This is a genomic window from Bradyrhizobium sp. WSM2793, assembly GCF_000379585.1.
GTDB lineage: Bacteria > Pseudomonadota > Alphaproteobacteria > Rhizobiales > Xanthobacteraceae > Bradyrhizobium.
In genome coordinates this window covers 151,464-207,367 of sequence record NZ_KB902769.1, presented here as the reverse complement: position 1 = coordinate 207,367, position 55,904 = coordinate 151,464, and the positions used below count along the sequence as shown (strand labels likewise).

The following is a 55,904-nucleotide window of genomic DNA, read 5'->3' as shown; positions in this document are numbered from 1 at the left end:
GGCGAGCACTGCCGGGTTGCTGTCCTTGGCGCTCGTGTAGGGCACTTCCTTACCATTGACGACGACCTTCACACCCGAGCCGGCTGCGCCAGACGTGGTCGAGTACTTGACCGACGACTGCGACAGGTAGGCACGTGCGGTGTCGCAAGGTGCGGTGAAGACACGGGTGCCGACCGGGTTGAACAGGTCGCCGCAACCCGCGGGATCCGCCACCACGTCGACCTTGACCGATTCGATCGCCTTTTCCAGCGCCGGGTTGGCATTGGTGGTGATCATCTTGAAAATCGGGAAGAAGGTCAGCGCCGCGATCAGACAGCCGCCGAGGATGATCGGCTTGCGGCCGATCTTGTCGGACAGCATGCCGAACACGATGAAGAAGCCGGTGCCGAGCAGCAGCGACCAAGCGATCAGCAGGTTGGCGGTGTAGCCGTCGACCTTCAGGATCGATTGCAGGAAGAACAGCGCGTAGAACTGACCGGTGTACCAGACGACGCCCTGGCCCATCACGCCGCCAAGCAGCGCGAGCAGCACCAGCTTGCCGTTCTGCCAGTTGCCGAAGGCTTCGGTCAGCGGCGCCTTCGAGCTCTTGCCCTCGTCCTTCATCTTCTGGAAGATCGGGGATTCATTGAGGCGAAGCCGGATCCAGACCGAGATGCCGAGCAGCAGCACCGAGACCAGGAACGGGATGCGCCAGCCCCACTTCGCGAAATCGGCCTCGCCGAGGGCGCTACGGGTGAACAGGATCACCAGTAGCGACAGGAACAGGCCGAGCGTCGCGGTGGTCTGAATGAAGGAGGTGTAGTAGCCGCGCTTGCCGTTCGGAGCATGCTCCGCGACATAAGTGGCCGCGCCGCCATACTCACCGCCGAGCGCCAGGCCCTGGGCGAGGCGCAGCGCGATCAGGATGATCGGAGCCGCGATGCCGATGGTCGCCGCGTTCGGCAGCAGGCCGACGATGAAGGTCGACAGACCCATGATCAGGATGGTGACGAGGAAGGTGTATTTGCGGCCGACGATGTCGCCGACGCGGCCGAATACGATCGCGCCGAACGGACGCACCAGGAAGCCGGCGGCGAAGGCCAGCAGCGCGAAGATGTCGCGGGTGGCTGGCGGGTAATCCGAGAAGAACTGCACGCCGATGATCGAAGCCAGCGAGCCGTAGAGGTAGAAATCGTACCACTCGAAGACGGTACCGAGCGAGGAGGCGAGAATGACGAACCGTTCGTCCTTCGTCATCCCTCCCGCGCCTGCTTGAGACACAGCCATTGTCGACATATTGAGTCGCTCCCCGAATTGCGTTTCCTCGCACCCCAGACGTCCGGACATGCCGGATCAACCCAGGTCTTGGCTGCAAGGTAACATCGGCGTGAAACCCGCCCCAATACGACTTTCGGCCTTGCGCACTGACGCGTAGCTGACGCCGGTATCGGGCACCGGCGCGCCGCCACGTAGGCTTCCGGATTAACCCCTTTGCAGCAAAGGGATAATGTGCACTTGCATGCCACGGCCGCTCGGGGAAGAATTGACATACCCGGGATCTGTCCGCCGGCCCGCGAACGACAGCAAGAGAACGATGAACGCTCCCTCGACCCATCTCGTCATCGCCGATGACCATCCTCTTTTCCGCGACGCGCTGCGACAGGCGGTGGCCGGCGTCCTGACCTCGGCCAGGATCGACGAGGCCGGATCGTTCGAGGATCTGACCAAGCTCCTGGAACAGACCTCGGATGTCGACCTGATCCTGCTCGACCTCTCGATGCCCGGGATCTCAGGCTTTTCCGGCCTGATCTATCTGCGTGCGCAATATCCGGCGATCCCGGTGGTGATCGTCTCGGCGTCCGACGACAGCGCCACGATCCGCCGCTCGCTCGATTTCGGCGCCTCCGGCTTCATTCCCAAGCGATTCGGCGTCGAGACCCTGCGCGACGCCATCCTCAAGGTGATGGAGGGCGACGTCTGGGTTCCCGCCGATACCGATCTGTCGGCTGCGGCCGATCCCGATATGACGCGCCTGCGCGACCGTCTGGTGACGCTGACGCCGCAGCAGGTCCGGGTCCTGATGATGCTGTCGGAGGGCCTCCTCAACAAGCAGATCGCCTATGAGCTCGGGGTCTCCGAGGCTACCATCAAGGCACATGTCTCGGCGATCCTGCAAAAGCTCGGCGTCGAAAGCCGCACCCAGGCGGTGATCGCCGCCGCCAAGATCGCCGGCGGCCAGTGGAAGCAGGGCACGCCGACGGGGTGAGCCCGCTACAGCGTCTTCAGGAGCGCATCGGCGGCCCTGATATCTTCAGTCTCGGAACCTGCAGCGAAACCTTCGCGTGCCGATTGAAGTAATCGCCTGGCTTCCTTGGCGCGGCGCCGGTGGGCAAGAAGCTGCGCCAGATCGATTGCCGCGCGCAGTTCCCACGCTTTGGCGCCCTTGTCGCGGCTGAGTTCCAGCGCCTGCCCGAGGCAGGCCTCCGCTTCCTCGATTTGCGGCTCGGGCAGGTGCGACAGGACCTTGCCCTTCATGCGCAACAGCTCGGGCATATAGAGGTGATCGCCGCTCTGCGCGACGAGGCGGATGGCGTCGTCGATCAGCTGTGCGCTCTGCGCGATCTGGCCGAGCGCTATCAATCCCTGAACCAGCGCGATGTTGAACGTCGTGGTCAGCAGCTCGTAGCGGGCATCGTGGAGCTCACGCAGGCAAGTCCTGATCGTCTCGACGCCAACTGCGGCATCGCCGCGCCGGATCGCCAGCTCGCCTTTGACGCCGCGGCCGACGGCGAGATAAGGCCCCATCGAGCGCGACGTCGCATGCGCGATGAAGCGGTCGATGTTCGCGTTCGCACCGTCGAGGTCTCCGCTCCAGAGATCAATTGCGACCGTCCAGATCAGCGCAATGCAGAGCGTGATCGGGTGATCCATCTGCGCGGCCTCGGTGACCGTCTGTCGCGCCAGTTGCAGCGCATCCGCGGGGCGGCCCTGCAACCAGAGCTCGCGAGCCAGCGTGATGCCGGCCCGATTGCGATGATCGAAGCCGTGGACGGTGCTGATTCGCTCCGTGCCCGGTCCCCGCCATGCGACCTCCAGCATCTCGAGCGCGTCGCGATGCCGGCCTGCCAGATGCAAGGAGACGCCGAGGAGGGAATGGGCGAGGGCGATTGAGGCGGAATCGCCCAGCGACCTCGCGACCCCGAGGCTCTGCTGCGCATAGCCGAGCGCGCCGTCGAACTCTCCCATCCGCTCGTGAAAAATATGCATCCGGCCGAGCAGCTGGAGCTGGTTGATTTCGTCGCCGCGCGCTTCGGCGATCGCAAGGCTCCGGCTCAAGGCGCTGCGCGCCGCTTCGCTGCCGCCGCGGGTGAACATCAAGGTCAGTCCGAGAGCGGCCTGGATGTGCATTTCCTCGGCGCTGCCGCGCGAGGAGGGGTCCATCGCCAGCAGCGCCCGTTCCGACCAGCGCCGGCATTCGATCAACAAGGACATCGCCAGGAAGATCGGCGCCGCGGCAGCGGCGAGCGCAATGCCGATGCCAAGATCACCGCCCGCCCCGAAGCACCAGTCGAGCGCGGCGCGCACATTGTGAAGCGCGGAGAAGTGAGCAGCTCGCTCGTCCGCGCTCGGCACGGCGGCCCATGTCATGCCGGCCTGTTCCAGCCATCGCCGGAAGTACGTCGCGTGGCGGGCGGCGAGAGCCGCGTCATCGGGCTCGATCTCGAGCAGATAAGCGCGCGTCGTGTCGAGCAGGCGGTAGCGCATCATGGCGCCGATGGGGCGCGGCGCGACCATCGATTTGGCCACGAGACTGTCGACGGCGTCGAACAGGCGGGCCTGGTCGACGCGCTCGTCCGGCACGACCTCGAGTGCCGCGTCGATGGTGAAATGCCCGGCGAAGACCGCAAGCCTGCGCAGCACGAGGCGTTCGAGATCCGACAGCAGTCCGTAGCTCCAGTCGAGCGTTGCCTGCAATGTCTTCTGCCGGGGCGGCGCCGTTCGCTGGCCCTGCCAGAGCAGATTGAGGCGCTCGTCGAGCAATGCGGCCGTCTGCTCCAGGCCGTAGGCTTCGACCCGGCCGGCAGCGAGTTCGATCGCCAGCGCCATGCCGTCGAGCTTGCGGCAGATCCTCGCGATGATCGCGGCATTGGCGTCATCGAGACTGATCTGCCCGCCGCTGGCCGTGGCACGTTCGAGGAACAGCTGCAGCGCCGGATAGGTCTGCGCTGCAGCGACCGTCAGTCCGGAGCCGTCGGGCGGAACGGCAAGCGGCGCCAATCGATAGACCTGCTCGCCCTCGACGCGCAGGGCCTCGCGGCTGGTCGCGAGGATATGGACATGTGGCGCGGCCTGGAAGATGTCCGCCGCCAGCGGTGCGGCGGTCGCAATGACGTGCTCGCAATTGTCGAGAACCAGCAGCATCCGCTTGTCCCTGACATGCGCGAGCAGCGCGGGCAGGGGATCGTCGGTCTCGGCCGGCAAGCCCAGCATCAGCAGGATCGAGGTGATCACGAGATCGGGATCACTGAGCGCGGCGAGATCAACAAAGTGCGCGGCGTCGGAGAAAGTCTCGAGCAGGTCGTGGGCGATCGCCACTGCGACCGCCGTCTTGCCGACGCCGCCGGGACCGGCGATCGTGACAAAGCGCGAGGCGATGAGCTTGTCGGAAACGGTGGCGATCTCATCGTCGCGCCCGACCATCCGCTGTAACCGGTTCGGCAGTTTCACCGGTGGCAATTCCAGCCGTGGCGCGGGGCGCTGGGCTGCCGCAATGCCTGTTTGCGAAACCGGCGCTGCGAGTTGCGAGATCGGTGCCACGAAGCAATAGCCGCGGCCGGACAGCGTCGTGATGTAGCGGGCGCCGTCCTTGCCGTCGCCGAGCGCCTTGCGCAACGCTGCGACGTGAAAGCGCAGATTGGCCTCTTCGACGGTGACGCCGGGCCACACCAGCGCCATCAGGTCCCATTTGCCGACGACCTGGTTCGGTCGCGACATCAGCGCCATCAGCGTGTCGAACGCTTTCGCGCCCAGCGGCAACGCGACGCCGTCGCGCATCACGAGCCTTTCATGCGGCGTCACGGAGAATGGCCCGAACGATAAAGTTCCCGTTGCGGTGCCGGCCGGCTCTGTCATGGCAAATCTCGGGTCCCTTCGACAGGACCCGATAGCCAGATGATCGCGATCCGGCAAGGCCGTCGCTGCATCGGCATCAGGCCGCGGGTGCAGGCCTTGTTAAGCGCGCCAGGTCTGACCTCACAACTTCTCACAACTCCCAACGGGTGTCCTGCACCAGCCACTGCTAGTCAGTTGCGCAACGGAAAGGACAGCTTCATGACGCAGGCGGCAAAAATACTCTACACGGCCAAGACCCACACCAGCGGCGGCCGAGGCGACGGCATATCGCGCAGCTCCGATGGCCGCCTCGATGTCAAGCTGTCGCCGCCGGGCGCCGCAGGCATCGGCACCAATCCCGAGCAATTGTTCGCCGCCGGCTGGTCGGCCTGCTTCGAAGGCGCGATGGAGATCGCGGCGCGCAAGCGGAAGATCGAGCTTCCCAGGAAATGCGCTGTTGATGCGGAAATCGATCTCGTGCTCGACGAGGGCGCCTACTCGCTCCGGGCGCGCCTCAATGTCAGCCTGCCGGGCCTCGACCCCGAGATCGCACGCGGCATCATCGATGATGCGCATCAGACCTGCCCCTATTCCAAGGCCGTTCGCGGCAACGTCGACGTCACGGTCGCGCTGATCTGACGCGCCATCACCAACCATCAAGAAGGGTAGCACCACCATGAAGCAGATCATCGATCAGCATCGCCGCCAGTTCTTTGGCGTAGCCGCCGGAACCGTCGCCGTCGGCCTCGGCGTGATCGACCTCGCGCGCGCTGAGACCGAAGCGCCGAAATCGTCCGCATCGACTGCGTCCTTCGGGGCGATCAAGCAGATCGATGCCGGCGTCCTCAATGTCGGGTATGCGGAGGCGGGGCCTTCGAACGGTCCCGTGGCGATCCTGCTGCATGGCTGGCCCTACGACATTCACGCCTTCGTCGACGTTGCGCCGATCCTGGCCAAGGCCGGCTATCGCGTGATCATCCCTCATCTGCGCGGCTACGGCACGACGCGTTTCCTTTCCAGCGAGACGCCGCGCAACGGCGAGCCTGCCGCGATGGCGGCCGACATCATCGCGCTGATGGACAAGCTTGAGATCAAGAAGGCTGTTATCGCCGGCTTCGATTGGGGCGCGCGCACCGCCGACATCATCGCCGCGCTGTGGCCGGAGCGCTGCCGCGCGCTGGTATCGGTCAGCGGCTATCTGATCTCCAGCCAGGCCGCCGGCAACGCGCCGTTGGCACCATCTGCCGAGCTGCAATGGTGGTACCAGTTCTATTTCGCGACCGAGCGCGGCCGTGCCGGATACGAGAAGTACACGCATGATTTCGCCAAGCTGATCTGGAAGCTCGCCTCACCGCAATGGAAGTTCGACGACGCCACCTTCAATCGAAGTGCGGCGGCGCTGGACAACAAGGATCATGTCGCGATCACGATCCACAACTACCGCTGGCGACTCGGCCTCGCCCAGGGCGAAGCGAAATACGAGCATCTCGAAAAGAAGCTGGCGGCGGCTCCCGTCATCGAGGTGCCGACGATCACGATGGAGGGCGACGCCAACGGCGCGCCGCATCCCGACCCGAGCGCCTATGCCAAGAAGTTCTCGGGCCGATACGAGTTTCGCCTGATCACCGGCGGCATCGGCCACAATCTGCCGCAGGAAGCGCCGCAAGCCTTTGCCAAGGCCGTCATCGACGCCGACGGCGCGTGATCATTCATGCGTGCCTCGGTCCAGCGTGGCTGGGCCGGGGATGTACCGCGATCCCAGCTTGAAGAAACGTCATGCCATCTATCGAACCTGAAAAGAATGAGCGATCCTACGTCACGGTGATCACGCTGGCCGTGCTTCTTCTGGTCGTTCTGCTGACTTGCGTGCCCTATCTGGTCTCGATCGCTCTTGCCGAGGGGCCTGCGCAAAACACGGCAGACGCCTCGCCGATCTTCGGCGTCACGATTCCGCCCGGTTACAAGCAGTGGGAGCTGATCGCGCCGGCCGAAGAAGCCGCGCCGCTCGACGAGCTTCGCACCGTTGTCGGCAACCAGACCGCAATCGACGCGTATCAGGCCGGCAAGCTTCCGTTCCCTGACGGCACCATCCTGGTCAAGCGCGCCTGGAAGCGGAAGCAATCGCCGGAGTTTGCGTCCGCGACAATTCCTGGTGCCGCCACCACGGTCCAGGTGATGGTCAAGGATTCCAAAAAATACGCGGCGACGGGCGGCTGGGGCTTCGGCCGTTTCATCAACGGCAAACCGGTCGACGAGGCCCAGCACCGCACTTGCTGGGGTTGTCACGAAGCTCGCGCCAAGAGCCGGGACTACGTCTTCACGCGGCTGGCGCCCTGAATTGTGCAAACGTGCTGGCCGTCGCCAGCAAGCCGCTTCACTCCGCCGCCACCATCTGCTGCGTGCGCCACTGGCCGAGCAGGGCGCGGAGCGAGGCCGGCTTGACCGGCTTGTTCAGCACCGCGACCTTCTCGTCGCGCGCAGCGATCTGCACAGCGGGGCTGCGGTCCGCGGTGATCAGGATTGCGGGGATGCCGTCGCCGAAGCGGCGGCGGATCTCGCGGATCGCGGCAATGCCGTTGCCGCGGTCGAGATGATAGTCGACCAGGAGGCCGGTGACGCGCTGTCCCGCCGTCTCGATGGCGGCGATCGCGCCTTCGGGATCGGCGACCGCGATCACTTCGGCGTCCCAGGCCTTCAGCAGCGTGCGCATGCCATCGAGGATCGCCGCGTCGTTCTCGATACAGACGATCAGCGCGCCGGAGATCGGCGTGCGCGCCAGCGGCGTCGCGCTGGTCACCGCGGCGGTGTGGGTGACCGCTTTCGCCGTCGGCACCGTCACGGAGAAGACCGAGCCGCCGCTTCTGTTGCCGTCGATGGCGATGCCGTGCTTGAGCACGCGCGCCAGGCGTTCGACGATCGACAGGCCGAGCCCCAGCCCGCGCGCGATCCGGGCGCCCTGCTCGAGGCGGTGGAATTCCTTGAAGATCTCGCCGCGCTTGACCGGCGGGATGCCGACGCCGGTGTCGTAGACGCAGATCTTGAGCGAAGGGCCTTGCCGGCGACAGCCGACCAGCACGCGGCCGCGCGGGGTGTATTTGATCGCGTTCGAGATCAAATTCTGCAGCAGGCGCCGCAGCAGCAGCCGGTCCGATTCGACCGGCAGCGAGCACGGCACGAAGGTGAGCTCCAGGTTCTTGGCACGCGCGATCGGCGCGAACTCGATCTCCAGCGAGCGCATCAGATCGGCCATCTTGAAGCTCGAGGTCGAGGTCGTCATCGCGCCGGCGTCCAGCCGCGAGATGTCCAGCAGCGCGCCGAGGATCTCCTCGATCGCCTGCAGCGATTCGTCGATGTTCTCGACCAGCCGCGTCTCCTCGCCGCTGTGCTGGCGCTCGACCAGGCTCGTGACATAGAGCCGCGCCGCGTTCAGCGGCTGGAGAATGTCGTGGCTGGCGGCGGCGAGGAAGCGCGTCTTGGAGATGCTGGCGTCTTCCGCCGCGCTCTTGGCCAGCGCCAGCTCGGAGTTCAGCCGCGTCAACTCCTCGGTGCGGTCGCGCACGCGCTTTTCCAGTGTCGCGTTGGCGCGCTCCAGCGCTTCCGCCGCCTCGAAGGTGGGCGTGACATCGGTGAAGGTGATGACGAAGCCGCCGCCGGGCATGCGATTGGTGAGCACCTCGATCACCATGTGGCGTTCCGGCAGGCGTTCGAGATATGGCTCGCTGTCGGTGGTGTAGGCGGCGAGGCGCCGCTCCAGCATGGCCTCGCGCTCGACCGGGTCGTCCGGATCGCTCACGCCGATGAATTCCAGGATATCGCGCAGCGGCTCGCCGAACTGGACGATATGCGGGGGCACGTTGAGGAGATCACCGAACTGCCGGTTGGAGCAGATCAGCTGCAGATCGGCATCGAACACGGCGATGCCCTGGCGCACGTGGTTGAGCGCGGTCTGGAGGATCTCGCGGTTGAAATGCAGGGCCGCGTGGGAGTCGTCGAGCAGCTTGAGTGCAGCCTTGGCCGAGACCGTGCGCTTGCGCAGCAGCAGCGACATCACGAGGCGCGAGGAGGCCGCTCCAATCGAGGAGGCGATCAGGTGCTCGGCGTGCTGCAAAAGCTCGAAATCGGCGGGCGCTCCCGTCTCCAGACGAACGTTGCGCCGCGCGGAGAACGCCTCGAAGGAATGCCGGGCGCGGTCGGGTCCGAGATATTGCGCCACCGTGGTCTGGATGTCCTGCACGGTGACGGTGGTGCGCCAGCGGCGGAAGCTCGGTGAGATCGGCGCGAGCGTATTGGGCACGAACAGATCGGCCTGCAGCAGCTCGATCGACGAGGGCCTTCGTGCCAGCGACAGCAGCACATAGGTCAGGATGTTGAGCGACAGGGACCAGATCACGCCGTGCATCAAGGAAGGCAGATCGGCGCCGAACAGCGCCTGCGGCCGCAGCGCCTCGATGCCGAAGGGGCCATGCTGGAGCAGCAGGATGCCTGATGTCGAGGTATCCATGAAGCTCGGGATGAACAGTGTGTAGAGCCACACCACGAAGCCGACCAGCATGCCGCCGATGGCTCCGCGCGCGGTCGCGCGCCGCCACAGCAGCCCGCCGAAGAAGCTCGGCGCAAGCTGCGCGATGGCGGCAAAGGAGAGCAGGCCGATCGCCACGAGCTGGGTATTGCCGAGCGCGCGATAGTAGAAATAGGCCATCACCATGATGGCGAAGATCGCAAGCCGCCGCGAGCGCAGCAGGAAGTCGCTGAAATCCGCGCCGCCGGCGCGTCCTTCCGGCCGCCGTTGCAGCACCAGCGGAACCACGAGGTCGTTCGAGACCATGATGGAGAGTGCGACGCATTCGACGATCACCATTGCGGTCGCCGCCGACAGGCCGCCGACGAAAATGGCGACGCTGAGAAGCCCCGCACCGCCCTCCATCGGCAGCGCCAGCACGTACATGTCAGGGTCGGCCGCGCCGAACGGGAAGGTGACAAGGCCGGCGAGCGCGATCGGGATCACGAACAGATTGATGGCGACGAGGTAGAGCGGGAACAGCCAGCGCGCGCGGCCGACCTCGGCATCCGAGGAGTTCTCGACCACACTGACGTGGAACTGGCGCGGCAGCAGCATGATGGCGCAGAGCGACAGCAGCGTCATGGTGAGGAAGTTGCCGATCGACGGCGAATAGTTGATGGCGCGCACCGCCTCCGGCGTCTTCATGGCGCGCTCGATCAGTTCGTGCGGCGAGAACATCCAGAATGTGACGAAGATGCCGGCGGCGAGGAAGGCGACCAGCTTGATGATGGATTCGGTCGCGATCGCCAGCATCAGGCCGTGCTGATGCTCGGTCGCATCGGTCTGACGCGTGCCGAACAGCACGGCGAAGGCCGCCATCGCCAGCGTCACCATCAGCGCGACGTCGCCGACGATCGGGATGTGGGAGAAGGCCTGGTCTTCGCTCAGGATGGTTTCGAGCGAGGAGGCTACCGCCTTGAGCTGGAGCGCGATGTAGGGCACCGAGCCGATGATCGCGATCAGCGCGACGGTGGCCGCCACCGCCTGGCTCTTGCCATAGCGGGCCCCGATGAAGTCGGCGATCGACGTGATGTTGTGGGCTTTCGCGAGCTGGATCACGCGGCGCAATACGCCGGCGCCTAACCCGATCATCAGGATCGGGCCGACATAGATGGCGAGGAAGTCGGTCGAGGCGCGGGTGGCGAAGCCGACCGAGCCGAAGAAGGTCCAGGAGGTGCAGTAGATCGCCAGCGAGAGCGGATAGATCAGCCCGGAGGCACGGCCGCGCCCGGCCGGCGAGCGGCGGTCGCCATGGCTCGCCACCAGGAACAGGAAGCCGATATAGCCGAAGGCGGCGGCGATCACGCCCCAATCGTGCAGCATGGCGAGCGCGCTTCTCGAAAGGGCGCCGGCGGCGCCCGAGCTCATTTTCCCAGTAATTCTAGCGCGTTGGACGGGGCGAGGCGACAGCGAAATGCCGCGCGGCGGTGGGAACTGGGGTTGTCGTTAAGTCGTAGGGCGAGCTGCCTGCTCTCACCCTCCCTTGGAGGGGGAGGGTCGATCGCGCGAAGCGCGAGCGGGGTGGGGTGATCTATCCACTCGGGCACGGTTGGATGAGGAGACACCGTCATCCCACCCCGGCCCACATTTCGCTGCGCTCAATGTGAGCCGACCCTTCCCCTCCAGGGGAGGGTAAGACAGACCTATTCCGCCGCGAGCGACTTCTGGCGCAGCGGCAGACCCAGGCGCTCCCACACTTGCAGCAGGGCCTCGGCGAGTTGATCGATCAGGCCATCGTCGTGATAAGGCGAAGGCGTGATGCGCAGCCGCTCGCTGCCCTTGGCGACCGTCGGATAGTTGATGGGCTGGATGTAGATGCCGTGCTCCTCGAGCAGCAGGTCGGACGCCTGCTTGCACTTCTCGGGATCGCCGACGAACAGCGGCACGATGTGGGTGTCGCTCGACATCACCGGCAGGCCGGCGGCGTTGAGGATCGCCTTGACGCGGGCGGCACGGTCCTGGTGGCGCTCGCGCTCCCAGTTCGAGGTCTTCAGGTGCTTGATCGCGGCGGTCGCAGCCGAGCAGATCGCCGGCGGCAGTGCGGTGGTGAAGATGAAGCCCGGTGCATAGGAGCGCACGGCGTCGATGATCTGGCCGTTGGCGGCGATGTAGCCGCCGAGGCAGCCGAAGGCTTTCGCCAGCGTGCCTTCGAGGATGTCGATGCGGTGCATGACGCCGTCACGCTCGGCGATGCCGCCGCCGCGCGGGCCGTACATGCCGACCGCGTGGACTTCGTCGACATAGGTCATCGCGTCGTACTTCTCGGCGAGATCGCAGATCTTGGCGAGCGGGGCGACGTCGCCGTCCATGGAATAGAGGCTCTCGCAGACGATCAGCTTCGGCCTATTCGGGCCGGCCGCTTTCAACAGCTCCTCGAGATGCGCAAGATCGTTGTGGCGGAACACGACCCGCTCGCAGCCGGACTGGCGGATGCCCTCGATCATCGAATTGTGGTTGAGCTCGTCCGACAGGATCAGGCAGTTCGGAATGAGTTTTGCGATGGTCGGGATGCCGGTCTGGTTCGAGACATAGCCCGAGGTGAACAGCAGCGCGGCTTCCTTGCCGTGGAGATCGGCGAGCTCGGCCTCGAGCTGCACCAGCGGGTGATGCGTGCCGGCGATGTTGCGGGTGCCGCCGGCACCGGTGCCGACGCGCGTCGCGGTCTCGACCATGGCGCCGACCACTTTCGGATGCTGGCCCATGCCGAGATAATCGTTCGAGCACCAGATCACGACGTCGCGCTTGCCCTTGGGCGAGTGCCAGACCGCGTGCGGGAATCGGCCGGCCGTGCGCTCCAGGTCGGCGAACACGCGGTAGCGCCGCTCGGAATGGAGACGATCGAGGGCGGTATCGAAGAACTGGTTGTAATCCATCGGCAAAACCTGCAACGGAACCCGGCCACGGCGGCCGCTCATTTTTAGAGCTTTTCCAGCTCCAATGTCCATGCGCCCGCACACATTTGTGACGAGGCGCGCGGGTCCATTGATAGCGGCGTCTCGCCGGCGATAGTTGATGTGGATCAAACGCCTAACGCTGGCCCGTCCGCGCGGGCCGAGGCTCCGGGAAAGCCGGGGACCGTTGCCGCCGGCTTGGACATTTTGTCCATGGGGCGCGCTCCGTCCATGGTTGCTGAGCTGGTCGCGCCGATGTCGTAGCCTTTGCCTTGGCGAGGCGCGGATCGGCTCGCCAGCAGCTCATGCGAAAGGACGCCCGATGAAGCGAGTCATGATCCTGAACGGTCCCAACCTCAATATGCTCGGCATCCGCGAGCCGCACATCTACGGCACGACGACGCTCGCAGAGGTCAACGCGAGCTGCGAGGCGGCTGCCGCAACGCTCGGGCTCAAGCTCGCCTTCCACCAATCTAACCATGAAGGCGTGCTGGTCGACCTGATCCACTCGGCGCGGCAGGGCGCCGATGCAATCATCATCAATCCCGCCGGCTTTTCCTTCACCTCGGTCGCGATCATGGACGCGATCAAGACGTTCGAAGGGCCGGTGCTGGAAGTCCACATCTCCAACATCCACGCCCGCGATGAATATCACCGCCACTCCAAGATCTCGTTCGTGGCGACCGGGGTGATCTGCGGCTTGGGCCCGTTCGGCTACATCGCGGCGCTGCACGCGATCGCGAATATGAAGTGAGATGCCGCCACAAGCCCGGCCATGACGAAGTGACTCACGTCGTCCTGAACTGCAGCACGCCGTCCTTCGTCTCGGCCGTCAACCGCCCCTCGACGATCATGTAGTTGACGTGGGCGACCAGCTCGCCGGCGGCAAAGCCCATCTGGTGTTCATCGAGCACATGCTTGTTGAACACGACGGGCACCAGGGCGCGCGAGGTCTGCGGCACCTCGCGGCAGGCTTCCGCGATCAGGCGGCAGCGCTCTTCATGGTGGTCGGCGAGCTGCTTGATGCGGGTCTTCAGTCCGTAGAACGGCACGCCGTGGCCGGGCAGCACCAGGACGTCATAGGGCAGTGTCGTGGTGAGGCTGGCGAGCGAGGCCAGATATTCGCCGAGCGAGTTCTGGTCGGGCTCGACCGCCCAGACGCTGACATTGGGCGAGATCTTGCTCAGCACCTGGTCGGCGGAGAGGAACAGCTTGTCGTCGGCGCAATACAGCATCACCTGGTCGAGCGCGTGGCCGCCGCCGGTGATCACCTTGAAGCGGCGCGTGCCGATCACGACGTCCTCGCCATGGGAGATACGGCGGTAGGAGGGCGGCAGCACCGAAACGCGCTTGAGATAATCCTGGCCGCGGCCCAGCAGCTTTTCGGTGAGCGACTCGTCCATGCCGTGGCGGCGGAAGAACAGCCGCTGCGCTTCCTGTCGCTCCGCGGTGCCGCGGTTCTGGTGATAGACCGATTGCAGATATTCGACCTGCGACATCACCAGCGGGCAGTTGAACCGCTCGACGACCCAGCCGGCAAGGCCGACATGGTCAGGGTGGGAGTGCGTGACGATCAGGCGCGTGATGTGGACGCCCTTCAGCGGCCCGTCGAATAGCTTGGTCCAGGCCTCGATCGTCTCCTCGTTGCCGAAACCGGTATCCACCATCGCATAACCGTCGCCGTCGGCGAGCAGGTAGATGTTCACGTGGTTGAGGCGGAACGGCAGCTTCAGCCGCACCCACAACACGCCGGGCCTAACCTCCACGACCTCGTCGTGGCCGGGGTGCTGTTCCCAGGGGTAGCGCAGGGCTTCGGCCGAGGACTGTGCGGTGTCGGTTTTTGCGTTCATGCATTATCGGTACCCGCACATACGGCGGGACGCCAGCCGAAAAAAGACCGTCCGTGGTCTCCGCATGGCGGTCATACCGGGCGGCGTTTTTCCGTGATGTGGGACGCTCGTGCGCCGAACTCGGTCACCTCTCCCGCTTGCGGGGGAGGCTTAGGCCGCCTAAGGCGGCCGTCTCTTAGAGACGCCGAGGCGAAGCGTCGGCTACGGCGGAGCGCCGGGTGGCGGCTCGCTCCACTCGGGGACAATTTCGAGGCGTCTCAGACACTCCCAATGCGGAGGCACCCCCACCCCAGCCCTCCCCGCAAGCGGGAGAGGGAGTGGAGTCCCCGTGGCGGTCCCGTCTTACGCCGCCCGCATGTTGTTGAGGAATGCGTCGATCTCTCCGCGCAGCATGTCGGCTTCGCGCCGGAGCGCGTCGGAGGCGCCCAGCACTTCGTTTGCCGCGGCGCCGGCTTCGGCCGAGGCGGTGGAGACGCCGACGATGTTGCTGGAGACTTCGCTGGTGCCGCCGGCCGCATGCTGGATGTTGCGCGCGATCTCGCGGGTGGCGGCGCCCTGCTCCTCGACCGCGGCTGCGATCGTCGTGGTCACGTTGTCGATCTCGCCGATGATCCGGCCGATGCCCTGGATGGCGCCGACCGCCGATGTCGTGATCTCCTGCATGCTGGCGATCTGGGTGCGGATTTCCTCCGTGGCCTTGGCGGTCTGGCTCGCGAGGCTTTTCACTTCGGAGGCAACCACGGCGAAGCCGCGGCCGGCCTCGCCCGCACGCGCCGCCTCGATGGTGGCGTTGAGCGCGAGCAAATTGGTCTGCGAGGCGATGGTCTGGATCAGGTCGACCACGACGCTGATGCGGCTCGCGCTGTCGGCAAGGCTCTGCACCGTGGTGTCGGTGGCGCCGGCCTCGTCGACCGCCTTCTTGGCGATTGCGGCCGAGGTCACGACCTGCTTGCTGATCTCCTCGATCGAGGACGACAGCTGCTCGGTGCCTGACGACACGGTCTGCACGTTGACCGAGGTCTCCTCGGCGGCGGAGGCGACCGCGTTGACCAGCGCGTTGGACTGGTCGGCGGTGGTCGACATGCTCTGCGCGGTCGATTGCATCGAATTGGCCGACTGCGCCAGATTGTCGAGCGCGGAGCGCACCGTGCTTTCGAATTCGGCGATCTTCGCTTCCATGCGCGCGGCCCGCTCGGCCTTGGCGACACGGTCCTTGTCCTGCTCGGCGGCGAGCGCCCGGGCTTCGATCATGCTGTCGCGGAACACGGTCAGCGTTTCCTTCATCACGCCGATCTCGTCGTTCTGCCGGGAGCGGACGATCTCGGTGTCGAGGTCGCCGGCCGACAGCAGCTGCATGGCGCGCTGAAGCTCGCGGATGCGGCGCAGGATGTTGCGGCCGACATAGAGCCAGACGAACAGCGCCGAGCCGACCAGCATCAAGGCACCAAGGGCCAGCATCACGGTGGTCGCGAGCGAGGTCTCCTGCTGCGCCTGCGAGGTCGAGGCGTTGGTCTCCTTCTGCACGCCGTCGACGAGCTGCTGCACGCTGATGCCGAGGCCGACATTGAGCTTGCGGGTCTCGTCCAGGATGGTCTGGCCGTAGTCGACGGAGTCGAGCTCCTTCTCACGCAGATTGAACACGCCGGTCTTGCCGGTGCCGAGCGCCATCAGCTTCTCCGCCGTCTCGCGCAGCATCTTGTTGCCTTGATTGTCCGGCAACAGATCGAGGTTGGACCGCAGGCGTCCCTGTGCCGTCTTGAATTCCTTCTGGATGTCGTCGAGCTTGTCGCTGGTGTTCGCCGACAGTGCCGCACTCATGTTGGCGGCCGCGAGATTGCCGCTGGCGACGACGTTGCCGAGCTGGCCGACGGTCTGCGCGGCATCGTTGGCATCTGCGGCGGACAGGTCGGCCGAGCCGAGAATGGCGTTGACCCGGGTCTGCGCGTCGAGCATCGCCGGACTGGCCGCGCCGACGAAGGCGCCCTGGGCGCTGCGCAGCGCGTCATATTGCTTGTCATGGAGGGCGGCGATATCGAGCCGCTCGCGGGCGGCCTTGGCGAGGCTCTGCGCCGCCTCGTTGATGCTCTTCATCGTCTCGCTGAGTCCGGAGACCACGGTCTTGTCGCCGCCGAGCCCGATGATCTCGGTGAGCTTCTGCTGCGTCTGCTCCTGCAGCTCCTTGAGCTTCTTGGTACGCTCGTTCAGGGCTTCCTCGGTTTGAGCCGCGAGCAGGGCAGGTCCCTGTGCCGCAAGGCTGGCGCTCAGGGCCGACAATTGCAGGCTGGCAGTGAGGCGCGGAATGTCCCGCCCGCTCAGCTCGGTCATCCGTCCGCCGAGATTCTGCAGCGCCAGGCCGGCGCCGGCTGCGATCACGAGGCCCATGCCCGCGATCACTGCAAAGGCCGCGAACAGGCTGCCGCGCACGCCCCAGGTCGGCATTTTGAAACGAGGCCGCATCCGGCCAAGTGAGCCGCCAAGGCTGAAACGGATCGCCATCGAAATTCCCCCAACGTTCTTGCTTCTGTTTGCGGCCGGCAGTATCCGCACCGCCGGTTAAAAATTCGCAATCTCCGCAAACGGTTGCGCGTGTTCCGCAGGGCGAAAAAAGAAGGGCCGGCGAAATCGCCGGCCCTTCCGTCCTGGTAAGGTTGTGGTAACCGATCAGTAGCGCGCGACGGCCGGGCTTGCCCAGTTGAAGCGGTAGTTGACGCCCGCCTTGATGGTGTGGTCGTCGGTGGTGAAGCTGCCCGTGCCCGCGAGCGGGCCGCCGGTGAAGCTCGAGTCGCCGAAATTGTAGTACTGGTACTCGGCCTTGGCCGACCAGTTCGGGGCGAACATGTATTCGAGGCCGGCGCCGACCGTGTAGCCGTTGCGGTGATCGCCGGTGATGACGAACGCGGTCGGCACGCCGCCGACCGTCACCTTCTCGTTGTTGTCCGAATAGGCGTAGCCGCCCTTCACATAGACGAGGCCGGGGCCCCAGGTGTAGCCGACGCGGCCGGTGATCGAGCCAAGGCCACGCTGGTCGTTGGTGTAGGCGATGCCGCCCGGAAACACGGCACCGACGCTGCCGGAGAGCCAGGAATACTGGCCCTCGACGCCGACCACGAAGTTCGGGTGGAACTGCCAGTCCCCACCGACCTGCACGCCGCCGAGGAAACGGCCGTTGCCGTTGTTGCCGGTGGAAAGGCCGTTGAAATTGTTGTCGCTGGAGAACGCGCCGCCGACATGGCCGCCGATGTAGAAGCCGGTCCAGTTGTAGATCGGCGCGGCATAGGCCGGCGCGGGCGTCTTGTAATAGTTGCGGTTGCCGAGATCGGCACCGACGGCCGGTGCAGCAGCGCCCATCACGAGCAGCGCAACGGTCGCAAACAGAATCTTCTTCATCGTCTTGAACTCCGACACTTAAGGTCCCCGGCAGGCGCGCTTTCCGCGCCGCGTTGGTTTTGCAGATAGCTCGCTTTTGACGAAAATGCTGTCACATGCATGGCACAGCGCGACCCAACCTAACTTATTGGGCTGCAAATGAATTTCGTGCTTAATGCCGGCTTAAGAAGTGGTGAAGGAAGGCTTAACCTCGCAGCCCTTCGGTAACCTCTCGGCGTCCTTCGTTAACCGAGACGCCGTCGCGCCTCATCGCGCATCTGCGCGCGGAACGCGGCGCGCTTCGCGGGCCGGTCTTCCTCGCGCACGTCATGTCGATCGAAGATGTCGAACTTCTCCAGGATCGGGTAGCGCTCGCTCGCCATCGCAAGCACGCGCAGCACCTTGGTCGCCTCCGGCGTAGGGCCGCTCACCTCCCAGCGCCGGATGGTGTCGCCGCCGCCTTTCTCCGGCAATCCGCAGAGCTTTGCCATGTCGGCCGCCGTGAGCTTCCGCTCGAGGACATCGGAGAGGTCGGCGCGGAGTTGCTTCAGTTCGGGCCCGGTCATGTCGCCTCAATACGCGAAGTCGCTGAGGGCAATGCACTAGCGCTGATTCGGGTCCATCCGAAGGCGGGCATGATTCGTCCGAAGCGGAGGTGACGAACGCACTGCTTCGGCACATTCGCCAGCACACGGAGTTATGAACTTGTGCCTATGGACATCGTGCGATCAATGAACACATGGCACAAGGGCCCCAGCGATCGAGGGATCAGCCATGACAAGCATCAAACTCGCCATTGCCGCGCTCATCACGACCGGGCTGCTTGCCGCGCCCTTTGCGGCTGAAGCGAAGAAGGCGCGGTCGAGCCGACATTACAGCACGGGCGTGGTGGCCCCAACCTATGGCGGCGCCGGGGCGCCCACTGCCGTGCAGCCGCGGGCGTCCTACGGCTCGTCCGGCCAGACGGTCGGAACGGTCACGGCACCGTCGGTCGGATCTTACAATTGGCCCTCGGTCGGCGTGACCAACTCGGCGCCCACCTGGGGCAACACCACGAGATAAGTGCGGGTTAGCGCGTGCCGGTCGCCAGACCCGAGAGAAGGTACAGCGCGACCAGCAATGTCGCGACCGACAGCATCGTCGTGACCGAGACCGTGGCCGCGACCAGTTTCTCCTCGACCTTGTGTTCGTGCGCCAGCACGTACACCGTCTTCGCCGTGGGCACGGCGGCGCATATCACGGCGGCGACGGTGTAGAGCGCGTTGAGGCCGGTGACCACACAAAGTCCGTAGACGATCAGCGGCATGATCACGAGCTTCACGAGCGCGAGCGCGAACGTTGCCCTCAGGTTGGAGCGCAGGCCCTCGACCGACAGGCCGAGCCCGATGGCAAACAGTGCGCAGGGCGTGAGCGCGGCGGCGATCATGTTGAGATAGGCCGCGACCGGCGCCGGTATCGGCAAGCCCGTGATCGCCCAGACGAGACCGCCAAGCGTCGACAGCACCATCGGATTGAGCAGGATCTGCTTCGCGAGGCCGGCGGACTGCGCGGACGATCCGCGCGCGTCCCTTTCCAGCAGGATGACCGTGATCGGAAACATCACGGCTGCGACGAATACCGTCGCGACCGCAGCAGGCAGGACGGCGGGCTGGCCGTAGATCGCGTGCAGGATCGGCAGCGCCACGAAGCCGGTATTGGTCATCGCCGCCGCCATGCCATGAATCGTGCTGCTGGCGAGATCGTGCTTTCCGCCAGCGCGGACCACCAGGAAGACTAGCGCAAAGCAGACGAGGGAGCCGCCGCCGAACGCGAGCAGGAAACGCCATTCCAGCAGATTGCCCGCGGGCTCCTGCGCGATGGTGACGATCAATAGCGCCGGCATTGCCACGTTGTAGGCGAAATGCACCAGCGCGTCGGCGAGCGAGCGGGAGAGATAGCCGAGCTCGCCGGCCAGCCAGCCGGTGACGATGATCGCGAATACGGGAAGAACGAGGCTCGCGACTTCCATGCGGATCCCCCCTTGCTGCCAATGGCCGCAACGAGAGGTTACCCCGGCAATGGAGTGTCGTCACTGCTTTGGTCGAGCCGCGGCCCCGGCCAAGAGCTCCCTTCAGTCGAGACCGTCATGGCCGGGCGGGCGCGCCGATCGAACGCGGCCGTCAGACGCTAGATGCCCCGGCCGGCCTGTTGACCGATCACGCAGCGCCACGCAGCCAGCCGCTCGGCTGGATGCTGGTTCATCCAGTCGGCGAGCTGCGGCGCGCCCATCAGGCAGGACTGCACCGAAACCTGCGCGAAATCCGAGGTGGTGACGACCTGCTCGTGACAATTGGTCGGGGAGGCAAGGCTGCAAAGCACGGCGATGATCTTGATCACGACAGGTTACCCCCGTCGCGGCCGATATATGCACGGCCCATCGCGGCCTTATCCTGGCCTTCGCTGGCCGGGTCGGTCGGCGGGAAGATACTGTCGTAGATGGCGCGCGCCTCCTGGATGAGACGTGCTCGCTCGCGCTCGGACTTGGAGACAAATCGAATGACTTCGCCCATGTTGGCTCCGAATATCAGTTGGCAAATCCCGTCATCAGATGACGGCTATCATTTCATCGTCATCTATGACGCCGTCTTCGGCTTTGAAGCGGTGTCGCCGATCACGAAGGAGTAAAAAGCGCGTGAGCGCACTCCGGAATCCCAACATCTCCCGTGCCTTTGATGCGCCGGGTTGAGAGACCGCTCACCAGCTCACATCCGTCGCGCGGCTTTCTGGAGCCGCGCGCGAATGCTGGTGTCGACTTGCTCCTTGCGCTCATCGGCAAGGATATTCTCGTCAAGAAAATTCTTCTGGACCGAATATGTTTCACCTCGGGCCGCGTGCAAGTTTTTGGAACAATCCCGGAATTCGGCGACTCGATGCGATCGACCGTCACGCCGCCGGCGCGCGCTCTTTACGTCCCGGCACCGCCGCCAGCAGCTCGCGTGTATAGGCATGCTCCGGCGCGGCGAACAGCTGCGCGGTCGGCTTCAGCTCGACGATGGCGCCGCGCTGCATCACCGCGATGCGGTCGCAGATCTGGGCGGCGACGCGCAAGTCGTGAGTGATGAACAGCATCGAGAGACCGAGACGGGTCTTGAGGTCTTCGAGCAGCCGCAAGACCTGCGCCTGCACGGAGACGTCGAGTGCGGAGACGGCCTCATCTGCAACGATGATCTCGGGCTCGAGTGCGAGCGCGCGCGCAATGCCGATGCGCTGGCGCTGGCCGCCAGAGAATTCATGCGGGTAGCGCTCGAGTGCGCCGGCATCCAGGCCCACCATCTTGAGGAGGTCGCGGGCACGGTCGAACGCGACCTTGGCATCAAGGCCGGCCGCGATCGGGCCGTCGGCGATGATGTGGCCGATCTTGCGGCGCGGATTGAGCGAAGCGAACGGATCCTGAAAGATCATCTGGATGCGATGGCGCTCGGCACGCAGCGCCTTGCCGGAAAGAGAAGTAAGATCGGTCTCGCCGATCCGCACCGTGCCGCGGTCGGCCTCGATCAGCCGCATCACCAGGCGCGCCACCGACGATTTGCCGGAGCCGGATTCGCCGACGAGGCCGAGCGTCTCGCCCTTGAGGATGTTGAAATTGACCGCGCGCGCGGCATCGACGCGGCGGGCCTCGCGAAACCAGCCGCCCGAGGTGATATAGGTCTTGTCGAGCCCGATCACCTCGACCGCCCTGGCCTGATCGTCGAGCGGCTCGCGCGCCGGCGGGTCCATCGAGGGCACCGCGGCGAGCAGCGCCTTGGTGTAGTCGTGCTGCGGCGCGTTGAAGACGGTTGCGGCCGGACCTTCCTCCACCACCTTGCCGTGCCGGAGCACGACGACCTGGTCGGCGATATCGGCGACGACGCCGAAATCGTGGGTGATGAACATCACCGCCATGTTGCGGTTGCGCTGGAGGTTGCGGATCAGCTTGAGGATCTGCGCCTGGGTGGTGACGTCGAGCGCGGTGGTCGGCTCGTCCGCGACCAGCACGGCTGGCTCGAGCGCGAGCGCCATCGCGATCATGGCGCGCTGGCGCTGGCCGCCGGAGAGCTGGTGCGGATAGGCGCGCACGATTCTTTCAGGGTCGGGCAGGCCGACTTCCCGTGCCAAAGCGAGCGCTCGCGCGCGCCGCTCTCTCGGCGTCAGCAGGCCGTGCGCCTCGAACATCTCCGCCATCTGGTCGCCGATGCGCATCAACGGATTGAGCGCGGTCATCGGCTCCTGAAAGATCATCGCCAGACGGCGGCCGCGCAGATCGCGCCAGCCGTCGTCGTCGAGCTTGAGCAGGTCGCGTCCTTCGAACTGGATCTCGCCGGAGGCGACCGAGACAGTATCGGGCAACAGGCCCATCAGCGCATGCGCGCACATCGACTTGCCGGAGCCGGACTCGCCGACGACGCAGACGATCTTGCCGGGCCGCAAATCGAGCGAGACGCCGTCAACGGCAAACGGCCGCTCGGCTCCCTTGGGCAACACGATCCTGAGGTTCTTGATAGAGACGGCGGGCGGCGCGGTCATCGTCAGCGTCCCTCCCGCGACAGGCGCGGATTGAGCGCGTCGTTGAGGCCTTCGCCGATCAAATTGAGCCCGAGCACCGAGATCAGGATGGCGACGCCGGGAAACACAGTGATCCACCAGGCCTGGCGGATCACGGTGCGGCCGGCGCCGACCATGTAGCCCCAGGAGATCAGATTGGGGTCGCCGAGGCCGAGGAACGACAGCGAGGATTCCAGGAGGATCGCGGTCGCCACCATCAGCGAGGCCAGCACGATCACGGGCGACAGCGCGTTCGGCAGGATTTCGCGCATAATGATCCAGCTGTTGCTTTGGCCGGTGACCACGGCCGCCTGGACATATTCGCGCGTACGCAGCGACAGCACCTCCCCGCGCACGAGGCGGGCGACCGGCGGCCAGCTCACCAGCGCGATCGAGGTCACGATCGAGTAGATCGAGGGCTGCAGGATCGCGACCAGCACGATCGCGAGCGCGAAGCTCGGAATGGTCTGGAAGAACTCGGTGAAGCGCATCAGGGCGTCATCGACCCTGCCGCCGAAATAGCCGGCCATGGCGCCGATGGGAACGCCGACGATCAGCGCGACCAGCGTGGAGACGAGGCCGACAAGCAGCGAGACGCGCGCGCCAAAAATCATACCGGCGAACACGTCGCGGCCGAGCGCGTCGGTGCCGAGCGGCACGGCGGAGAGCGTAAACGGCGGCAGGAACGGCCGCTGCACCATGCGCCATGGCGAGTTTGGGAACAGCATCGGTCCGAACAACGCGACCGAGATCGCGAGAACCAGGATGATGAGCCCGATGACGCCGCTCGGGCTGCGCAGCATCGATTTCCAGAACTGTTTCATGAGGCGAATTCGATGCGCGGGTCGACCAGGCGATAGACCAGGTCGGTGATGAGGTTGAAGATCAGGACCATGGCGGAGCAGATCACGAAGACGCCGAGCAGCAGATTATAGTCACGCTGCAACAGCGCGTCGTACATCAGGCGCCCGATGCCGGGCCAGGCGAATACGGTTTCGGTGATGACGGCGCCGCCGATCAGCGTTCCCGAATGCACGCCGGCCAGCGTCACGACGGGCAGCAGCGCGTTGCGCAGCACGTGGCGGCGCTGGATCACGGCGTCGGAGAGGCCCTTGGCGCGCGCGGTCTTGACGAAGTCGAGCCGCTTCACCTCCAGCATCGAGGCGCGCGTCATGCGGGTATAGGTCGCCATGAAGAACAGGCCGAGCGTCATCGCCGGCATGATCAGGTGTTTTGCGACGTCGACCGCGTGGGCGAAGCCGGTCAGATTGGCGCCGACCGTCTCGTAACCAAAACTCGGCAGCCAGTCCATGGTGACCGAGAACAGCAGAATGCCCATCAACGCGACCCAGAAGATCGGCATGGCGTAGAAGATCAGTGCAAAGACGGTGATGGCGGTGTCGAGGAAGGTTCCGGCAAAGCGCGCGGCGAAGGTACCGAAGAGAATGCCGAGCGCGAGCGAGATCGCGAACGCGGTCAGCGTCAGCAGCAGCGTCGCCGGCAGCCGTTCGCCGATCAGCTTTGCGACCGGCGCCTGCTGGCGGAAGGAGAAGCCGAGGTCGAGGGTCACGACACCCTTGACGTAGATGAAGAGCTGCTCCGGCAACGGCTTGTCGAGGCCGAACTTCTCCCTGAGCTGATTGACGAAGATCTGATCACTGGCCCCGGCCTCGCCCGCCATCACCACCGCGGGGTCGCCGGGCGCAAGCCGGATCAGGAAGAAATTGAGGACGACGATCGCAAGCAGGACGATCACGCCCTTCAGGACACGCTGAGCGATAAAGGAGAGCATACTTAGAGCGACGCTTGTTTGACGAGAGGGTCGCCGCAGCGACGGTGCGCTCCCTCTCCCGCTTGCGGGGGAGGGCAGGGGTGGGGGTATTTCCGCAGAGAAGGTCCCCGAGTGGAGAGAGCCCCCACCCGACGCGCTTGGGACGATGCTTCGCATCGCCCGGCGCGCGTCGACCTCCCCCGCAAGCGGGAGAGGTGCACCTTTTCGGTGGCTCGGACGGCAATCATTCGGCGAAAGCTACAGCACGAGAGATCAGACGCGAAGCGCCCGTCACTTGTCGAGCCATGCGTCCTTGAAGCCGTCATTGACCCCGATTCCCGTGGTGATCAGGTTCTTGACCTTGCAACGGGTGATGGTCGGGAACTGCAGCTCGAGCATCCAGGCCACCGGCACGTCCTCGACCAGGATCTTCTGCGCCTTCTCGTAGATCTCCTTGCGCTTGGAGTCGGGGGTCGCGACCGCGCCGTCGGCGAACAGCTTGTCGATCTCGGGGTTGGAATAGCCCTCGACGTTGTTGAACATCTGGCCCTTGGCGATGGCGCTGGAGACGTAGTTGCGGCCGACCCCGAGCGCGGGATCGCCATACTGGTAGAGATAGGTGAAGGCGATGTCGTAGTCCCAGTCGCCGATCTTCTGGTTGCCGCCGGCGACGTCGGTGGCAATGGTCTCGATGTTGATGCCGACGTCCTGGAGGTTCTGCTTCACCGCTTCCCCCCAGCGCTGCCAGGTCTCGCCATAAGCGAGCGGCAACAGCCGGATCTTCTCGCCCTTGTAGCCGGCCTCCTTCAAGAGGGCCTTGGCCTTGGCCGGATCGTACGGATATTTCTTCACGTCATCGGTGTAATATTTGATGGTCGAGGCCGACGGGCCGGTCGCGACCTTGCCGAGCCCGTTCCAGATCACGTCCTTGGCGAAGTCGCGATCGATCGCATACATGACCGCCTGCCGCACCCGCTTGTCCGCGAGCGGACCCTGGCGGTTGTTCAGCCACAGCCAGGCCAGCGGCGAGAAGAACTCCCAGCCGGCGCCGGTGACGCAGGTGTCCTTCAGCTTGGAAAGCCGCGGCACGTCGAAATTCTCCACCGAGCCACCGGGCAGCACGTCGACCTTGCCGGTCTCATACGCCACCGAGCGCGCCGCAGCGTCGGGAATGATCTGCCAGTAGATCTCGTCGAGATAGGGTTTGCCTTTCTCGTGATAGTTCGGGTTCTTGACCAGGCGGATGAACGAGCCCTTTTGCCATTCCCTGAACATGAAGGAGCCGGTGCCGACGGGGGCGTTGTTGTAGGGATTGGTCTTCCAGTCGGTGCCTTCATAGAGATGCTTCGGCACCATCGGCATCGAGCCGACCTCGAAGATGCCGAGGAACGGGCCGAACGGCTGCTTCAGCGTGAACACGACAGTGTAATCATCGGGCGCCTCGACCTTGTCGACCTGCGCGAGGTTGTTGCGGGCGCGCGCGTGGGTCTGCTTCAGCATCTCGATCGAGAACAAGACGTCCGCGGCGGTGAAGGGCTTTCCGTCATGCCAGGTGACGCCCTTCCGGAGCTTGAACGTGTAGGTCTTGGCGTCCTCGCTGACGCTCCAGCTCTCGGCGAGCTCCGGCTGCGGTTCGAGCTTCGGGCTGTAGCGCAGCAGGCCCTCGAAGATGTTGCCCGAGACCATCTGCACGGGGCCGTTCTGGACCATCGCCAGCATCAGGCCGGGCGGCTCGGGCTGGATCACCGCATTGATCACACCTCCGGTCTTCGGCTCTTGCGCCAGTGTCGGGGCCGTGAGGCCGCACGCCAGGAGGAGACCAAGCAACACTCGTTTCGGCATGTCGTATCTTTCTCAAGCGAGACCAGCCGTCAACGCTTCGCACGCCATGGCGCGCGAAACTACGGCCGCTCCATCCCAGTCCCCATCCGATATCGAGGCTCACACAGTCCCGTTCGGCGCCGCAAGATGAAAGTCGCGACAGTGCTCGCACAAAAAATGTACAGCGCGTCCTGTTTTCCGCATACCTTCGCGCACGGCGGATCGGCCCGCTCCGGGCGATCAAGCGGCCTTACTCCTGTCGAGAGTCCGCGAAGGCGTTGCACAAGCCTGCGCCTGCGACCAAAAGCATCAGGCCGTCATGATGCGCTGAGCCCGTCGCCGCCCAACGGGCCAGGAATAAACCGGACCGCCTTGCGATAGGTCAGAGGCGGCCCCGCTCCGGATTTGATCCGGATCAAAGCCAGGCCGCCGCTTTTGCGATCGAATAGCAACTGGCAGGACCCGGCGCTGTGCGTCCTGCTCCCCCTGAGCCGTGAGACGATCGATGGACATCCAGGCCACGAATTTCCCTGCGAGCGACGATAGCGATCCTGATGTCGCCGGCCTCGAGCTGCCGCCCGATGCAGGGGTGCAGCACTGTCTGCAATTGCTCAGCGATGCCGGCTTGCGCCCGACGCGCCAGCGCCTGGCGCTCGGCCAGTTGCTGTTCCTGCGCGGTCATCGTCACGTCACCGCAGAGAGCCTGTTCGAAGAGGCAATGGCGGCGAACGCCTATCTGTCGCTCGCGACCGTCTACAACACGCTGAACCAGTTCACCGAGGCGGGCCTCTTGCGCCGAATCGCCGCCGACGGCATCAAGTCGTTCTTCGACACCGACACATCGGTGCATCCGCACTTCTATCTCGAGGGCGAGGATGTGCTGGTCGACGTTGCCGAAGGCCTCGCCTTCACCAGGATCCCCGAGGCGCTTCCCGGCCACGAGATCGCGCGGCTCGACGTCATTGTCCACCTGCGCCGCAAGCGCGCGTAGCGCCGGGGTAAGAGCAGCCGCCTAGCGCAGTCCCGCGCGCCGAAATCCTTCCAGATAGTGCTCGCGATCCCCGTCATTGGCCCACGGCAGTTGCGTCGCGATCCAGTGCAGCGAGATGTCGGGCTGGGTGCGGCGGAGCTCGCCCAGCGCCGTCTCCGCAAGCGTTCCGTCGCCGGTCATGCCGGCGGAGACCGCGAGCACGCGGTAGGCGCCGGTGAGATCGCCGCGATGGCGGATCGCCTCGCGCGCCTGTGCGATGGCCTCGTCATAACGGCGTTCGGTGAAGCGCGCATAGCCCGCGATGCCGTGATAGATCGCCAGCGACGGATCGCGCGGTGACAGCCGGATCGCCCGTTGCGCGGCCTCGAACGAATCCTTGGGACGTCCGGCATAGGACAGCGCCAGCGCGTAATAGCCCTGCGCCAGCGAGAAGTTCGGATTGAGCGCGAGCGCCTGCTCGAACTCGGACAGCGCGTCCCCGAGCCTGCGTGTCGAGAAGCAGACGCTGCCGAGCGCGACATGCGCCCAGGCATCCTCATGGTCGCAGCGCACCGCGGCCAGCGCGGCGGCCTCCGCCACCGGCGCCACGGTGGCGAGCTCGGCCCAGCCGAGGTGCACGCCCAACATGTAATTCGCCGCCAGCACCGACAGCGCCTGACCGTAATTCGGATCGATCCCGATCGCGCGTTCGAGCAGCGTCCGTGCGGTCTCGTGATCGTGCCGGGTCACGCGCCAATAATGCGACAGCGCCCGCATCAGCAGATCCCATGCGTCCAGGCTCGCAGGTCCCTTGCGTTGGGCGCGAAAGCTCTCGGCCGCGTGAATCTGCGGTTCGATCGCCGCGGCGATCGCGTTGGTGATCTCGTCCTGGACGGCGAAGACGTCGACCAGCTCGCGGTCGTAGCGCTCGGCCCACAGATGGCTGCCTGACGTGGCATCGTTCAGCTGCGCGGTGATGCGCAGCCGATTGCCCGCCTTGCGCACGCTGCCTTCGACGACGTAGCGGACGCCGAGCTCCTCCGCGATCTGCCTGAGGTGGACTGCGCGCCCCTTGTAGGTGAAGGACGAGTTGCGGGCGATCACCATGAACCAGCGCTGCTTCGACAGCGCCGTGAGGATGTCCTCGCTGATCCCGTCGCCAAAATAGTCCTGCGCGGGATCGCCGCTCATGTTCTCGAAGGCGAGCACCGCGATCGCCGGGCGGTCCCCCACGCGCGAGGGGGCGGGCCTGGCTTCGGCCGGCACGATTGACGCTGCCACATCTTCCCGGACCTCGCCGACGAAACGAAAGCCCTTGCGCGGAATGGTCTTGATCAGCCGCTGCGTCGCGCCGTCGTCGCCGAGGGCCTTGCGCGCGGCGTTGATCCGGCTGTTCAGCGCCGAATCCGAGATGATCCGGTCGCTCCAGATCTGGCTGATCAGGTCATCCTTACTGACCACACGCGCGCGTTGCGCGACGAGATAGAGCAAGAGATCGAACACCTGCGGCTGCAACGGCACGGCTGCCCCGCCGCAGGTTAGTTCCCGCAGGTCGCCGTCGAGCACGTTGTTTTCAAAGCGAAATCGCACGTTTCTGTCGTCTCAAGCAAAAATCAAAGTCGTCTCAGGCGAAAATCAACCGGTCGCGAAAGTCTGGGGACGTCCGATCCGGCATGGTGCGAAGACCAAACAGTGTCGATGCCTCGGCACAACGGAGCGTTCTATGACCCAACTTGATCACCAGGTTCATTCCATCAGCCCGGAGGTTGCGGGCTCACGCATTTTCAAGTTCATCGCCTTTCTGTACGGAATTGCGGCATATCTCGTGTTTTTCGTCACCATTCTCTACGCCATCGGCTTCGTCATGGGGCTGGTGGTGCCCAAGACCATCGATACCGGAACCGACACGCCGACGGCCGAAGCCGTCATCGTCAATCTCCTCCTGATGTCGCTGTTCGCCCTTCAGCACAGCGTGATGGCACGCAAGCAGTTCAAGGCGTGGTGGACGCAGTTCGTCCCCAAGCCCGTCGAGCGCTCGACCTATGTGCTGTTCGCTAGCCTGTCATTGCTGCTCCTGTTCTGGCAGTGGCGCCCGCTGCCTGCGATCGTATGGAATGTCGAGAACCCGGATCTCGCCGTGACGTTGGTCACGCTGTCCTTCGCTGGGTGGATCCTGGTGTTCACCAGCACCTACCTGATCAATCATTTCGAACTGTTCGGATTGCATCAGGTGACCAACCATCTGGTCGGCAAGGAGATGACGCCGCCGCGGTTCAGGACGCCGCTGCTCTACAATTTCGTCCGCCATCCGATCTATCTCGGTTTCATCATTGCGTTCTGGGCGGCGCCGACCATGACCGCGGGGCATCTGCTGTTTGCGGTCGTCACCACGCTCTACATCTTCGTCGGCATCGCGCTGGAGGAGCACGACCTCGTCGCTCTCTTCGGCGACGAGTACCGGCAGTACAAACAACGGGTGTCGATGCTTATTCCCTGGCGTCGGTCACTCTAGCCTCGGTGCGGCACCGCGCGCGTCCGCCGAACGGAGGACGCTTGGCCGCGCCGGCTGAGGTATGCGAGCATCTCACATACCCGTCCCCTCAACGTCCCCCGGGGTGATGTCCCCCTTCACCCCGACACCTCTCCCCGCATTCCCATCGGTCCCGACATATTGTGGACGAGGAGCGGGGAGAGGATTTCTTCCTCTTCATCAAACGGAGACGACCAAATGAAACATGTCGGAAATTGCTTCTGTGGCGCGGTCACGATCGAGGTCACGGGCGCACCGGAGGCGATGGGCTATTGCCATTGCCGCTCCTGCCGCTCCTGGTCGGGCGGTCCGGTCAACGCCTTCAGCCTGTGGAAGCCCGAGGCCGTGCGCGTCACCGAAGGCGCCCAGAATGTCGAGACGTTTGCCAAGACGCCGCTCAGCCAGCGCCAATATTGCAAGAAGTGCGGCGGCCATCTCATGACCAACCATCCGCCGCTCGGGCTGGTCGATGTCTTCACCGCCACCATCCCGACGCTCGCCTTCGCGCCCGGCGTTCACGTCAACTATGCCGAGACCGTGCTGCCGATGCGCGACGGCCTGCCCAAGCTGAAGGATTTTCCGGCCGAGTTCGGCGGCAGCGGCGAGATGATGCAGGAGTAGCGGCGTCGGGTGTCGAGAGGGCGGCAGCACGCCGCTCCTCTCTTCTTCGCGAGAACGTTGGCAGATCAGCCGCCGCGCGATTCGACGACCTTGCGGCAGCTGTCCGAGAGTTTCGACTTGTTCTCGCGCAGGCAGGCATTCATCTGCGGGGGCTTGCCGATATGTTCGGCGCAGAATTTGCTGGCATCGCCGCGGCAGGCCATTTGCTCCTGGACCGATGGACCGGATTGCGCAGCAGCGGGCACGGCGGAAGCGGCGAGCAGCAGCGCGGCAACAGCTGAAATCTTCATAAAGCACCTCTTTGGAATCGACGTTGGTCCCGACCGGGATCAATCGGGCCGGACCATCTCGCGAAGGCCGTGCATGGGTCCATGCCATGTTCATGGCGTCGGCCCGGTGTCCCGGCCGCAGCAACCCCCCATCTTCATGGCATGTATCCGCGCGCCGTCTTTTGTCATTCAGGCTGCACCTCGGCTGCGAAACCCGGTGATTGCATCGGGACGCCGAACGGGAAGCAGGAGAGCAAAGGATGTCGAAGAGAGCTGGAGCGCTGAGTGCGGGGCTGACGGTCATGGCGCTGGCCGGCGCGGCGATGGTGTCGCTGGGCACGAGCCCGGCGCAGGCGGTGGTCTATTGCAAGACGGTCGGCGTGCCCAAGGGCTGCGTGGTGCGGCCGACGGCGGCCGTGGTGGTCGCGCCGGGAGCGCCGGTCGCAAGGGCCGCGGTCGCAACACCCGGCGTCGGCGCCCCCGGTGTCGGCGTGCGCGCGGGAACGCCGATGAATCGCGGCGGCCCGGTCAATCGCGTCGGCGTGCGCTGATATTTCCATTCGATTGAATTGATGCATCGCCTCGGGCCCAGGGCGCCCTGCGGACGAACCCCCGTCCTCCGCCGGCAAATCACCCGGCCCGTTCCCTCTCTCCGCGCGTCCCACACGTTCGGAGAGGGGGCTTTTCAGCCCGCAGCCGCGTCGCTGTCGGGAAAGCGCTGTGGCAATTGCAGCCGCACCCGCGTCCCGGAAGCGTCGGAACTCAGGTCGAGCACCGCGCCGCAGCGCGCGGCGCGGCTTCTCATGTTGCGCAAGCCGCGCGCGGTCTGGCCGGTGCGCCCGGCTTCGCCATTGCCGGCCAGTGCAAAGCCATGGCCGTCGTCGGTCACACTGATCAGGCCGTACGGCCCCTCGCTCGCATCGAGCGTCTCGATGGTGACCGCGATGCGGTGTGCCTGTGCGTGCTTGACCGCATTGGTCACGGCCTCGTCGAGGATGCGCACGATCTGGATGACGTGCCATGGCCTGAGTTCAGGGTGCAGTGGCAGGCCCTGCGGGGTCGCCACGCGCCAGTCGAGCGTGATGTCGTGCGGCCGCAATTGCGCGCTCGCGCGCTCCCGCCAGGAGCCGAGCGCCAGCATCAGGTCGCCGCCGATGTCGTCCATGGAATCGATGACGAGACGCAGATCCTTCAGCGCGGCACGGGCAGCGTCGGTGATGGTCGCGCCCTCATGGCCGCGCTCGGAGAGCGCGACGATGCTGACGAGCTGGCCGCCGAGGCCGTCGTGCAGGTCACGCATCAGCCGCGTGCGCTCATTGGCGAGCGCGGCGGCGCGCGCGCGCTCCTCTTCGCGGACGAAGCTCGCCTTCAGCCGCTCCTCGGCCTCGCGCACGCGCGTCACCAGCTGGCCGGCGAAGCTGTCGACCTGGTTCAAGGCGCGAGCGAAGCGCCAGGTCAACCCGGCCCCGATCGCGACCAGCATCGCCGAATAGGACAAGCGCGAGACGAAGATGCGTTCGTTGGCGACGATCTCGAACACCGTGAGCATGTCCTGGACCCAGCAGACCAGCACGATGGTGACGGCGCAGCCGATCGTGAAGCTTGCCGCGTCCTGCCGCCGGACGACCGCGGTCGCGGTCGCGCAGGCCATCAGAAACAGGCAAATCCCGACGGTGGGGATGCCGAGCACCAGAAAGAGGATGCGCGGCAGCGGCGGGCCCCCGATCAGCCCGACCACGAACACGACGAGGCCCGGCACGAACAGCAGCATGCCGTAGCGCGGCCAGCGCCAGCCGAAGAACAGCACGCCGAACATGACGACCAACGCGCTCTCGATCGGCGCGGACGCCAGCAGCACCGCGGCAAGCCGCGACGTGGCGGCCGGAGGAACCGGCGGCGGTACGTACGCCTGCACCACGCCGAGCACCATCGCAGCCGCCAGCACGCCGTAGACCGGCTCGCGGCGCCGCATCAGCCACATGATCGCGAGGATGACGGCGAGGATCGACTGCCAGGCCGAAAACACCACGGGGAGGGTGACGAACAGCAGCGTGCGCGTCTCATAGGCTGGCCGCAAGGCGGCATCCGGCCCGACATAGACAGTGTCGAGAAAACCCTTCAACGGCCCCCACACGAACAGGCGCACCGTGATCTCGTTGGCGCCCTCGCGCAGCAGTGAGGCGGGTATCGCTGCGATCTGCGGCGTGTTGCGGTCGGGCCGGTTGGCATTGGCGTCGCGCCGGGAATCGAGCACGACGACGCCGTCGACGGCGACCTCCACCGCGTTGCTGAAGCGCGGCAGATAGACCGACCATCCCGATGCCGCTTCGCCGCGCCGGAACGTGAAGCTGCCGGTGTAGAGCGGCGGGTCGTCCAGGGAATAGCGCGACGCCGTGAAATGCGGGAGGTTCACGGGCAGCGTCACGCCGTCCTGCCGCAGCGAAAACCCGCTCAACGCAAAATCGTCGGGATCGCTCGGCTGCAGCAGCCGCAGCCCGAGAATGGTGGCGATCACGATCAGGGCCTGCAGCAGCAGATAGGGCACGAGGCGCGAGGCGATCAGCCGGCGCCGCGGCCGCGTAGGAGCCTTCGTAGCTGCCTTGATAGGTGCTTTGGCCGCGATCTCGCTCACAACTTGATCAGGCCCTGCTGCACCGCCTCGAAGACCGCTTCGCTGCGCGTGTGCACCTCGAGCTTGCGATAGATGTTCTTGATATGGCCGGGCACGGTCTGCTTGGACAGGCCGAGATGGCTGGCGATCTCGGCATAGCTGAAGCCTTTTGCGATGCCCCAGAGAATGTCGATCTCGCGCGGTGTCAGCCTCGCCGTGTTGAGCGCCGGGCCGGGCGGCGGCTCCGCCGAATTTGGCGCGGCACCTTGGGTTCTGCGCACGATGAAGCGCGCGATGGAGGCCGAGATCGGCGAATGGCCGGCGACCAGATCGCGCACCGTGGTGGCGATGTCGGTGGGAAAGGCGTCCTTGAGCAGATAGCCGGTGGCTCCGACCGTGATCGCCGAGATCACGCTTTCCTCGTCCCCGAGTGCCGAGATCACCATGATCTCGGTGTCGGGGAAGCGCTGCCTCATCTCGCGGATCAGCTCGATGCCGTGGCCGTCGGGCAGGCGCAGATCGGTCAGCAGCACGCGGGGCGCGCCGCCGGCAAGCGCGGAACGGGCTTCGCCGAGCGTGCCGGCGCTGCGCACCTCGTAGCCGGCCTTGACCAGCGCATCCTGCAGCCGCCAGCAGGTCGGCGCGTCGTCCTCGACGAGGAGGATGGTGATGGCTTCACCCGTCTCGCCCTGTTCGGTCATGATCATGGTCCCGCGACCCGCGTGTCCCCCGCGGCGCAAGGGCAAGTTTAACCGCCGGATGCAGGCAGCGACACCCATAATCATGGGGGCGGGAATGCCCCGTGTCCAAGTCGCGGCGCGGAGAGCTCCGAGGCGGGGGCCCGCTGGGTCTCAGTTGCTCGCCAGCGGTAATGACGGCTTGTCCGGCGGCATCGGTGGGGCCGGCAGGCGCTGGACCTTGATCTTCGCAGTGCCGCTATTGTTTCGGTAGAACAGATCGTGCGGTCCCTGGATCGCATCGAGCCAGGACGGGACCCACGACTCCGGAAGCAGCCGCGGGAATATCTGGACGGCGTCATTGACGTAGAAGAACAGCTCGCCGGACTCGGGCGCCACGAATTCGGCGACGACGCGGCCGGTCAACAGCTGCTTGGTCCAGACCTGGCCTGCCTCGGCGAGCGTGGCCGGCGGAATCGGTTCGAATTTGCCGAGTCCGTCGAGCCTGCCCTTGAATTCGGCCGTGTCGTCGAGCCGCACGGGGTACCTGTTGCGGCTCCTGCTGATGTCGTCCTCCGCGGGCAGGGTGGGCTTCATGCGGCGGGGAAATTCGTCGGCCGGCATCACATTGACTGCCTTGAGCGGCAGGTCGTTGATGCCTTTGCTGCCGACGCGCACCACGGGCTGGAACCAGTCCGCGGCGAACAGACGACGCTCCGGCAGCGCCACGTAGTGGTGCGGCTCGTAGGTCGCAAATCCGTTCACGCCGCTCATGATGGTACGGTCGAACCATGGCTCTTTGATCTCGAGAAAGACACGGTATTTGCGGCCCTTCTCGACGGCGAGCCCGCTCCACCAGCAAAAGTCCCTGATGTCGAACAACGCGCGCGCGTCGAGCGGCTCGTCCGTCACCGGCGCGCCGGTCTGGAACGCGGCAGAGCCCTTGGCCGCAGGCGGCGAGCAGACCGAGCCGAAGGCGAGACGTGCGGTGAACAGGCTGCTCGACACGATTAGCGCGGCCGAGCCGAAGATCGCGATCAGGAAGACCGCAGGCACCAGTCCCCTGGTGATGACGTGCTGCGCCGGGCTGGCGTTCAGGCGCATCCAGTGTCCGAGCCGCATCAACGGCCCCGGCTTGTCGATGTGCTCCATGCTCGCCCTGCGGCGCGACGTGTTCCAGGCAAGACGTGCCCGCTCCTCGATGTCGTCACGCAACGTTCCGTTCTTGTGCCAGATCCACCAGGTGACGATCACCACGATCGAGGTCAGGAAGGGATAGTAGGTCGCGATGTTGAGCCAGGGGGCAGCATAGGACGGCAGCACGTCTCGCAGCAGATTGGTCAGCGGCGCCACCATCGCGCCCATCACCCAGTCGATATTGGTGATGAAAGACAGTGTGCCGGTGCCCTCCAGGGCGCGGTCTTCGGACCACTGCACCAGCGCGCGCGCGATCCACGGCCAGGCGGCGATCACGCCGGCCATGAACAAAAGCGAGAAATAGGCGACGCGCCGCCACCACACGGTGTCGCGCGTGAGGCTCGACATGGTGGCGTCGGGCGTGCTCATCGTGGTGAAGGCCCTGGCCTCCTCGGTACGACGCGGTCCCGTCGCCTTTTGCAGATAGGCGGCCTTCATGACCTCGCGCGCATGCTGCTCGTCGAGATTCTTGGTCTCTCCCTCAGAACGCAGCGGCAACCTCGTTCCGTCCGGCAGCAGCACCAGGCAGTTCGCCGGAAGCATGATAGGCGCGTAATCATCGCAGCCGAGCAGCATGCGCTCGATGACGGCGAAGTGCACCACCGGCAGCCCGCCATTCACGTCGCCGCCGAGGATCGGACGCGGCCCGTAGCGGTACAGCACCGCTGCGCCGCTGCGTGAATCATGCCGCGGCCCGAGCGCCGATTGATATTCCCTGAAATGCTCGATCTCGCCGTCCTGGAAGCGCAACCGGTCGCCGAGCTGCTCGACCATCCAGACTAGCGGCACGAAGGACAGCGTGGATTCCGGATAGCCGCCGCCGATATCGGAATGGACGCCCGTGAACCACACTTCCTTGACGATCTGCCCTTCCGCCAGATGGCTCTGGTCGATCCGCAGCGGATGGAAGGTGGTGCGTTCGTCGTCGAGCGCGAGCGCGTGACAGGCGTGCCTGACCTTGTGCGACAGCCGGTGATTGCGGAACGAGATCGGCCAGATCGTCCAGTCGATGGCGAGACGGAGCTCCTCGACCGGCACGCCGAAGGCCTCGACGGTGTCGAACAGGCCGAGGAATGCGATCTCGACCTCGCTGCGCCCGTTCATTTTGCTCCGCACCTCGGCATAGCTACGGTGCCCGCAAAGCCAGTGATAGACGAACAGCAGGAAGTCGCGGATCCAGCGCGTGACCCAGATCGTCGGCAAGCTCTTGGTCCAGGGCACGGTCTCGCGCCGATACTCGCGCCAGGCGGCTTTGACGTTGCGCCCCATCTCCGCGTGCGACACCGGCGTGTCGTCGATCTCCGCCGGCATCAGGCCCTGGCTCGCGATCAGCGCCGCCAGCGTGCGCGCGGTGAAGGCGCCGCGGCTGAAGCCGAAGATGTAGATCTCGTCGCCGGGTCGCCAATTCCAGCACAGGAAACGATAGAGCTTGCGGACGTTGCCGGGGACGCCGATGCCGGTGGCGCCGTCGAGCGCGGCAAGCGGTGCCCAGCCGGCGGTGCCGACACCCTTGATGTAATGCGCGATCTGGTCCGGCTGGGTATGGTCCAGGGCCTCATACAGACGCCAGACGCTGGATTCCTGCTTGGTGAACGCATTGCCGGTGCCGTCGGCGAACAGCACCAGCTTGCGTCTTGGCAGGGCCGCGCCCGCGCCCCCGCCGGCATTCCCATCCCTGTCGCTGGGCGCGCGTTCCGGCCTCGGAGAATCGGCGTTCCCCCCGACATCATGATGCGTCATGGGCCCCTCCGGCAAATTCGACAAGGAAAGCGTCAGGCCAAACCGGGCATCATTTCCCGGAATCAATCAGTGGTTGAAATCTCTGACTCATGAAAATACAGGTGCATTCTGCGCACAGTCGCGTTGAGGTAGCAAGCGGGATCGTGCGGCGTCGCCGTGTCGGGTCGTCGCTGGCTGGCAGCGGCGATGCATCGAGCGGTCATTGTCTCCGTGGCGACAGACTTGTGCTGGATGGGCTGACGCCGTTACGAGAGATCCACCCGCGGCGGCGGGTACCGCCGCGCCAGCATCGACAGCGACAGATCGCGCTCGTCCGCCGGCAGCTCCAGATAAGCCAGCACCAGCGGCCGCTTCCAATCGCCGACGCCGAAATCCATCGCCATCCATTTCTGCGGCTCGGGGCCTTCGAGGCCCCGGACCCAGACGAAATAGCGGGGGAGGTCGTCGGCGTCCGTCCTGCGTGTCCTGGCCATCAAACTGTCCGCTGCATCACATCGGTTGCCACAGGATATAGGGATCGGCGCGGCGAAGTGGAACGGCCTCAAGACGCGCAATCTCTCCTCCTCGTCATTGCGAGGAGCTCTTGCGACGAAGCAATCCAGACCGTTTCCGCGGATGCATTCCGGGAGTGCTTCGCTGCGCTCGCAATGACGATGCGGATACACGGGGGAGAAACGAAGCTATTGAGCTGCAGGAGATGATTCTCGGCCGGAACAATGCCTGTCTGGACACTCGCCGCTTGGTCATACAAGATTCTGCTTGACCGAAATTCGGAAATAGCGTATGTATCGCTCATCCCGGCCCAAGGATAAGGGGCGTTTCGCGATCGTCACGATGCGCGGGCCGGGTGGCGGTGGACGTGGAGTGCATCGGCGCGCCAGCAATCGCAGGGCGGGTTTCTCCTGTGAGCGGTTGAGCAGCGCGCACACGACCGGTGCGGTCCGCGTACGGCAAAAGCGTGTCGTCCTGACGCCCGGGGTCTGTGCGTCAAGGCTTGTGGTGGTGAAGCGGCCCGACCGGGCACGCGCGCCAGTCATCCGCAAGGCGACGGGGGCAATAGTGCATCGCTCCCCGGGGAGAGCGCGCCATAAGCCGTAAAACCATTGCGCAGGGAAAGGCCGGGATGTCCTGGGCTGCCCTGTATGCCGCTGTGCATTTGTCTTCGCAATTTGCGCGCAGCGGACCGCGGGTGCCAGCCGGCGCCCGGCCTTCCCTGCGCCCTTTCCAAGGAATGGGCGTCAAGAAACTCAAGACTCGGGCGTCATGCGTCGCGAGGCCGAAGAGGCGTGTCCTGTTACCTAGAAATTGAAGTGGGCACGCTGGTCCTGACGATCACCGCCACAACTCGCAGGTCGCCACGCGGTTGATGTCGGCGAGCCGGCGAGCGGCATTTCCGTGCAGATCGAGGCTTTCGACCAGCGTCAGCAGGCGCCGATAGGCGTCCTCGGCAATGTCGACCGGCAGCGGGGCCTCGTCAAAGGCCTCGACATAGCTGCCGACGACATCGCTGAGCAGGCGGCACAGGCCGCGCTGGGCGGGATCATGCTGGCCGAGCGTCTCGAGCTTCTGCTGAAAGGTCTGGAAGGTCCGCAAACCGTGGTGTTGCTGCGAAAGCCACGCGTGCAGGTCGTTCATATGAGCTCCTTCGAGTTACGGAAGAAGCTACCGGTTTATACAGTGGAGATGAGGGGATGGCTAGGGTGGGGGGAGCGAGTGGAGCTTTGCTGAGGCAGTCCGTCTTCGCCGAGAGGCTACGCCGGACACGCTTCGCCGTTCGGCTTCGCGTGGCCGCGCCACGCGTAGCCCGAAGGGCGAAGCGTGGTGCCCCTGGCCGGAATCGAACCAGCACTCCTTGCGGAACTCGATTTTGAGTCGAGCGCGTCTACCAGTTCCGCCACAGGGGCCCTCGGTCGGCCCTTGCAGGGAGCGTCGCGAAGCCGGCGGACTATAGCCATGGACAAAGCGGGGTCAACCCGCGCCAAAGTGATGTCAGCCGTTCTCGACAGCCGCATGGAGCGGGTCTAGAGGCTTAGGAGCGCGACCTACCGGAAAGAGGCTGCCGTGACGACCCAGAGTGCCGCCATACCTGCGTTCAAGCCGGCTGCGAGCGGCGCTGCGCTGACGGCCTCGCTGCTCGTCACGCTGATTGCAGCCGCGACCATCGCGGGCGCCTGGTTCTTCCAGCTCGTGCTGGAGATCCTGCCCTGTCCGCTCTGCCTGGAGCAGCGCTACGCCTATTATCTCGCGATTCCGCTCGGTGCGCTCACGGCGCTGGCGGCGCGGAGCGGCGCGCCGCGGCCGCTGCTGCTGGCGGGGCTGGCGATCCTCGCGCTGGCAACGCTCGCCAATGCCGGTCTCGGCACCTACCATTCCGGCGTTGAATGGGGGTTCTGGAAGGGGCCGACCGATTGCAGCGGTCCCGTCGTCCATCTTGGCAATGCCGGCGATCTGTTCTCAAAGCTCGACACCGTGAAGGTGGTGCGTTGCGACGAGGTGCAGTGGCGCTTCCTCGGCCTCTCGCTCGCCGGCTACAACGTCCTGATCTCGCTGCTCATGGCCGCGATTGCCGCGTGGGGATTTGCGAAGACGGCGAGAGGCTAGGCAAGCCGTCGTAGGGTGGGCAAAGGCGCGCCCTTCGCGCGCCGTGCCCACCATCTCGTAGTGATAAGGTCGAAAGAGAACGTGGGCACGGCGCTATGCGCCTTTGCCCACCCTACGAGAGCGGAGTTCGCGAGGCGCACCGCGCGCCGTCAATCATCCACATCGTCCTGCGTGCGTCCGAACAGATGCACGATGCCCGGTGTTGCGATCGTCACGAACACGAAACGCGACAAATGGTGGGCCCCGACGAAGATCGGGTCGATGTGCAGCGTCAGCGCCAGCGCCAGCATGGCATCCATCGCGCCCGGCGCGAAGGCGACGACGGCGTCGGAGAATCTGACCTGGGTGGTCAGCGCCACGATGCCGACGAAGATGGCGGAGACGGCGATTGCGACCGTGAACGAGCCCAGCGCCGCGTTGAGGTGGCCGGCCAGTGTCTTGATCCGCATCCGCGCGAAACGGCTGCCGATCAGCGCGCCGATGCCGACCAGTGCCACGCCGCGCACCCAGTCCGGCAAGCCGCCCTCGACCCAGCCGGCGCCATGCAGCACGCTGGAGGCGATCATGGCGCCGAACATCCAGCTCGCCGGAAACCTGATCAGGCGCAGGACCAGCGCCATGGCCAGCGAGGCCGCGACCAGCTCGACGAGATCGAGCGGCGAGGCGATCGTCGTCGCCAGCGACGGCGCGGCCGAGGGGGCGACGCCTGCAAACGCGAGCACCATCGGCAGGGCCGCGGTGAGGATGATGACGCGCATGGTCTGCACCACCGCGATGCCCGGCAGGTCGGCGCCGCGCTCGACCGCCAGGATCGTGATCTGCGACAACGCGCCGGGGCTGCCGGCCAGGAAGGCCGAGGTGCGGTCCCAGCCATGGATGCGCTGGAGGTAATAGCTCGAGCCGAAGGTCGAGCAGAAGGTCGCGAGCGCAAGCAGCCCGATGGTGAGGGGGTATGCGCCGACCTGCTGAAGCAGATGGCGCGAGACCACCGAGCCCAGCGAAATGCCGAGCAGCACCAGCACGGTCTGGGTCAGGAGTGGCGGCAGCGCGAGCTGGCGCCCGGCGATCGCGGCGATCCCGACCGCGATCATCGAGCCGGAGATCAGCCCGCCGGGAAGGCCGGCGAGGAGAAACACAAGGCCGCCGGCGGTGCCGATGACGAGCGTCTCCGCCGTGCTCAAGATCTTGGCACGGCTCGGCCATTCAAACGACAGGGAGGCGGCGATTTGCTTCACGCCACCTTATCGCAAATCAGGGAGAGGCGCACAATTCCAGGCTCGTCATGCCGCAATGCGCGCGCCTCTCGCTGGAAGCTCGCGGAAGATCGTGTCGGAGCTACTTCTTGTCGGCAGCCGGCGCGGCGGCGCCCGCCTTGGCGGTCTTGATGCATTCGGAGCGGAATTTCTTGCGCTCCTTGCCGTGCAGGCCCTTGGCGTCGGCCTGCTTGGAGCATTCGAGCGACTCGGCCGAGCGCTCCTTCGGGGCTTTCTTGTCGGCCGTGGCGGCGTCGGTCTTCGTATCGGTCTTGGCCGCCGGCGCGGCGGTCTGCGCGAAGGCGGTGCCGCCGGCGAGCAGGGAGGCGAGGGCGACGGCGGCGAGGCGAGAGGCGAGGGTCATGGTGTTGCACTCATCTTGCGAGAATTGCGAAGGGCTGCGAACGTCGGCTCGCATTGCTGAACGCGACATGAATAATCTGAACGGCGCCGTTACTATATTTTGGCAGCCGGGAGCCATCGCTTCCTTGTCGCAAATGGCCGGCACGCTAGGATAGTAAGACTTGTTTCACTTCCCCTCGGGGGAAGACCAAGGAGGAGACCTAAGGATGACCATTCAATCAAAAATGCTGTGCGCGATTGCGTTGTCGGGATTTGCTGCGCTCCCGGTATCGGCGCCGGCGCAGGCGCTGACGTCGCAGGAGTGCAGCGCCAAATACCAGGCGGCCAAGAAGGACGGCTCGCTCGGCACCATGAAGTGGAATGACTTCCGCAAGGCCCAGTGCGGCGCGGATGCAACGCCGGCTGCTGCAGCACCGGCTGCTCCTGCACCGACCGCGGCTGCGCCCGCCGAGCCGAAGCAGGCCAAGAAGGAGGCGGCCCCCGCCGCCGCGCCGACCCTGCCGGCGGGACCTGCGATCTATCCGAACGCGATCGATCCGAAATATGCCAAGGAGACCCCGGGCAAGGGGCGCCTGCACACCTGCGTCGACCAGTACAACGCCAACAAGACCACCAACGGCAACGGCGGCATGAAGTGGATCCAGAAGGGCGGCGGCTACTACAGCGAATGCAACAAGAAGCTGAAGGGCGCCGCCTGAGCTTCGAATCGATACGAAGGCCGGAGCACCGCTCCGGCCTTTTGCCTAATCCAGCAATTTCTCGGCCGACTTCGCCACCAGTTGCGATCGCTTGCGCGGGCCGCGCTCGACGAACAACAGGCTCTGGCCGAAGATGAAGCAGTAGAACAGGAAGGCCTGCGCCTCGGCCTCCTCGGGTGCAAGCCCGGTCGCGCGATAGAGCTCGGCCACGTGCTTGAGCCGCGCTGCGTCCACGCTCGCCACGGCGGCCGCGGCGCGCTCGTCGGAGCGGGCCCATTGCCGGATCGCGAGCTCGATCGCCATGGCTTCCGGATTGAGCCGCTCGGAGTAGAGCTGGATCACCGCCTTCAGCCGTTCGCGGGGCTGTTGGCCATCGAGGCGCGTCTGCTGCGCGATCGACGCGGCCCGGCCCTCGCGCCAGCGCTGCAGCATGGCGTCGAGCAGCGCGGCGCGGTCGGCGAAGCGGCGGTAGAAGCCGCCCTTGGTGACGCCGAGATTCTTGGCAAGCACCTCGACCCTGACACCCTCGACCCCCGAGCGGGCAAGCTCGGCAAAGCCCGCCTCGACCCAGACATCGCCCTTGCCATCGCTCATGAAGCAAATCTCTCCGATTCTTGATACGGTGCCGTATTGCTAACGCGTCTCGTGCCTGATACGCTACCGTATCAATCAATAAACAACGATGGCGGAAAATGGCGATGGAGCAGGAAGCGACCTATCGCGGCACGGTCTATCCGTGGCAATGCGACCATGTCGGCCACATGAACATCATGTGGTATGTCGGCAAATTCGACGAAGCCAACTGGAACCTGTTCGCCCGCCTCGGCCTCACGCCGAGCTATTTGCGCTCCTCCGGCCGCGGCATGGCCGCCGTGCAGCAGAACATCGCCTACAGGCGCGAGCTGCTCGCCGGCGACATCGTCGAGATCCGTAGCCATCTGCTCGAGGTGCGCGACAAGTCGATCCGCTTCCGGCACGACATGACGAATGCCGAGACCGGCGAGATCGCGGCGATTTGCGAGATCACCGGCGTGCACATGGATCGAACCCAGCGCAAATCGGCGCCGTTCACGGATGCCGTCCGCGAGATCGCTCTTCGGCATCTCGCCGAGCCGGCCGAGGCCTGAGCCATGGCTGCGTTCGAGCCGAAGAACCCGGGCTATCGGGCGGCGGCCATCGCCATGTTCGACGGCCAGCCGGCGATGCACACGCTCGGCATCGTGATCGTCCGCCTTGCACCGGGCGAGGCCGAGCTGGCGATGCTGCATTCCGCGGCCTTCACTCAGCAGAACGGGTTTGTCCATGCCGGCATCATCACCGCCGGGCTGGACAATGCCTGCGGCGTTGCCGCCTTCACCCTGATGCCGCGCGAGGCTGATATCCTTACCGTCGAGTTCAAGACCACGCTGCTGGCTCCGGCTAAAGGTGAGCGCTTCGTCTTCAAGGCCGAGGTCGTCAAGCCCGGCCGCACGCTGACGTTCTGCGAGGCCACGGCGTTTGCCGAGCACGAGGGCAAGACCACGCTGATCGCAACGATGACCGGCACGTTGATGGCGATGCTGCCGCGCATTGCAGCGCCGCCCGCGGCGAGTGCGTCCGGCGCATAGCCTGATGGTCACGCTGCTGGTGCGATGACATCGCCGTCGCGACACTCTATATGACGAGTAACAATTCCCGGTCCCGACCGTATTCAGGGAGATGGGACCGAAACGGGACGAGATATGGCTGGATTTGGGACTAAGGGCCTTGCGCCGACGCGGCGCGCGGCGTTGACGTTGATCGGGGCGGGCGCCCTCGCACTGACGGGCGCCTCGGCGCGCGCGGCGACCGACGACAACGAGGTGCTGACCGAAGCCAAGGTGCTGCGCGATCCCGACACGCCCGTCGCCGGCAATCCCAACGGCAACGTCACCATCGTCGAATGGTCCGACTACAATTGCCCCTATTGCCGCAAGCTCGAGCCCGAGCTGCGCCAGGTCGTCCAGGACGACGGCAAGGTGCGGCTGGTGATGAAGGATTGGCCGATCCTCGGGCCGGTCTCCGTCACCGCGGCGCGGACCGCTCTCGCGGCAAAATTCCAGGACAAATACCATCAGGCCCATGATGCCTTGATGGGCGTCAGCTCGCGCCTGACCGAGCCGCGCATCAACGAGCTGCTTGCCGCCGCTGGCCTCGACATGGATCGCCTGAAGCGCGATCTCGCCGGCCATGGCAGCGATATCGACGCCCTGCTCAAGCGCAACAACGAGCAGGCCGAAGCCTTCGGTTTCAGCGGCACCCCGTCTTTCATCGTCGGCAAGTACCGCGTCCCCGGCGTGCTCAGCATGACCGAGTTCGAGCAGGTCATCGCCGATGCGCGCAAGGCCAAGATGAACTGAGGCGCATCGGTCGGTAGCCAACGCAAAGGCGCCGCCGCGGAGCTCGCGACGGCGCCTCGTTCATGATGGGCGTTGTTACTTCGACGAGATCCGGACCCAGTCCTTGTGCGCGCGGTCGCGCAGCGCATCCCAATCCGCCTTCGCGACATCCCAGTTCACGATGGTGCGATTGGTGGTCGCGACCTCGCCATTGGCGACGGACGAGGTCTGCATGGAGTCATAAACATACACGCCGCCGGCAAGCAGCAGCGCGCCAAGGATCATTCCGAAAAAAGTCTGCATTTGCGAACCTCCGGTGGGCCAGCAATAACGTCGGCCCGGAGCGATGGTTCCGCGGCAGTGCGGCGCGGATAAGGACGGGTTGTTCATCCCGCGTTCAGCCACTGCACCAGCTCCGCGTTGATCTCGCGCGGATAGGTGTGGCTGAGGTCGTCGATCTCGCGATAGGTGACATCAGCCCCGGCCGCTGCGAGCGCTGCCTGGGTCTGGCGCGCGGTCTGCACCGGAAACATCCAGTCGAGCTTGCCGTGGGTGATGAAGATGGGCAGCCCCTGCAGGCGCGCGGCGTCGGCCATCTCCGCCATCAGCGGATGGAAGGTTGCCGAGACCGGCGCCAGATGGGTGAAAGGCGAGGCGCCGTCGAGGCCGCTGACGTAACTGAAGGTGCCGCCGTCGCTCATGCCGGTCAGCAGCATGCGCGAGGCGTCGATGCTCCAGCGGCTGCGCACGGTTTCGAGGATACGCATGAGGTTAGGCGTATCGGCATCATCGCCCATCAGCGCCCAGGTCGGACCGGTCGCGGTTGGCGCCACCAGAATCGTGCCAAGGCTGCGGGCGTCGCGCAACCAGCTCCACAGGAAACCGCGTCCGTTGCCGCTGCCGCCATGCAGCGCCATCACCAGCGGCATGGCGCGCTCGGGCGAATGGTCCTCAGGCACATAGACCGAGAAGCCGCCGCGGCTGCCGGGTTCGTTGTGATCGTGGAAGATGCCGGTATTTTCGCTCGCGCCGACGTCGAGCCGCGACAACAGATCCGCATTTTCGCGTTTGGCGGTGTTGAGGAAGAAGCTGCTTACGGGAGGAAATTGCATCGCCAAGGGATAAAGCGCCTCCTGCGCGCGCGGCACGTGGCGCAGCGCGCGGAAGACAGCGACGAGATCGCCATTGCCGCGCTCGACCTCGCGGATCCCGGCAAAGGCGGCGAGCGTCTCGCCGCAGGCGCGATCGAACCGCTCGCGGAGGCCCGCGAACTGCTCCGGCCACTCTCCAATAGCCGCGTGTGCCGTTTGCAGCGCCTCATCCGGTGCGCCGATCGCGTTCATCACGGTAGCGAACGCCGGCGGATGCAGATGGCGTTGGAAGAAGCCGAGCGCTTCCAGCGCATTGAGCAGCGGCGGCAGCACGGCCACGATGTCGTCGATCACGGCCTCGCTCATCGCGGCTTCCTTCAGCGTGGGATCAATGCAGCTTCGGTGCCTTCAAGAGCTTGAAGCGATCGGTGGAGGTCACCGTGACGTCGAAGGTGACGCCTTGGTGGTACACGGTCAGCGGCACGTCGACGCCGGCGGTGCCGAGCGCCCACATCTTCTTGTAGAAGGCGGTCTGGCTCGTGACCTTGTCCCCGTTCACGGCGAGGATGATGTCGTCGGTCTTGAGCTCGGCGCGCGCGGCAGGGCCGTTGGGGGAGATCCCGATTACGACCAAGCGGTTGTCGATCTCGGTCGAGTAGAGCCCGAGCCAGGGTCGCGCCGGCTTGTTGACGCGACCGAACTTGCGCAGATCGTCCAGGACCGGCTTCAAGAGGTCGATCGGCACGACCATGTTGACATGCTCGGCCTTGCCGTCGCGCTCGCGCTCCAGCTGAAGCGAGCCGATGCCGATCAGCTCGCCGCGCTCGTTGAGCAGCGCCGTGCCGCCCCAGTTCGGATGCGCGGGATAGGTGAAGACGGCTTCGTCCAGCAGATATTCCCAATAGCCGGCGAACTCCTGCTTGGCCACGATCTGGCTGGCGACCGAGCGCGTGCGGCCGCCGGCGCCGCCGACCACGACGCGGTCGCCGATCCCGGCTTCCGCCGAACTGCCGAGCGGCAACGGTTCGACGTCGAGCTCACCGAGGGCTTGCACCAGGCCGAAGCCGGTTTCGGAATCGAAACCGAGCGCATGGCCTTCGACCACCCGCCCATCGCCGAGGTGCAGCCACACCGATTCCGCCTCGGTGATGAGATAGCCGATGGTGAGCACCAGTCCGTGATCGATCACGACGCCGTTGCCGGCGCGTTCGGTGCCCAGCGTCTCGGCGCTGAAGGCGTCCGGCGGGACGATGGCGTGCAGGCCAACGACGGATGCGAGCGCGCGGTCGAGATCGAAACCGTAGTCGCCCGCACGCGGCTGATTGGCCGGCGGCACTCTCCATTCGGTCAAAGCGGGCATGGAGTTCTCCTGGCTGAGTGCATCGCTCCGTGATTGCTGTAGAGCGTCGCGCGAAGCCCGCATAATTTAGGCCGGGGCAGGCCGTCTTGAAAGCCTCGTTCCCAATTATTCGTGAGAGCGCCGCGTGAAATCTTTGAAAGGCACGGAAACACCTTGTGCACGAGCGGTAGGCACCCCTCAATCCGGCATGCGCCGCATGGCTGGTGTCCGGCGAGGTGCTAGGCGCCGTACCATGAAGCTGCTAACCATTGCCGCTTCGTTTGACCAAGGGATCACGGACCGAAGCAATGGACAACCGCAGCGACATCTGGCGTGGCGTCGACACGATCAAGGGGCGTTTCATCGACCTCAGCGACAAGGTCTGGGGCATGCCCGAGGTGTGCTACACCGAGGCGCGATCCGCCGCCGAGCATCTCGCCGAGCTGCGTCATCAGGGTTTCCGCATCACCGGGAACGTCGCCGGCATTCCGACCGCAGTGATGGGCGAGTGGGGCGAGGGCGGTCCGGTCATCGCATTCATGGGCGAATATGACGCCCTTCCCGGTCTCAGCCAGGAAGCGGGTGTCGCCGAGCATCGTCCGATCGAAGCCGGCGGACACGGCCATGGCTGTGGTCACAATCTGCTCGGTTCCGCCGCGCTGCTCGCCGCGACCGCGATGAAGGACTGGCTTGCCGAAAACAAGGTGCCAGGTCGCGTGCGCTATTATGGCTGCCCGGCTGAAGAAGGCGGCGCAGCAAAGGCCTTCATGGTGCGCTCGGGGGCGTTCGAGGACGCCGACATCGCCATCACCTGGCATCCGCACAGCTTCTGGGAGGTCGCGGTGACGCCGTCGCTCGCCAACACGCGCGCGGATTTCATCTTCACCGGTCGCACCTCGCATGCCGCGGCCTCGCCGCATCTCGGCCGCTCCGCGCTCGATGCGGTGGAGTTGATGAATGTCGGCGTGAACTACATGCGCGAGCACATGCCGAGCGATGCGCGGGTGCATTACGCGCTGCTCGACACCGGCGGCATTGCGCCGAACGTGGTGCAGGCCCATGCGCGGGTGCGCTATTCGATCCGCGCCCGTGACCTTCCCGGCATGAACGAGCTGGTCGGACGTGTGAGCAAGATCGCCGAGGGCGCGGCGCTGATGACCGAGACCAAGGTCGAGATGAAGATCATCTCCGCGGTCTCCAACATCCTGCCGAACACGCCGCTGGAGCAGGCGCTGCACCGGGTCATGGAAGAGCTCGGACCGCCGCATTTCGACGATGCCGACAAGGGCTTTGCCAGCCAGATTCGCGCGACCTTGAGCGACAAGGATATCGCGTCGGTCTATTACGCGATCGGCATGGAGCAGACCGATCGGCCGCTGGCCGACTTCCTGGTGCCGCTCGATGCCAAGCGCAACCCGCTGGTCGGCTCGACCGACGTCGGCGACGTCAGCTGGGTGGTGCCGACCGTGCAGGTTCACGCCCCCACGGTTGCAATCGGCACGCCGTTCCACACCTGGCAGGTGGTGGCGCAGGGCAAGAGCCCGCATGCCCACAAGGCCATGGTGCAGGCCGCCAAGGCGATGGCCGGTCTCGGCATCAAGGCGCTGACAGATCCGGAACTGATCAAGGCGGCCAAGGCCGACTTGAAGAAGCGAACGGCCAAGACGCCGTATGTCTGTCCGCTGCCGGATCACGTCGAGCCGCCGCTCGACATGTCCGTCGCGTAGAATTTCGCCTCCACACTTCGTCTGATCCTGCGAACAAATTTTCCGCAGTGCAGCGTGCAATCCAGCATGTTTTGATGCTGGATTGCCGAACGGATGGGCTGCAGAACACAGTTTTGCCCAACAGACAGCCAGAAGACCGTTTGCATACACACGGTCCCAGTTGACGCGCCCCCCATTCGGTGTGCCATCTACTGCCAGCTAATTGGGCGGCCGCCTCTGACGGCCGTCTTCATCACGATGGGAACCAGACGGGGGACAACCATGCTGGATAAAGAACTGCGTTCGATGATCGGCCAGGTGAAGGACGGACGGATGGATCGCCGCGCCTTCATCACGCGCATGGCCGCGGTCGGTCTCACTGCCCCGCTGGCCAACCAGATCCTCGCGCTCGGCGGCGTCGCCATGGCCGAGGGCGCCTCGACCTACAAGCCGACCAAGCGTGGCGGCGGTGGTGCGCTGAAGCTGCTGTGGTGGCAGGGCCCGACCTTGCTCAATCCGCATTTCGCCACCGGCACCAAGGACCAGGACGGTGCGCGCTTGTTCTACGAGCCGCTGGCCTGTTGGGATCCCGACGGCAACATGAAGCTGGTTCTAGCCGCCGAAATTCCCTCGATCCAGAACGGCGGCCTGGCCGCCGACGGCAAGTCGGTGACCTGGAAGCTCAAGCCCGGCGTTAAATGGCATGACGGCGCGCCGTTCACGGCCGACGACGTCGTGTTCAACTGGGAATACGCCAAGGATCCCGCGACCTCCGCGCTGACGATCGCGACGCTCCGCGACATCACGGTGGAGAAAGTGGATGACCTCACGGTCCGCATCCTCTTCAACAAGCCGACGCCGTTCTGGGCCGACGCCTTCGTCGGTGCGCCCAACACCATTATCCCGAAACATCTGTTCAAGGACTATATGGGGTCCAAATCGCGGGAGGCGCCGACCAACCTCTCGCCGGTCGGTACCGGCCCCTACAAGTTCGTCGAGTTCAAGCCGGGCGACCTCGTCCGCGGCGTGCTCAACCCCGATTATCACATGCCGAACCGCCCCTATTTCGACTCGGTCGAGATGAAGGGCGGCGGCGACGCCGTCTCGGCCGCGCGCGCGGTGATCCAGACCGGCGAATACGATTTCGGCTGGAACATCCAGGTCGAGGACGACGTGCTGTTGCGTCTGGAGAAGGGCGGCAAGGGCAAGACCGTCTATGCGGTCGGTGGCGACACCGAGTTCATCGCGCTGAACTTCACCGATCCCAACACCGAGGTCGATGGCGAACGCTCCTCAATCAAGACCAAGCACCCGCTGTTCTCGGATCCGGCGGTGCGCAAGGCGCTCTCGCTGCTGATCGATCGCGAGTCGGTCAAGAAGGCGATCTATGGTCGCGCCGGCCGCACCACGGCCAACTTCCTCAACGGTCCCGAAAAGTTCGTCTCCAAGAACACCTCGTGGGAGTTCAGCATCGAGAAGGCCTCGAAGATCCTCGACGAGGCCGGCTGGAAGCCGGGCGCCGACGGCATCCGCGAGAAGGACGGCAAGAAGCTGAAGCTGCTCTACCAGACCTCGATCAATGGTCCGCGCCAGAAGACCCAGGCAATCGTCAAGCAGGCCTGCCAGAAGGCGGGCATCGACGTCGAGCTGAAGTCGGTCGTCGCCTCCGTGTTCTTCTCGTCCGACGTCGGCAATCCCGATACCTATTCCAAGTTCTACGCCGACATGGAGATGTTCCAGATCCCGCTGAGCCAGCCCGATCCGTCGCAGCACATGCGTCGCTACCTCTCGACCCTCGTCGCCACCAAGGAGAACAAGTGGCAGGGCACCAACTTCCCGCGCTGGGTCAACAAGGAGTACGACGCAACCATCCAGGCTGCGGACGGCGAGATGGATCCGGTCAAGCGCGCTGCGCTCTACATCAAGGCCAACGACCTGATGTACCAGGACACCGTGTTCATCCCGGTGCAGCATCGCCTCAAGGTCGAGGCGGCGGCCAACAATCTGCGCCCGGTCGTGTCCGGCTGGGCCAACGAAACCGACAATCTGTTCGACTGGTACCGCGAGGAATGATCCCCCAACTCTAGACGGGGCCTTCCCTCATGAGCCAATACGTCCTGCGTCGCCTGATGATCGCGATTCCGAGCCTGCTCGGAATCTCGGTCGTGCTGTTCGTCGTGCTCGCGCTCGCGCCCGGCGATCCGTTTTCCGAGCTGGCGACCAACCCGAACGTGCCGCCCGAGGTACAGGCGGCGCTCCGGGCCAAGTTCGGCCTCGACGATCCGATCCACCTTCGCTACCTGCACTGGCTCAACGCCATGCTGCACGGCGACTGGGGCTTCTCCTTCGTCAGCCGGATGAACGTCGACACGCTCATCCTGCAGCGCCTGCCGGCCACGCTCTACGTGATCGGCTCGGCGCAGATCCTGGCGCTGCTGATCGCGATTCCGGTCGGCGTCTACGCCGCCACGAAGCCCTATTCGCTGTTCGACCAGATCGCCAACACACTCGCCTTCGTCGGCTTCTCGCTGCCGACGTTCTTCACCGGCATCCTGTTCATCCTGATCTTCTCGGTCACGCTGGACTGGCTGCCGTTCGTCTACACCACCGACATCAAGGGCACCGGCATCCACTGGGTGCTGGAGATGATCCGTCAGGCGATCATGCCGGTGGCGGTGCTCGGCTTGTTCCAGGCGGCGTCGATGACGCGTTTCGTGCGCTCGGCGATGCTGGACGTGATCCGGCTGGACTATGTCACCACCGCCCGCGCCAAGGGGCTCGGGCAGGCCAAGGTCATCGTCAAGCATGTCATGCGCAACGCCATGATTCCGGTCGTGACGTTGATCGCGCTGCAAATGCCCGCGGTGTTCGGCGGCGCCATCGTCACCGAGCAGATCTTCCGCATTCCCGGCATCGGCTCGCTGCTGATCTCCTCGATCCTTTCCAACGACACGCCGGTGGTGATGGCCGTCACCTTCGTCTTCGCGTGTCTGGTCGTGCTGTTCAATCTCATCGCGGACGTGCTTTATGGCTGGCTTGACCCTCGCATCTCCCTCCGCTGAGCGGCGCGTCTACTCGCCCTGGCGCGAGACGTGGCGGCGCTACAGCCGCCACAAGCTTGCCGTGGTCAGCGCGTTCCTGCTGCTCGTTCTGATCCTGGCGGTGGTGCTCGGCCCCTTCATCTGGCGCGTCAAGATCGACGACATCGACATCGTCGCAGGCATGCAGGGGCCTTCGCCGGCGCATCCCTTCGGCACCGACGATCTCGGGCAGGACATCCTCGCCCGCATGATCTATGGCGGGCGCATCTCGCTCGCGGTCGGCCTCGCCGCGATGCTGGTCTCGGTCTTCGTCGGTGTGTTGATCGGCGCGCTCGCCGGCATGTCGCGCGGTGCGCTCGGCCACGGGTTGATGTGGCTGACCGACCTCTTCCTGTCGCTGCCGCAATTGCCGCTGCTGCTGCTGCTGATCTATCTGTTCCGCGACGGTCTGAAGGCCGCGTTCGGTCCGGAGGGCGGCATCTTCATCCTGATCGTGCTCGTGATCGGCGGCCTGCGCTGGATGCCGGTGGCGCGGCTCGTGCGCGCCCAGTTCCTGTCGATCCGCGAGAAGGAATTCGTCGAGGCCGCGCGGGCGCTCGGGGCGAGCCCGGTGCGGCAGGTGGTGCGTCACATCCTGCCCAATGCGCTCGGTCCGGTGATCATCGCCGGCACCATCGACGTCGCCGCCGCGATCATCGCGGAATCGACGCTGTCCTTCCTCGGCCTCGGCTTCCCGCCCGACACGCCGACCTGGGGTCGGCTGCTGTATGATGCCAAGGACTTTCTCGACATCGGCCCGCACTGGGCGCTGTTCCCGGGCGGCGCGATCTTCATCGCGGTGGTCGCCATCAACTTCATCGGCGACGGCCTGCGTGACGCGCTCGATGCGCGACGGGTGATCTGATGGCGCCGCTGCTCGAGATCAAGGGACTGAAGACCCACTTCTCCACGGACGACGGCATCCTCCAGGCCGTCGACGGCGTCGACATCTCCATCAACCGGGGCGAGACGCTCTGCGTGGTCGGCGAATCCGGCTGCGGCAAGACCGTCACCGCGATGTCGATCCTGAAGCTGATCGCGATGCCGCCGGGCCGCATCGCGGCGGGTCAGATCATCTTCGAGGGGCGCGATCTCGTGCCGCTGACCAGCAACGAGCTCGACGAGATCAGGGCCAAGGAGATCGGCTTCATCTTCCAGGAGCCGATGACCTCGCTCAACCCGGTGCTCACCGTCGGCGAGCAGATCGCCGAAAGCCTGCGCCGCCACGAGGCCGTGACCAGGAAGCAGGCGCTCGATCGCACCATCGAGATGCTGAAGCTGGTGCAGATCCCCAACGCCGAGGGCCGGGTGCACAACTACCCGCACCAGTTCTCCGGCGGCATGCGCCAGCGCGTGATGATCGCGATGGCGCTCGCCTGCAAGCCGAAGCTGATCATCGCCGACGAGCCCACCACTGCGCTCGACGTGACCATCCAGGCCCAGATCCTGGACCTGCTCCAGGACATGAAGGAGCGCTTCGGCATGGCGGTGATGCTGATCACCCATGCCATGGGCGTCGTCGCCGAAACCGCGCAGCGCGTCGTCGTGATGTATGCCGGCAAGGTGGTCGAGGAAGCGCCGGTCGACGATCTGTTCGGCCATCCAGGTCATCCCTATACGCAAGGGTTGATCCGCTCGATCCCGCGCATCGACCTCGACAGCGAGCACAAGACGCGGCTCGAGGCGATCGGCGGCTCGGTGCCGATCCTGATCAATCCGCCGGTCGGCTGCCGCTTTGCGCCGCGCTGCAAGTTCGCCATGAACGTCTGCACCGAGAAGGAGCCGCTGCTGCGCGAGATCGCACCCGGCCATCGCATGGCCTGTCATCTCGGCGATACAAATCTGGGAGGCGCGGCATGAGCGAACCCTTGCTGCAAGTCTCCAATCTGAAGAAGCATTTCCCCGTGCTCGGCGGCCTGCTGTCGCGCCAGGTCGGGACCGTCTATGCGGTCGACGGCGTGTCGTTCTCGGTCAATCGCGGCGAGACGCTCGGTCTCGTCGGTGAATCCGGCTGCGGCAAGTCGACGACGGGACGCTGCGTGCTGCGCCTGATCGAGCCGACCGACGGCGAGGTCACATTCGACGGCCAGGACGTGCGCAGCCTCGGCGGCAACGATCTGCGCGCGATGCGCCGCAACATGCAGCTAGTGTTCCAGGATCCGTTCGCCTCGCTCAATCCGCGCATGACGGTCGGCGCGATCCTCGGCGAGGCCTTCACCATCCATAACCTTGCGACCTCCGCCAAGGAGCGCGAGGAGCGCGTCGCGGGCCTGCTGGTCAAGGTCGGGCTCAAGGCCGAGCACATGCGGCGCTATCCGCACGAATTCTCCGGCGGCCAGCGCCAGCGCATCGTGATCGCGCGCGCGCTCGCGGTCGAGCCGAAGCTGATCGTCTGCGACGAGCCGGTCTCGGCGCTCGACGTGTCGATCCAGGCCCAGGTCATCAATCTGCTGGAAGACCTCCAGGCCGAGCTGAACCTCACCTATCTCTTCGTCGCGCACGACCTCTCGGTGGTCGAGCACATCTCCGACCGCGTCGCGGTGATGTATCTCGGCCGGATCGTCGAGCTGGCGAAAGCAAGCGATCTCTACCGCAACCCGCAGCATCCCTACACCAGGGCGTTGCTGTCGGCGGTGCCGGTGCCCGATCCAAAGCTCAAGCGTGAGCGCATCCGCCTCAAGGGCGACGTGCCGAGCCCGATGAAGCCGCCGTCGGGCTGTCACTTCCACACCCGCTGCCCGATCGCCCAGCCGCGCTGCGCGGAAAGCGCGCCCGTGCTGAAGGAAGGGGCGGGCGGCCACTTCGTGGCGTGTCATCTGGCTTGAGGCTCCGAAAGCGAGTTCAGAACCTGTAGGGTGGGCAAAGCGAAGCGTGCCCACGATTCTGAAGACGTGGGCACGGCGCTGTCGCGCCTTTGCTCACCCTACGTACATTCATCCGAGAAGCAGGCCGTGCTCCGACAAAGCCTGCCTGAATGTCTCCACGGACGTGTGCTGATGCGCGAACAGGCCCGCCTCTCGCGCGCCGGCGACGTTGGCTGCGAGATCGTCGACGAACAGAGCGGTCTGCGGCCTCACGCCGAGCTCCGAGAGGCAGAGGCGATAGCAGTGCGGGTCCGGCTTGGCCGTCTTGAATTGGGCCGAGGTGTAGATCCGGGAGCCGAACAACGGGCGCAATTCCGGCAGCAGCGTATCGATGTGGTCGGCGACCAGCGTGGTATTGTTGGTCAGGACGGCAATATCGACGGTGTTTCGCAGGCTACCGGCAACGTCCAGCATCGCGCGATCGGCCTGCATCGAACGACGCCGGGCTTCCACCCACTCATCGAGCGAGAGGGGATAGCCGATGCGTTCGCCAAAACCTCGCAGATAGTCGGCGGCCTCGAGTGCGCCGGAGTCGCCGAGCAGCTCGAATCCGCTGTCCCAGATCGCGTTGTGGACGGCTTCGCTGCTGGTCCCCGCAAGCTCCGCCAGATAGGCGACGCGCGTCGCCCTGTCGTAGTCGCAGAGGACATTGTCCATGTCGAAGAGGACGAGCTTGATGGCATCAGTCACGGCGACGCTCGCGCATTGGCCGAACATCCGGCCCTGGCGTGAGTCATATCCCGCCGGAACGCGGGCGACAAATCAGGTGCTGGCTAGGGCTGCGATGCGCGCCGCCGCGCCAGTTGATGCAGCACCGTGTCGACGGCCGGCACCGCTCCGGTCTCGCGCAGCCACGTGTCGGCCAATTCCCTCAATTCGCCCGGCGTCAGGCCGAACTTGCGACGGAACGCGCGGATGAAGGTGGAATCGCTGCTGAAGCGCATGTCGACGGCGAGCTCGATCAGGCGGCCGTCCTGCGTGGATGGCGATATCAAGCGCCGAAACGCGAGATTGAGCCGCTGCTCCCGCACATAATGCGCAAGCCCGCCCTCGGCCTCGAACATCCGGTAGAGGGTCGCGCGCGAGATCTGGAAGTGGCGGCAGAGCTCTTCGCTGGTGAGCGCATCGGTTTCGAGATTGTTCGCGATGCGGCGCTTGATCATCGTGAGGTAGAGGTGCCGCTCGGCGCGCTCGAGGCCCGCGACGATCTCCGCCGTCCCGCCGGCGGCGGCCGCCACGAGATCGGCGATCGCCTCGACCGTGGCTTCGGCATGGCCGGTCGCGGTGTCCGTCCCGGGCTCGGACGGCAGGGCAAGCGCGGCGTAGTGGCTAGCGAGCAGGCGTGCATGAGGATGATCCGACGGCAGCAGGGTTGCCGTCGCCGCATCCGAATGGGCGAGCCGCGGCGCCAAAATCGCGCGTTGCAGCACGATCGACATCAGATGGGTGCGGCTGCCCGCGGCGCGCAGCGCGGTCCGGTTTGGCTGCGCCATGTCGATCAGAACGATGTCGCCGGGCCGCAGCGTGACCTCGCGCCGGCCCGAGCTGAACTGCATCTCGCCCTCGACGCAGAGGGTGATCTGAAAATGATCCATGACGCCGCGGGCGACGTGCGCGGGCGTGCGGTCATAGTCCTGGTCGGTGGCACGCGTGTCGATCAGCAGGGCGTTGCGGGTCATCCTCGTCACCGTAGTGACATGGAAGTCGTCCTCCGCGGTGCGCGGAATGACCTCACAAATGTCGACCGTCATGGCCCGCAACTGCGCGAGCGCCTCCGGACCGCGCCCGGGAATGTCCGCCGCCGTGCTTCCGTTCAACGCAGTCCCGTCCACATCCCCTCGCGATGCGGAAGACCGCATGCAACTGATTTCTCGAGATCGGCGGCAAGCCAATGTCGGGTCTGGATGTAGCCATTCGGAAATCGGTGCGCAAGCGAGGTCGAGGTGGGTCCCGTCACGCGGTCTTCGCGGGCCAGGGCACGACCTGTCCGGACATCACCAGCCGATCGCGGCCGCTGTCCTTCGCG

52 protein-coding genes and 1 tRNA gene (2 of these 53 cut by a window edge) are annotated in these 55,904 nt (G+C 65.4%); 21 read left to right on the top strand and 32 right to left on the bottom strand.

The window, feature by feature from the left end:
- On the bottom strand, window positions 1-1,236 hold the 5' portion of the coding sequence (locus A3AS_RS0104125; protein ID WP_018316335.1) for an MFS transporter. The gene continues 390 nt to the left of window position 1, outside the view; 1,236 of the gene's 1,626 nt are visible here — the first part of the coding sequence; it begins with the start codon at window positions 1,234-1,236; its stop codon lies off the left edge, out of view.
- A gap of 337 nt (window positions 1,237-1,573) precedes the next feature.
- Between A3AS_RS0104125 and A3AS_RS0104120 the strand changes: the two genes are divergently transcribed.
- The gene (locus tag A3AS_RS0104120) at window positions 1,574-2,245 is read left to right on the top strand and encodes a response regulator transcription factor (RefSeq protein WP_018316334.1); all 672 of its coding nucleotides are present in this window, start codon (window positions 1,574-1,576) and stop codon (window positions 2,243-2,245) included.
- A 5-nt stretch (window positions 2,246-2,250) separates the two neighbouring features.
- Here the strand turns inward: A3AS_RS0104120 and A3AS_RS0104115 are convergent, their stop codons facing one another.
- The gene (locus tag A3AS_RS0104115) at window positions 2,251-5,112 is read right to left on the bottom strand and encodes a tetratricopeptide repeat protein (RefSeq protein WP_018316333.1); all 2,862 of its coding nucleotides are present in this window, start codon (window positions 5,110-5,112) and stop codon (window positions 2,251-2,253) included.
- A gap of 198 nt (window positions 5,113-5,310) precedes the next feature.
- On the opposite strand from A3AS_RS0104115, the gene A3AS_RS0104110 reads away from it, so the two are divergent.
- The 3 genes from A3AS_RS0104110 (at window position 5,311) to A3AS_RS0104100 (ending at window position 7,428) form a co-directional block, all read left to right on the top strand.
- The gene (locus A3AS_RS0104110) at window positions 5,311-5,730 is read left to right on the top strand and encodes an organic hydroperoxide resistance protein (RefSeq protein ID WP_026201648.1); all 420 of its coding nucleotides are present in this window, start codon (window positions 5,311-5,313) and stop codon (window positions 5,728-5,730) included.
- A 37-nt stretch (window positions 5,731-5,767) separates the two neighbouring features.
- The gene (locus tag A3AS_RS0104105) at window positions 5,768-6,796 is read left to right on the top strand and encodes an alpha/beta fold hydrolase (protein WP_018316331.1); all 1,029 of its coding nucleotides are present in this window, start codon (window positions 5,768-5,770) and stop codon (window positions 6,794-6,796) included.
- A gap of 71 nt (window positions 6,797-6,867) precedes the next feature.
- Window positions 6,868-7,428: a cytochrome P460 family protein gene (locus A3AS_RS0104100; RefSeq protein WP_018316330.1), complete on the top strand. Its 561-nt coding sequence runs from the start codon at window positions 6,868-6,870 to the stop codon at window positions 7,426-7,428.
- A 37-nt stretch (window positions 7,429-7,465) separates the two neighbouring features.
- Here the strand turns inward: A3AS_RS0104100 and A3AS_RS0104095 are convergent, their stop codons facing one another.
- Window positions 7,466-10,975, bottom strand: a complete 3,510-nt coding sequence (locus A3AS_RS0104095) for a PAS domain-containing hybrid sensor histidine kinase/response regulator (RefSeq protein ID WP_026201647.1) — start codon at window positions 10,973-10,975, stop codon at window positions 7,466-7,468.
- A gap of 320 nt (window positions 10,976-11,295) precedes the next feature.
- The gene (gene hemA, locus A3AS_RS0104090; RefSeq protein WP_018316328.1) at window positions 11,296-12,525 is read right to left on the bottom strand and encodes a 5-aminolevulinate synthase; all 1,230 of its coding nucleotides are present in this window, start codon (window positions 12,523-12,525) and stop codon (window positions 11,296-11,298) included.
- 340 nt (window positions 12,526-12,865) lie between these two features.
- Here hemA and aroQ point away from each other — a divergent pair, with 340 nt between their 5' ends.
- The gene (gene aroQ / locus A3AS_RS0104085; RefSeq protein WP_018316327.1) at window positions 12,866-13,297 is read left to right on the top strand and encodes a type II 3-dehydroquinate dehydratase; all 432 of its coding nucleotides are present in this window, start codon (window positions 12,866-12,868) and stop codon (window positions 13,295-13,297) included.
- 34 nt (window positions 13,298-13,331) lie between these two features.
- Here aroQ and A3AS_RS0104080 read toward each other — a convergent pair whose 3' ends face one another.
- The 4 genes from A3AS_RS0104080 to A3AS_RS0104065 all read right to left on the bottom strand — a co-directional run bounded on the left by A3AS_RS0104080 (window position 13,332) and on the right by A3AS_RS0104065 (window position 18,325).
- The gene (locus A3AS_RS0104080) at window positions 13,332-14,393 is read right to left on the bottom strand and encodes an MBL fold metallo-hydrolase (RefSeq protein WP_018316326.1); all 1,062 of its coding nucleotides are present in this window, start codon (window positions 14,391-14,393) and stop codon (window positions 13,332-13,334) included.
- Window positions 14,394-14,735: 342 nt separating this feature from the next.
- Window positions 14,736-16,889 carry a methyl-accepting chemotaxis protein gene (locus tag A3AS_RS0104075; protein ID WP_018316325.1) on the bottom strand — a complete coding sequence of 718 codons (2,154 nt, stop codon included), beginning with the start codon at window positions 16,887-16,889 and terminating at the stop codon, window positions 14,736-14,738.
- 165 nt (window positions 16,890-17,054) lie between these two features.
- On the bottom strand, window positions 17,055-17,780 hold the full coding sequence (locus A3AS_RS0104070; RefSeq protein WP_026201646.1) for an outer membrane protein: 726 nt from the start codon (window positions 17,778-17,780) through the stop codon (window positions 17,055-17,057).
- A 224-nt stretch (window positions 17,781-18,004) separates the two neighbouring features.
- A complete protein-coding gene (locus tag A3AS_RS0104065) occupies window positions 18,005-18,325 on the bottom strand; it encodes a hypothetical protein (RefSeq protein WP_018316323.1) in 321 nt (106 codons plus the stop codon).
- 208 nt (window positions 18,326-18,533) lie between these two features.
- Here A3AS_RS0104065 and A3AS_RS0104060 point away from each other — a divergent pair, with 208 nt between their 5' ends.
- The gene (locus A3AS_RS0104060; protein ID WP_018316322.1) at window positions 18,534-18,821 is read left to right on the top strand and encodes a hypothetical protein; all 288 of its coding nucleotides are present in this window, start codon (window positions 18,534-18,536) and stop codon (window positions 18,819-18,821) included.
- A 7-nt stretch (window positions 18,822-18,828) separates the two neighbouring features.
- Here A3AS_RS0104060 and A3AS_RS0104055 read toward each other — a convergent pair whose 3' ends face one another.
- From A3AS_RS0104055 to A3AS_RS0104015, 7 genes are all read right to left on the bottom strand, one after another.
- Window positions 18,829-19,767 carry an AEC family transporter gene (locus tag A3AS_RS0104055; protein WP_018316321.1) on the bottom strand — a complete coding sequence of 313 codons (939 nt, stop codon included), beginning with the start codon at window positions 19,765-19,767 and terminating at the stop codon, window positions 18,829-18,831.
- Between the two features lie 158 nt (window positions 19,768-19,925).
- Window positions 19,926-20,135 carry a hypothetical protein gene (locus tag A3AS_RS0104050; RefSeq protein WP_018316320.1) on the bottom strand — a complete coding sequence of 70 codons (210 nt, stop codon included), beginning with the start codon at window positions 20,133-20,135 and terminating at the stop codon, window positions 19,926-19,928.
- Window positions 20,132-20,308: a hypothetical protein gene (locus tag A3AS_RS48140; protein ID WP_018316319.1), complete on the bottom strand. Its 177-nt coding sequence runs from the start codon at window positions 20,306-20,308 to the stop codon at window positions 20,132-20,134. The genes A3AS_RS0104050 and A3AS_RS48140 overlap by 4 nt, the downstream gene beginning before the upstream one ends.
- 373 nt (window positions 20,309-20,681) lie before the next feature.
- Window positions 20,682-22,301, bottom strand: a complete 1,620-nt coding sequence (locus A3AS_RS0104030) for an ABC transporter ATP-binding protein (RefSeq protein ID WP_020508615.1) — start codon at window positions 22,299-22,301, stop codon at window positions 20,682-20,684.
- A gap of 2 nt (window positions 22,302-22,303) precedes the next feature.
- Window positions 22,304-23,143: an ABC transporter permease gene (locus A3AS_RS0104025; protein WP_018316315.1), complete on the bottom strand. Its 840-nt coding sequence runs from the start codon at window positions 23,141-23,143 to the stop codon at window positions 22,304-22,306.
- Complete coding sequence (locus tag A3AS_RS0104020; RefSeq protein WP_018316314.1) at window positions 23,140-24,111, bottom strand: ABC transporter permease; 972 nt, start codon at window positions 24,109-24,111, stop codon at window positions 23,140-23,142. The genes A3AS_RS0104025 and A3AS_RS0104020 overlap by 4 nt, the downstream gene beginning before the upstream one ends.
- Before the next feature lie 270 nt (window positions 24,112-24,381).
- Window positions 24,382-25,932, bottom strand: a complete 1,551-nt coding sequence (locus tag A3AS_RS0104015) for an ABC transporter substrate-binding protein (protein ID WP_018316313.1) — start codon at window positions 25,930-25,932, stop codon at window positions 24,382-24,384.
- Window positions 25,933-26,416: 484 nt separating this feature from the next.
- On the opposite strand from A3AS_RS0104015, the gene irr reads away from it, so the two are divergent.
- Window positions 26,417-26,902: a Fur family transcriptional regulator Irr gene (irr, locus tag A3AS_RS0104010; RefSeq protein ID WP_018316312.1), complete on the top strand. Its 486-nt coding sequence runs from the start codon at window positions 26,417-26,419 to the stop codon at window positions 26,900-26,902.
- 21 nt (window positions 26,903-26,923) lie between these two features.
- On the opposite strand, the gene A3AS_RS0104005 is transcribed toward irr, so the two are convergent.
- The gene (locus A3AS_RS0104005; protein WP_018316311.1) at window positions 26,924-28,471 is read right to left on the bottom strand and encodes a winged helix-turn-helix domain-containing tetratricopeptide repeat protein; all 1,548 of its coding nucleotides are present in this window, start codon (window positions 28,469-28,471) and stop codon (window positions 26,924-26,926) included.
- Between the two features lie 133 nt (window positions 28,472-28,604).
- On the opposite strand from A3AS_RS0104005, the gene mddA reads away from it, so the two are divergent.
- On the top strand, window positions 28,605-29,393 hold the full coding sequence (gene mddA, locus A3AS_RS0104000; protein ID WP_018316310.1) for a methanethiol S-methyltransferase: 789 nt from the start codon (window positions 28,605-28,607) through the stop codon (window positions 29,391-29,393).
- Window positions 29,394-29,609: 216 nt separating this feature from the next.
- Window positions 29,610-30,032, top strand: coding sequence for a GFA family protein (locus A3AS_RS0103995; protein WP_018316309.1), 423 nt, complete (start codon window positions 29,610-29,612; stop codon window positions 30,030-30,032).
- 65 nt (window positions 30,033-30,097) lie between these two features.
- Here the strand turns inward: A3AS_RS0103995 and A3AS_RS0103990 are convergent, their stop codons facing one another.
- The gene (locus tag A3AS_RS0103990) at window positions 30,098-30,322 is read right to left on the bottom strand and encodes a hypothetical protein (RefSeq protein ID WP_026201645.1); all 225 of its coding nucleotides are present in this window, start codon (window positions 30,320-30,322) and stop codon (window positions 30,098-30,100) included.
- 239 nt (window positions 30,323-30,561) lie between these two features.
- Between A3AS_RS0103990 and A3AS_RS0103985 the strand changes: the two genes are divergently transcribed.
- Window positions 30,562-30,852 carry a hypothetical protein gene (locus A3AS_RS0103985; protein WP_018316308.1) on the top strand — a complete coding sequence of 97 codons (291 nt, stop codon included), beginning with the start codon at window positions 30,562-30,564 and terminating at the stop codon, window positions 30,850-30,852.
- Window positions 30,853-30,986: 134 nt separating this feature from the next.
- On the opposite strand, the gene A3AS_RS0103980 is transcribed toward A3AS_RS0103985, so the two are convergent.
- The 6 genes from A3AS_RS0103980 to A3AS_RS0103950 all read right to left on the bottom strand — a co-directional run bounded on the left by A3AS_RS0103980 (window position 30,987) and on the right by A3AS_RS0103950 (window position 38,430).
- Window positions 30,987-32,933 carry a sensor histidine kinase gene (locus A3AS_RS0103980; RefSeq protein WP_018316307.1) on the bottom strand — a complete coding sequence of 649 codons (1,947 nt, stop codon included), beginning with the start codon at window positions 32,931-32,933 and terminating at the stop codon, window positions 30,987-30,989.
- Window positions 32,930-33,613: a response regulator transcription factor gene (locus tag A3AS_RS0103975; RefSeq protein WP_026201644.1), complete on the bottom strand. Its 684-nt coding sequence runs from the start codon at window positions 33,611-33,613 to the stop codon at window positions 32,930-32,932. Before A3AS_RS0103975 ends, A3AS_RS0103980 begins: the two co-directional genes overlap by 4 nt.
- A 150-nt stretch (window positions 33,614-33,763) precedes the next feature.
- On the bottom strand, window positions 33,764-36,526 hold the full coding sequence (locus tag A3AS_RS0103970) for a DUF2235 domain-containing protein (protein WP_018316305.1): 2,763 nt from the start codon (window positions 36,524-36,526) through the stop codon (window positions 33,764-33,766).
- Between the two features lie 245 nt (window positions 36,527-36,771).
- A complete protein-coding gene (locus tag A3AS_RS0103965; protein WP_018316304.1) occupies window positions 36,772-36,999 on the bottom strand; it encodes a hypothetical protein in 228 nt (75 codons plus the stop codon).
- An 859-nt stretch (window positions 37,000-37,858) separates the two neighbouring features.
- Complete coding sequence (locus tag A3AS_RS0103955; protein ID WP_018316303.1) at window positions 37,859-38,161, bottom strand: hypothetical protein; 303 nt, start codon at window positions 38,159-38,161, stop codon at window positions 37,859-37,861.
- Between the two features lie 184 nt (window positions 38,162-38,345).
- Window positions 38,346-38,430: transfer RNA gene (locus tag A3AS_RS0103950), tRNA-Leu, on the bottom strand.
- A gap of 157 nt (window positions 38,431-38,587) precedes the next feature.
- Between A3AS_RS0103950 and A3AS_RS0103945 the strand changes: the two genes are divergently transcribed.
- Window positions 38,588-39,127, top strand: a complete 540-nt coding sequence (locus A3AS_RS0103945; protein ID WP_018316302.1) for a disulfide bond formation protein B — start codon at window positions 38,588-38,590, stop codon at window positions 39,125-39,127.
- A 149-nt stretch (window positions 39,128-39,276) separates the two neighbouring features.
- On the opposite strand, the gene A3AS_RS0103940 is transcribed toward A3AS_RS0103945, so the two are convergent.
- On the bottom strand, window positions 39,277-40,362 hold the full coding sequence (locus A3AS_RS0103940; protein ID WP_018316301.1) for an AbrB family transcriptional regulator: 1,086 nt from the start codon (window positions 40,360-40,362) through the stop codon (window positions 39,277-39,279).
- Window positions 40,363-40,462: 100 nt separating this feature from the next.
- On the bottom strand, window positions 40,463-40,744 hold the full coding sequence (locus tag A3AS_RS0103935) for a PsiF family protein (protein ID WP_018316300.1): 282 nt from the start codon (window positions 40,742-40,744) through the stop codon (window positions 40,463-40,465).
- 205 nt (window positions 40,745-40,949) lie between these two features.
- Here A3AS_RS0103935 and A3AS_RS0103930 point away from each other — a divergent pair, with 205 nt between their 5' ends.
- Window positions 40,950-41,441, top strand: a complete 492-nt coding sequence (locus tag A3AS_RS0103930; RefSeq protein WP_018316299.1) for a hypothetical protein — start codon at window positions 40,950-40,952, stop codon at window positions 41,439-41,441.
- Between the two features lie 45 nt (window positions 41,442-41,486).
- Here A3AS_RS0103930 and A3AS_RS0103925 read toward each other — a convergent pair whose 3' ends face one another.
- A complete protein-coding gene (locus A3AS_RS0103925) occupies window positions 41,487-42,035 on the bottom strand; it encodes a TetR/AcrR family transcriptional regulator (RefSeq protein WP_018316298.1) in 549 nt (182 codons plus the stop codon).
- 104 nt (window positions 42,036-42,139) lie between these two features.
- On the opposite strand from A3AS_RS0103925, the gene A3AS_RS0103920 reads away from it, so the two are divergent.
- From A3AS_RS0103920 to A3AS_RS0103910, 3 genes are all read left to right on the top strand, one after another.
- Window positions 42,140-42,568, top strand: a complete 429-nt coding sequence (locus tag A3AS_RS0103920; protein ID WP_026201642.1) for a thioesterase family protein — start codon at window positions 42,140-42,142, stop codon at window positions 42,566-42,568.
- A 3-nt stretch (window positions 42,569-42,571) separates the two neighbouring features.
- Window positions 42,572-43,048 (top strand): PaaI family thioesterase, encoded by a 477-nt coding sequence (locus A3AS_RS0103915; RefSeq protein ID WP_018316296.1) that lies wholly within the window; start codon window positions 42,572-42,574, stop codon window positions 43,046-43,048.
- Between the two features lie 114 nt (window positions 43,049-43,162).
- A complete protein-coding gene (locus tag A3AS_RS0103910; protein ID WP_018316295.1) occupies window positions 43,163-43,819 on the top strand; it encodes a DsbA family protein in 657 nt (218 codons plus the stop codon).
- A gap of 75 nt (window positions 43,820-43,894) precedes the next feature.
- Here the strand turns inward: A3AS_RS0103910 and A3AS_RS0103905 are convergent, their stop codons facing one another.
- The 3 genes from A3AS_RS0103905 to A3AS_RS0103895 form a co-directional block, all read right to left on the bottom strand.
- Entirely contained in the window at window positions 43,895-44,101 is a 207-nt protein-coding gene (locus A3AS_RS0103905) for a hypothetical protein (RefSeq protein WP_018316294.1), read from the bottom strand.
- Window positions 44,102-44,184: 83 nt separating this feature from the next.
- Window positions 44,185-45,255, bottom strand: coding sequence for a phospholipase (locus tag A3AS_RS0103900; protein ID WP_018316293.1), 1,071 nt, complete (start codon window positions 45,253-45,255; stop codon window positions 44,185-44,187).
- A 22-nt stretch (window positions 45,256-45,277) separates the two neighbouring features.
- A complete protein-coding gene (locus tag A3AS_RS0103895; protein ID WP_018316292.1) occupies window positions 45,278-46,249 on the bottom strand; it encodes a S1C family serine protease in 972 nt (323 codons plus the stop codon).
- Between the two features lie 287 nt (window positions 46,250-46,536).
- Between A3AS_RS0103895 and A3AS_RS0103890 the strand changes: the two genes are divergently transcribed.
- The 6 genes from A3AS_RS0103890 (at window position 46,537) to A3AS_RS0103865 (ending at window position 53,839) form a co-directional block, all read left to right on the top strand.
- Complete coding sequence (locus A3AS_RS0103890) at window positions 46,537-47,955, top strand: M20 family metallopeptidase (protein ID WP_026201641.1); 1,419 nt, start codon at window positions 46,537-46,539, stop codon at window positions 47,953-47,955.
- Between the two features lie 261 nt (window positions 47,956-48,216).
- Window positions 48,217-50,007 (top strand): peptide ABC transporter substrate-binding protein, encoded by a 1,791-nt coding sequence (locus tag A3AS_RS0103885; RefSeq protein WP_018316291.1) that lies wholly within the window; start codon window positions 48,217-48,219, stop codon window positions 50,005-50,007.
- A gap of 29 nt (window positions 50,008-50,036) precedes the next feature.
- A complete protein-coding gene (locus A3AS_RS0103880) occupies window positions 50,037-50,996 on the top strand; it encodes an ABC transporter permease (RefSeq protein WP_018316290.1) in 960 nt (319 codons plus the stop codon).
- Window positions 50,962-51,879: an ABC transporter permease gene (locus tag A3AS_RS0103875; RefSeq protein WP_018316289.1), complete on the top strand. Its 918-nt coding sequence runs from the start codon at window positions 50,962-50,964 to the stop codon at window positions 51,877-51,879. Before A3AS_RS0103880 ends, A3AS_RS0103875 begins: the two co-directional genes overlap by 35 nt.
- Window positions 51,879-52,874, top strand: a complete 996-nt coding sequence (locus A3AS_RS0103870; protein WP_018316288.1) for an ABC transporter ATP-binding protein — start codon at window positions 51,879-51,881, stop codon at window positions 52,872-52,874. Before A3AS_RS0103875 ends, A3AS_RS0103870 begins: the two co-directional genes overlap by 1 nt.
- A complete protein-coding gene (locus A3AS_RS0103865; protein ID WP_018316287.1) occupies window positions 52,871-53,839 on the top strand; it encodes an ABC transporter ATP-binding protein in 969 nt (322 codons plus the stop codon). Before A3AS_RS0103870 ends, A3AS_RS0103865 begins: the two co-directional genes overlap by 4 nt.
- 108 nt (window positions 53,840-53,947) lie before the next feature.
- On the opposite strand, the gene A3AS_RS0103860 is transcribed toward A3AS_RS0103865, so the two are convergent.
- From A3AS_RS0103860 to A3AS_RS0103850, 3 genes are all read right to left on the bottom strand, one after another.
- Window positions 53,948-54,595: an HAD-IA family hydrolase gene (locus tag A3AS_RS0103860; RefSeq protein WP_018316286.1), complete on the bottom strand. Its 648-nt coding sequence runs from the start codon at window positions 54,593-54,595 to the stop codon at window positions 53,948-53,950.
- A 56-nt stretch (window positions 54,596-54,651) separates the two neighbouring features.
- A complete protein-coding gene (locus A3AS_RS0103855; RefSeq protein ID WP_018316285.1) occupies window positions 54,652-55,695 on the bottom strand; it encodes a helix-turn-helix domain-containing protein in 1,044 nt (347 codons plus the stop codon).
- 136 nt (window positions 55,696-55,831) lie between these two features.
- On the bottom strand, window positions 55,832-55,904 hold the final stretch of the coding sequence (locus tag A3AS_RS0103850) for a sensor domain-containing diguanylate cyclase (RefSeq protein WP_018316284.1). Its footprint extends 1,832 nt past the window's final position; the window shows 73 of its 1,905 coding nt (coding positions 1,833-1,905); its start codon lies off the right edge, out of view; its stop codon occupies window positions 55,832-55,834.

Coding starts and splice junctions, on each gene's coding strand:
- A3AS_RS0103865 (WP_018316287.1), top strand. CDS start 52,871: ATGAGCGAACCCTTGCTGCAAGTCTCCAATCTGAAGAAGCATTTCCCC.
- A3AS_RS0103895 (WP_018316292.1), bottom strand. CDS start 46,249: ATGCCCGCTTTGACCGAATGGAGAGTGCCGCCGGCCAATCAGCCGCGT.
- A3AS_RS0104070 (WP_026201646.1), bottom strand. CDS start 17,780: ATGAAGAAGATTCTGTTTGCGACCGTTGCGCTGCTCGTGATGGGCGCT.
- A3AS_RS0103875 (WP_018316289.1), top strand. CDS start 50,962: ATGGCTGGCTTGACCCTCGCATCTCCCTCCGCTGAGCGGCGCGTCTAC.
- mddA (WP_018316310.1), top strand. CDS start 28,605: ATGACCCAACTTGATCACCAGGTTCATTCCATCAGCCCGGAGGTTGCG.
- A3AS_RS0104120 (WP_018316334.1), top strand. CDS start 1,574: ATGAACGCTCCCTCGACCCATCTCGTCATCGCCGATGACCATCCTCTT.
- A3AS_RS0104015 (WP_018316313.1), bottom strand. CDS start 25,932: ATGCCGAAACGAGTGTTGCTTGGTCTCCTCCTGGCGTGCGGCCTCACG.
- A3AS_RS0103935 (WP_018316300.1), bottom strand. CDS start 40,744: ATGACCCTCGCCTCTCGCCTCGCCGCCGTCGCCCTCGCCTCCCTGCTC.
- A3AS_RS0104115 (WP_018316333.1), bottom strand. CDS start 5,112: ATGACAGAGCCGGCCGGCACCGCAACGGGAACTTTATCGTTCGGGCCA.
- A3AS_RS0103990 (WP_026201645.1), bottom strand. CDS start 30,322: ATGAAGATTTCAGCTGTTGCCGCGCTGCTGCTCGCCGCTTCCGCCGTG.
- A3AS_RS0103885 (WP_018316291.1), top strand. CDS start 48,217: ATGCTGGATAAAGAACTGCGTTCGATGATCGGCCAGGTGAAGGACGGA.
- A3AS_RS0103955 (WP_018316303.1), bottom strand. CDS start 38,161: ATGAACGACCTGCACGCGTGGCTTTCGCAGCAACACCACGGTTTGCGG.
- A3AS_RS0103970 (WP_018316305.1), bottom strand. CDS start 36,526: ATGACGCATCATGATGTCGGGGGGAACGCCGATTCTCCGAGGCCGGAA.
- A3AS_RS0103930 (WP_018316299.1), top strand. CDS start 40,950: ATGACCATTCAATCAAAAATGCTGTGCGCGATTGCGTTGTCGGGATTT.
- A3AS_RS0103925 (WP_018316298.1), bottom strand. CDS start 42,035: ATGAGCGATGGCAAGGGCGATGTCTGGGTCGAGGCGGGCTTTGCCGAG.
- A3AS_RS0104025 (WP_018316315.1), bottom strand. CDS start 23,143: ATGAAACAGTTCTGGAAATCGATGCTGCGCAGCCCGAGCGGCGTCATC.
- A3AS_RS0103915 (WP_018316296.1), top strand. CDS start 42,572: ATGGCTGCGTTCGAGCCGAAGAACCCGGGCTATCGGGCGGCGGCCATC.
- A3AS_RS0103860 (WP_018316286.1), bottom strand. CDS start 54,595: ATGTTCGGCCAATGCGCGAGCGTCGCCGTGACTGATGCCATCAAGCTC.
- A3AS_RS0104020 (WP_018316314.1), bottom strand. CDS start 24,111: ATGCTCTCCTTTATCGCTCAGCGTGTCCTGAAGGGCGTGATCGTCCTG.
- A3AS_RS0104100 (WP_018316330.1), top strand. CDS start 6,868: ATGCCATCTATCGAACCTGAAAAGAATGAGCGATCCTACGTCACGGTG.
- A3AS_RS0104055 (WP_018316321.1), bottom strand. CDS start 19,767: ATGGAAGTCGCGAGCCTCGTTCTTCCCGTATTCGCGATCATCGTCACC.
- A3AS_RS0103890 (WP_026201641.1), top strand. CDS start 46,537: ATGGACAACCGCAGCGACATCTGGCGTGGCGTCGACACGATCAAGGGG.
- A3AS_RS0103965 (WP_018316304.1), bottom strand. CDS start 36,999: ATGGCCAGGACACGCAGGACGGACGCCGACGACCTCCCCCGCTATTTC.
- A3AS_RS0103905 (WP_018316294.1), bottom strand. CDS start 44,101: ATGCAGACTTTTTTCGGAATGATCCTTGGCGCGCTGCTGCTTGCCGGC.
- A3AS_RS0103985 (WP_018316308.1), top strand. CDS start 30,562: ATGTCGAAGAGAGCTGGAGCGCTGAGTGCGGGGCTGACGGTCATGGCG.
- A3AS_RS0103880 (WP_018316290.1), top strand. CDS start 50,037: ATGAGCCAATACGTCCTGCGTCGCCTGATGATCGCGATTCCGAGCCTG.
- A3AS_RS0103995 (WP_018316309.1), top strand. CDS start 29,610: ATGAAACATGTCGGAAATTGCTTCTGTGGCGCGGTCACGATCGAGGTC.
- A3AS_RS0103900 (WP_018316293.1), bottom strand. CDS start 45,255: ATGAGCGAGGCCGTGATCGACGACATCGTGGCCGTGCTGCCGCCGCTG.
- A3AS_RS0104110 (WP_026201648.1), top strand. CDS start 5,311: ATGACGCAGGCGGCAAAAATACTCTACACGGCCAAGACCCACACCAGC.
- irr (WP_018316312.1), top strand. CDS start 26,417: ATGGACATCCAGGCCACGAATTTCCCTGCGAGCGACGATAGCGATCCT.
- aroQ (WP_018316327.1), top strand. CDS start 12,866: ATGAAGCGAGTCATGATCCTGAACGGTCCCAACCTCAATATGCTCGGC.
- A3AS_RS0104030 (WP_020508615.1), bottom strand. CDS start 22,301: ATGACCGCGCCGCCCGCCGTCTCTATCAAGAACCTCAGGATCGTGTTG.
- A3AS_RS0104095 (WP_026201647.1), bottom strand. CDS start 10,975: ATGCTGCACGATTGGGGCGTGATCGCCGCCGCCTTCGGCTATATCGGC.
- A3AS_RS0103910 (WP_018316295.1), top strand. CDS start 43,163: ATGGCTGGATTTGGGACTAAGGGCCTTGCGCCGACGCGGCGCGCGGCG.
- hemA (WP_018316328.1), bottom strand. CDS start 12,525: ATGGATTACAACCAGTTCTTCGATACCGCCCTCGATCGTCTCCATTCC.
- A3AS_RS0103920 (WP_026201642.1), top strand. CDS start 42,140: ATGGAGCAGGAAGCGACCTATCGCGGCACGGTCTATCCGTGGCAATGC.
- A3AS_RS0103870 (WP_018316288.1), top strand. CDS start 51,879: ATGGCGCCGCTGCTCGAGATCAAGGGACTGAAGACCCACTTCTCCACG.
- A3AS_RS0104080 (WP_018316326.1), bottom strand. CDS start 14,393: ATGAACGCAAAAACCGACACCGCACAGTCCTCGGCCGAAGCCCTGCGC.
- A3AS_RS48140 (WP_018316319.1), bottom strand. CDS start 20,308: ATGGGCGAAGTCATTCGATTTGTCTCCAAGTCCGAGCGCGAGCGAGCA.
- A3AS_RS0103975 (WP_026201644.1), bottom strand. CDS start 33,613: ATGACCGAACAGGGCGAGACGGGTGAAGCCATCACCATCCTCCTCGTC.
- A3AS_RS0104060 (WP_018316322.1), top strand. CDS start 18,534: ATGACAAGCATCAAACTCGCCATTGCCGCGCTCATCACGACCGGGCTG.
- A3AS_RS0104075 (WP_018316325.1), bottom strand. CDS start 16,889: ATGGCGATCCGTTTCAGCCTTGGCGGCTCACTTGGCCGGATGCGGCCT.
- A3AS_RS0104105 (WP_018316331.1), top strand. CDS start 5,768: ATGAAGCAGATCATCGATCAGCATCGCCGCCAGTTCTTTGGCGTAGCC.
- A3AS_RS0104065 (WP_018316323.1), bottom strand. CDS start 18,325: ATGACCGGGCCCGAACTGAAGCAACTCCGCGCCGACCTCTCCGATGTC.